We start from the raw sequence: 57,034 nt of genomic DNA on the forward strand, positions 1-57,034 counted from the left end.
CTGGAGCTGATCGACCGCATTCCCGAAGGCGAGGATTTGCGGATGTACTGGCACGGCGACTGGCAGGATCTGTGCCGTGGCCCGCATTTGCAGAACACCGGCCAATTGCCCGCCGATGCCTTCAAGCTGACCCATATCGCAGGGGCCTATTGGCTGGGCGACAGCAGCCGTCCGATGCTGCAACGCATCTATGGCGTGGCCTTTCGCAACCGCGACGAATTGAAGGCCCACATGACCATGCTGGAGGAGGCCGCCAAGCGCGACCACCGCAAGCTGGGCCGGGAAATGGACCTGTTCCATATGCAGGAGGAGGCGCCGGGCCAGGTCTTCTGGCACCCGAACGGTTGGAACATCTATACCACGCTGCAAGACTATATGCGCCGCCGCCAGCGGGCCGACGGCTATGTCGAGGTGAACACCCCTCAGGTCGTCAGCCGCAAGCTGTGGGAAGCGTCGGGGCATTGGGAAAACTATCAGGAAAACATGTTTATCGTCGAGGTGGACGAGGATCACGCGCGGGCCAAGACCGTCAATGCTTTGAAGCCGATGAACTGCCCCTGCCATGTGCAGATCTTCAATCACGGCCTGAAATCCTATCGCGACTTGCCCTTGCGCATGGCGGAATTCGGATCCTGCAACCGCTATGAACCCTCGGGCGCGCTGCACGGGATCATGCGCGTGCGCGGCTTCACCCAGGACGACGCCCATATCTTCTGCACCGAGGACCAGATCGAGGCGGAAACGAAGAAGTTCATCGAATTCCTGGCAAGTGTTTATGCCGACCTGGGTTTTGACAATTGGCGGATCAAGCTGTCCACGCGGCCTGAAAAGCGCATCGGATCGGACGAAAGCTGGGATCGGGTCGAGGCCGCTCTTGGCAATGCCTGCAAGGCTGCCGGATACGATTACGAACTGTTCCCGGGCGAAGGCGCCTTTTATGGGCCAAAGCTGGAATTCGTGCTGCGCGACGCCATCGGCCGCGACTGGCAATGCGGCACGCTGCAGGTTGACCCGAATTTGCCGGAACGGCTGGATGCGGAATATGTGGGCCAGGACGGCGCGAAGCATCGTCCCATCATGCTGCACCGGGCAGTCCTGGGATCGTTCGAACGCTTTATCGGCATCCTGATCGAAAACAACGCGGGCAAGCTGCCCTTCTGGCTGGCCCCGCGCCAGGTGGTCGTCGCATCCATCGTGTCCGACGCCGACGCTTATGTCGCCGAAGTGGTCGCCGAACTGCGTGCGGCAGGCATCCGGGCCGAGGCGGATACCCGCAACGAAAAGATCAACTACAAGGTCCGCGAACATTCGGTCGCGAAGGTGCCTGCGATTCTTGCCATCGGCATGAAAGAGGTAGAGGATCGCACCGTATCGCTCCGGCGCCTGGACCAGCAAGGGTCACGTTTGTTACCGTTAACCGAAGCCGTGGCGATGCTGAAAGACGAATCCACCTCGCCCGACCTGCGCTGAATTTTGTTTTCCCGCACGTTTATCATGCGCAGGCCCCCGTCTCCGCACGTTTATCATGCGCAGGCCCCCGTCTGCGCACGTTTCCTGCTTGCCTTTTTTAACGATTCGTCCATCCTTTCAGCAGCGTGAGCGAAGCCTTTCTACCGCCTCCCTTTTACGGGCAGCCGGAATATCGAAAGCGGGCTGCACGGCCTGACGCAATCCTGCGCCAGGAGGACTTGAAGGAGAGAACGGTTATGGCGACCGGAACGGTTAAATGGTTCAACGCCACTAAGGGCTTTGGCTTTATCGCCCCCGATGACGGCGGCAAGGACATCTTTGTCCACATCTCGGCCGTGGAACGCGCCGGGCTGACGGGCCTGAAGGACAACCAGAAGATCGCATACGAATTGCAGTCCGGCCGCGACGGCCGTGCATCGGCCAGCGATCTGAAGCTGCTCTGATCCAGCTTCCCCAGGTTGCGGAACGGCCCGCCATCGCGGGCCGTTTTTCGTTTGCGTTCCCTTGCCGAAAGAACCGCCATGATCCCGTTCGACATCTTTGCGGACCCCTTGTGCCCCTGGTGCCTGATCGGCAAGGTCGAACTGGACCGCGCCTTGGAAAGCCGCCCGCTGCATCCGTTCCAGATCGCCTGGCATCCCTTTCGCTTGAACCCGCAGATGCCCAGGGGCGGCATGGACCGGATCGAATATCTGCAGGCCAAACTGGGGCCACGCGCCGAAGAGGCCGCCCGCATGGTCGCGCAACGGGCGGCGACGCTGGGTTTGAACCTGAACCCATCGGCCCGCGAACCGGACACGACCGACGCGCATCGGCTGATGCACTGGGCCGGCCTGGAGGGCGCGCAGACGCGGGTCATGTCGGGCCTGTTGCGCGCGCATTGGCAAGAAGCCCGTGACATCGGCGACCCTGCCGAACTTGCCCTGATTGCAGGATCGGCAGGAATGGACAGCGATCTTGTGTCGCGCCTTCTGTCCACTGATGCCGACCGGAACGAGGTTGCAGCCCGCGAACAGCACGCCCGGAATCGTGGCGTTACCTCGGTCCCGACATTCATCGTGGCAAACCAGCACGCGATCAGCGGCGCGCAGTCTGCAAGCCTGTGGCAGCAAGTGATTGACGAGTTGACGAACGCACCCTCGTAGGAACTTGCACAATGTGCAATTTCGGATTACAGGAATCGCCTGACGAAAGGCCCCCGATGTCCGTGATTGCCCCTGACGTGAACGCGCCGCAACGCCGTTTGCCCCTGCCCGAATTCGTTGCGATGCTGGCCTTTCTGTTCGCCACCGTTGCCTTTTCCATCGACGCAATGCTGCCTGCCTTGCCCGATATTGCTGCCGAACTGACGCCCGACAACGTGAACCGCGCCCAGTTGATCCTGACGGCCTTCATGGCGGGCATGGGGATTGGCACGCTGTTCGCCGGTCCCATTTCCGACGCCATCGGGCGCAAGCCTGCGATCTATCTGGGTGCCGCGATTTATATCGTCGCAACCGTGGTCGCGATCTTTGCCCATTCGATCGAGTTCCTGCTGGCCGCCCGCTTTGTCCAGGGCCTGGGCGCATCGGGTCCGCGCATCGTTGGCATGGCATTGATCCGCGACCTGTATGCAGGCCGGGAAATGGCGCGGATTTCCAGCTTTGTCATGATGGTCTTCATCCTGATTCCCGCCCTTGCACCCTCTATCGGGGCAGGCATCATCTGGGTCTCGGGCTGGCATGGCGTGTTTGTGGCCTTTATCCTGTTTGCCCTGGTCGGGTCTGCATGGCTGGGTCTGCGCCAGGCCGAAACGCTGCCCCCCGCCGCGCGCCGGCCGCTGCGCATCGCGCCGCTCAGTGCGGCTGCCCGAGAGGTTCTGTCTGACCATCAGGTCATGCTTTGCACATTGATCCTGACGCTGGGCTTTGGACAAATGTTCGCCCTGCTGTCATCGGCCCAGCAATTGTTCGGCGAGGCTTACGGCAAGGGCGATAACTTTCCGGCCTGGTTTGCACTGATGGCGATCCTGTCGGGGATCGGAACGCTCTTGAACGCGACCTTTGTGATGCGCTTCGGAATGCGACGGATCGCGAAATGGGCCTATGTCATGCAGACCTGCGTGTCGTCGGTGATGCTGGTCTTGGTCCTGGCGGATGTCCTGCCCACCGGGCTTCGCTTTCCGGCGTTCTTCTTTTGGGCAGTCAGCGTGTTCTTCATGGCGGGCGTGACCTTTGGCAACCTGAATGCCCTGGCCTTGCAGCGCATGGGCCATATCGCGGGCATGGCCGCGTCCATCATCGCGGCCCTGTCCACGATCGCGGCCACGCTGATCGCGGCCCCTGTCGGCCTGCTTTACAACGGCACGGCAATCCCGGCGACCATGGCCACGCTGATCTGTTCAGCCCTTGCCTGGTTCCTGATGGGCTTTCTGCGCGACTGACAGGTCGGCCCGGCCCGACCGCCGGGTCACGAAGCGCGCATTGGCAAGGTCGTTTTCCAGATGCTCCGTGACCCGGTGCGCATCCTTGCCAAAGCCCTGCCAGCGGGCGACCAGCCGCCTTTCAAGCTCTGCCTCGGGAACATCCAGCCAGATCCTCAGGTCGTACCGCAGCCGGTTCCAGGGTGGGGTATCCAGCAGCAGATAGTTCCCCTCGATCACGACGATTCGGTGATCGGGTGCGACAACGCCTGCCCCCGCGACCGCGATTTCCCGGCTGCGGTCAAAGACGGGAAAAATGACCTCGGACCGCGGCACGGCCAGCCGTTCGACCAGAACCGCAAACCCTTCGGCATCAAAGGTCTCGACCGCGCCCTTGCGGGCCAGCAGGCCGCGTGCAGACAGCACCCGGTCGTCCAGATGAAACCCGTCCATCGGCACCAGGATGGCATTATCCAGGCGCGCCGCAAAGGCTTCGGCCAAGGTGGACTTGCCCGATCCGGGGGCGCCTGTCACGGCAACCAGAACCCGCGCGCCCCCTATCCCACGGACCCGGGCCAGCAACTCCTGGCCTTCTTCTTCATCGAAATATCCTGGGGGGAATCCGAAGGACGGGGGGCAAGGCCCCCCTCTTGCAACGGTCACGCAGCGATCCCCTCTGGCAGGCGGGCGCCCGTCATATAGGCCACCGCATCGGACATGGTATGTTCCTTGGGATCGATCACGCACAGGCGCTTGCCCAGGCGGTGGATATGGATGCGGTCGGCCACTTCGAACACATGGGGCATATTGTGGCTGATCAGCACGATGGGAATGCCGCGCGACCGCACGTCCAGGATCAGGTCCAGCACGCGGCGGCTTTCCTTGACGCCCAAGGCGGCGGTCGGTTCGTCCAGGATGATGACCCGGCTGCCGAATGCCGCAGCTCGGGCCACCGCCACGCCCTGGCGCTGACCGCCCGACAGCGTTTCGACCGGCTGGTTGATGTTCTGGATCGTCATCAGGCCCAGTTCCGACAGCTTCTGGCGCGAAAACGCGTCCATGGCGGGCTTGTCCAGCATCCCGAACCACTTGCCCATGATGCCGGGACGCTGGATTTCGCGGCCCATGAACATATTGTCGGAAATCGACAGCGCGGGCGACAGGGCCAGCGTCTGATAGACCGTCTCGATCCCCGCGCGGCGGGCTTCCAGGGGGCTGGCAAAGCTGACCGGATGGCCGTCCAGTCGAATTTCCCCCTCGTCAGGCTGGACCGCGCCGGATATCGCCTTGATCAGGCTGGATTTGCCGGCGCCGTTGTCCCCGATCACGGCCAGGATCTCGCCGGGATACAGATCAAAGTCGGCATGGTCCATCGCGGTCACGCGGCCATAACGCTTGACCAGGTTGCGAGCATACAGAAGCGGCTGTTGGGTCATGATGAAATCTTCCTGATCCATTGGTCGATGGCGACGGCGATGATGATCAGCCAGCCGGTTGCGAACAGTTGCCACAGCACGTCCACTCCGGCCAGGCGCAACCCTGAATTGAACACACCCACGATCAGCGCCCCGATCAGCGGCCCCAGGATCGACCCCCGCCCGCCGAACAGGGAAATGCCGCCGATCACCACCGCGGTGATGGATTCCAGGTTGGCCTCGAAGAACGAGGTCGGACTGACCGATCCCACACGCCCGATGGACGACCAGGCGGCAAGCCCACAGATGACGCCCGATACGATATAGACCGACATCAGCACGCGCTTGGTCTGGATCCCAGCCAGGGCGGCGGATTCGGGATCATCGCCCACGGCATAGACCCGACGGCCCCAGGCGGTCTGATACAGCGCATACCACAGCACCGCAAAGACCACGACCATCAGCACCACGCCATAGGTCAGCACCGCCCCGCCCACCGTAAAGCGTTCGCCGAAGAACTTGAGCAGCGGTGCCTCGGCATCAAGGGTCTGGCTGCGGATCGTTTCGCGGTTCGACAGATAATAATTCAACGCAAGGAAGATATTCCATGTCCCCAGCGTGGTGATGAAGGGCGGCAGCTTCAGCCGCGTCACAAGCGCGCCGTTCAGCGCGCCTGTTGCTGCCCCGCAGGCCAGCCCGACAAGGATGGAAATCGGCACCGGGATGCCGAAATCCACCGACAGCTTGCCCATGATGACAGACACCATCACCATGACGGCACCAACGGACAGGTCGATGCCCGCCGTCAGGATCACCAGCGACTGCGCGGCGGCCAACGTCCCCACCACCGCCACCTGTTGCAGGATCAGCGACAGGTTGAAGGCCGAAAAGAAGTTGGGCGATATCAGCCCGAATGCCGCCACCGACAGGACCAGCACGATGACCGGGACCATGGTGGGATAGCGGTGCAGGAAATACTGCAGCCGGGCAAGCGTGCCACGCGAATGATGATCGAAGCTCGCGACCGCCTCGGACGGATTGCGTGCGACCACGGGGTCGGGAGTGTCGGACATCAGGCCCTCCGATGTTCAGGAAGGGCGGCGGTTCGGCCCGCCGCCCGCATGATCAGGTCAGCCCCAGCACTGGGCCAGGCCGTCTTCCACGCTGATCGAGGCCACGCCCTCGACCGGCTGATCTGTGACTAGGTTCACGCCGGTATCGGTGAAATCCAGCCCTTCGGTGGCTTGCGGCTTGGTGCCGTCCTTGGCAAAGGCGGCGATCGCCTCGATCCCCATGGACGCCATTTTCAGCGGATATTGCTGCGAGGTGGCGCCGATCACGCCCGCCTTGACGTTTTCCACGCCGGGGCAGCCGCCATCCACGGACACGATGGTCGCATTGCCTTCCATGCCGAACGACTTCAGCGCCTCATAGGCCCCTGCGGCAGCCGGTTCGTTGATGGTATAGATCAGGTTGATCCCTGGATTCATCTGCATCAGGGCTTCCATCGCCTGGCGACCGCCCTCCTCGTTCCCCGAGGTTACGTCATGGCCGACGATGCGGGGGTCTTCCTCGTCGCCGATGACGTTTTCATCCTTCACATCGACGCCAAAGCCTTCCAGGAAACCTTGGTCGCGCAGTACATCGACCGAAGGCGCGCTTGCCGACAGATCCAGCATGGCGATCTTGGCATCCGCTGCCGCATCGCCCATCTTGCCCGCGGCCCAGGCGCCGATCAGGCTGCCCGCCTCCCGGTTGTCGGTTGCAAAGGTTGCATCAGCCGCGTCGATCGGGTCCAGGGGCGTGTCCAGCGCAATGACAAGGATGCCGGCATCGCGGGCCTGCTTGACCGATTCCGTGATCGCCTTGGTGTCGGACGCGGTGATCAGGATGCCCTTCACGCCCGCCGCGATGCAGCTTTCCATGGCCTGTTGCTGGGTTTCATGGTCGCCGTCGATCTTGCCCGCAAAGCTCATAAGCTCGATGCCAAGCTCCTCGGCCTTCGCGGTGGCGCCTTCCTTCATCTTCACGAAGAACGGGTTGATGTCGGTCTTGGTGATGATGCAGGCCTTGACGGGATCCTGCGCAGCGGCGACGCCCGCCGACAGGGCCAGCACCGACGCGGCCAGCGACAAGCGAAGCGAAGACTTGATGATCATTCCTGAAACTCCTCCGAATGGCGGCACCTCCTCCGCCTTGCCTTATCAGGAAGCACGAAGCGTTTCCTCTTGTCAATAAGTCAATCATGTTGATTAATGTGCTGCAGGAGGCGTCTGCAATGCTGAACCACCCTCATCACTGGGCTGATCTCAGCCAAAACGAGCGGTCGATCTTGTCGCTGATCCGCAAACGCGGTCCCCTGCCGCGCGCCGCCTTGGCCCAGGCTACAGGTCTGTCGCCGCAGGCCATCACGAATCTGACCAGGAAATTGATCCAGAATGGTTTTCTGGAAGCCGACGCGGTGGTTCGCGGCAGGGTGGGCCAGCCCTCGACGCCCCTGTCCCTGGCCCCGGAAGGGGCGCTGTTCCTGGGCCTGAAACTGGGCCGCAGGCTGGTCGAACTGGCCTTGGTGGATTTCGTCGGAACGGTAAAGATCCATCGCCAAGAGATATATCCCCATCCCACCCCCGAACGGATCATGACATTCGCCCGGCACGGGATTGCCACGATCCTGGCATCGACACCGCAGCCGCTGCGAATCGCGGGACTTGGCGTGGCTACGCCCTTTCGCCTTTGGGATTGGGGGGCCGAGATGGCGGATTGGCACGGCTTCGATCTGGCTGCCCGTTTGGCCGAGGAACTGCCCTTTCCGGTCTTTCTGGAAAACGATGCCAGCACCGCTTGCGCGGCGGAACTGATCTTTGGGCGCCTGTCCCTGCCCCGCGATTTCGTTCACCTGTATGTGGCCCATTTTGCGGGCGGGGGCGTGGTGCTGGATGGTCGCCTGCGCGTCGGGCCGCACCGCAATGCCGGGGCGCTTGGGTCGATGCCCATTCCCGGCGGGCGGCAGTTGCTGGACCTGGCCTCGGTTTCCACGCTGGAGGAACGGCTGGGGCATCCCCTGCCCCCCGACGATTCCGGCTGGCTGGTTCCCCCGGACATCGAAGCGCGCTGGATTGCGCAATCTGCCGATGCCCTGGCTTTCGCCGCCTTGTCGGCCACGGCGCTGCTGGATATTCCGGTGGTGGTGATCGACGGCGCCGTGCCGCCCGCGACCCGCCGCGCCCTGGCGGACGCCACCCGGACCGCCTTGGCCCAACTGCCTGCCGCGGGCATCGACCGCCCCCGGATCGTCGAAGGCAGCCTGTCGCGCAGCGCCCGTATCCTTGGGGCCGCCGCCCTGCCGCTGGCGCATTTCTTCGAACCGGGGGGCGCCCCGGCTTGACACCGGCGCCTCGGCCTCTATAAGCGCGCACTTCATTGGTGTTGGCGGACCCCGCAAGGGGAAGCCTGTCGGGTCTTCGGACCAAAGGACAACGCCCTTCGATAAATCAAAGAAGGAGATCAGCGGTGACGAAACGCACCTCTGCCAAATACAAGCTTGACCGCCGCATGGGCGAAAACATCTGGGGCCGCGCCAAATCCCCGGTGAACCGCCGCGAATACGGTCCCGGCCAGCACGGCCAGCGCCGCAAGAACAAGCTGTCGGATTTCGGCACCCAGTTGCGCGCCAAGCAGAAGCTGAAGGGCTATTACGGCGACCTGACCGAAAAGCAATTCCGCCGCATCTATGCCGAGGCCGAGCGCATCAAGGGCGACACCGGTGAAAACCTGATCGGCCTGCTGGAACGCCGGTTGGACGCCGTTGTTTACCGCGCAAAGTTCGTGGCCACCATCTGGGCTGCCCGGCAGTTCGTGAACCACGGCCATATCGAGGTGAACGGTCAGCGCGTCAACATCGCGTCCTATCGCGTCAAGGAAGGCGACGTGATCGCCATCCGCGAACGCTCGCGCCAGTTGGCCATTGTGCTGGAAGCCGTGGGCCTGACGGAACGCGACGTGCCGGATTACCTGGAAGTCGACCACAACAAGATGACCGCCACCTTCGTGCGCACCCCGGCCCTGGGCGACGTGCCCTATGCCGTCGTGATGGAGCCGAACCTGGTCGTCGAATACTACGCCAAGAACTGATCCTTCCGGTTCTGCGCAAAATCGGGCCGCATCCTCCGGGATGCGGCCTTTTTCATTTTCTGGTTAATTAACCATTTGCTTCCGACGCTGGGTCACGTCTAGTTGATATGTCCATTTACTCGTCCGCATGTTTCTCGCGATCCCCTTATCGATTCGGCGCGCTGTCCGAGTCTGCCCATAGGAAGACGACATGCCTTACACGACTCCTCTCCCCGATAGCTTCCTCGACCTCAGTGCGGAAACGCCGATACTGACGCTGCCACCGACTTTCGTGTTGAACGACTTGGGCAACTCGACCGAATTTGCCCAGTACGATGTCGAGGCAACTTCTGCCACGACGCTGGAACCAGGCGACGAACTGACCCTTGTTGATGCCGACGGCAATCCGGTTGATGCGGGTACGTTCGCGGGAACGGCGACCCTGACGACCGCCACCGGGGGCGTGAGCGTTCTCGGCCTTGCGGGTGCGACAATCCAGATCAATCCCATCACCGCCCCGGTTTATGTCGACGAGAACGGCCAAGCCTATATGATCACCAATGAACCTTTGAGCGCAGATCGGCTTGGGGTGACGATCACGATTGATGCTATTCTTTTGCCCGACATTACATTGAATGTCCCCATCTCCGAGATCGCGGATGCACTTCCATTGGAGCTTGGCGCGCTTTTGACGCCAATTACCGATGAAGTGCAGCGACTTCTTGACACGGTAATTGAATCCTACAGCTATAATCCCGCCGGCACGCTTGCCCTGGCTGAGGACCAGATCGTTCCCTGCTTTACACGCGGCACCATGATCCTGACCGCCGATGGTCCCGTGGCGGTCGAGGATTTGGCTGTTGGCACGATGGTCCTGACGCGCGACAATGCGCTCCAGCCGGTCCGCTGGATCGGTCGGGTGACCCTTTCGGCAGAACGCCTGCGTGCCCAGCCGAACCTGCGTCCGATCCGCATCGCGGCGGGCGCCCTTGGCCCGAACCTTCCGGCCCAGCCCCTTATGGTATCCCCCCAGCACCGGATTCTTGTCCGCTCTGCCATCGCGCAGCGTATGTTCGGCGCGGTCGAAATCCTGGTGGCGGCCAAGCAGCTTTTGCCGCTGGAGGGGATCGACATCGCGCAGGATCTAGAAACGGTCGAATATTTTCACGTCCTGTTCGACCGTCACGAGATCGTCTTTGCCAACGGGACCGAAACGGAATCCCTGTACACCGGGCCGCAAGCCCTGCGCGCGGTCGGCCGTGCCGCGAGGCAGGAGATCTTTGCCCTGTTCCCCGAACTGGAACGGGCGACCGCCCTGCCGCCTTCGGCGCGGGAACTGGCAAGCGGTCGCATGGCCCGCAAGCTGGCGATGCGCCATCTTCAGAACGGCAAGCCCTTGGTGACGATGCATTGACAGGCTGACATCCGGCGGCCACGGCTGCCGGATTTCCCGCGCATGATACTTCCTTGGCGCGCCGCGATGGACTAGACGGGGCGCGCAAAGGATATGAACATGACGCAGATCACGCCGAAACCCGGCATCATGGACATTGCGCTCTATGTCAGCGGCGAAAGCAAGCTGGCCGGGCGCGACAATGTGCTGAAGCTGTCCTCGAACGAAAACCCGCTGGGTTGCAGCGACAAGGCCCGCGCGGCCTATGCTGCGGCGGCGGCCGATCTGCATCGCTATCCCAACACCGACCACGCCCCCCTGCGCCGCGCGATCGGGCAGGTCCACGGCCTTGATCCCGACCGGATCATCTGCGGCGTGGGCTCCGACGAGGTTCTGCAATTCGTCGTCCATGCCTTTGCGGGCACGGGGGATCAGGTCATCACAACCGAGCATGGTTTTTCCATGTATCCGATCCTGGCCCGGATGGTGGGTGCCGTGCCCGTCACCGTGCCCGAGACAGACCGCCGCATCGACGTGGACGCCATCCTGAATGCCGTGACGGACCGCACGCGCGTGGTCTTTATCGCCAACCCGGCCAATCCGACCGGCACCATGCTGACCCCGGGCGAGGTGGGGCGCCTTGTGGATGGCCTGCCCGCGTCGGTGCTGCTGGTCCATGACGGCGCCTATACGGAATTTGCGGCCGGCGCCGATGGTGGGGCGGATCTGGTGGACCGGCATCCGAACGTCATCATGACCCGCACATTCTCCAAGATCCACGGGCTTGGCGGGCTGCGCATCGGCTGGGGCTATGCCAGCCGCCAGATCATCGACGTGCTGAACCGGATCCGGCAGCCCTTCAACCTGTCCAATGCCCAGATGGCCGCAGCCGAGGCCGCGATCCTCGACACGGCCTTTCGCGACCGCTGCGCCGACCTGAACGCCCGAATGCGAGAGCGGATGCGCAATTTGCTGATCCAGATGGGCATCGGCTGCGACGAAAGCTTCGCGAACTTTGTACTGGCCCGATTTGCGGACCCGGCGCAGGCCGAAGCTGCCGATGCTGCCCTGCGCGATGACGGAATCCTTGTCCGCCGCGTCGCAGGCTATGGCCTGCCCGCCGCCCTGCGCATCACCGTGGGCGACGAGGACGGCGTGACCCGCGTGTTAGACAGCCTGGGCCGCTTCATGGCGGATCGGAGGGGCGCATGAGCGTGATCTATGACCGCGTAGCCCTGATCGGGCTGGGCCTGATCGCCGGGTCCATGGCCCATGCCATCCGCGAAAAGGGCTTGGCGCAAGAGGTCGTGGGCTATGCCCGCAGCAGTGAGACCCGCGACATTGCCCGCGACATCGGCCTTTGCGACCGCATCGCTGACAGCGCGATTGACGCCGTGACGGATGCGGACCTGATCGTCTTGGCCGTGCCGGTTGGCGCAATGGGGGCGATAGCCGCCGAAATCGCGCCCCATCTGAAACCCGGGGCGACCGTCACAGATGTGGGTTCCGTCAAGCAGTCGGTGATCGACGCGGTGGCCCCGCACGTCCCGCCCGACGTCCATTTCGTGCCCGGCCACCCCCTAGCGGGGACCGAACACTCTGGTCCACGCGCGGGCTTTGCCAGCCTGTTCCAGAACCGCTGGTGGCTGCTGACTCCCTTGCCCGACACCGATCCCGCCGCCGCTGCCCGCCTGTCGGATCTGGTGCGCGCGATGGGCGCCAAGACCGACAACATGGAACCGGCGCATCACGATCTGGTCTTGGCCGTCACCAGCCACGCACCACACCTAATCGCCTATACGATGGTGGGGGTGGCCGACCACCTGCGCCGCGTCACGGACGAGGAAGTGATCCAGTATTCCGCCGCCGGTTTCCGCGACTTTACCCGCATCGCCGCCAGCGACCCGACCATGTGGCGCGACGTGTTCCTGCACAACAAGGATGCCACGCTGGACATCCTGGGCCGCTTTACCGAGGAACTGTTCGTCTTGCAGCGCGCGATCCGCATGGGCGACGGCCAGCAGTTGTTCGATTACTTCACCCGCACCCGGGCGATCCGTCGCGGCATCATCGAGGCGGGACAGGACACCGCCGCGCCCGATTTCGGCCGCGTCAGCCCGGCGCGGTAAGGCTATCATCCTGAACCGGGCTGCCCTAACTGTTGGTGGACGAACGGATTGGGGCAGATGCGAAAGGTTGATTGGGTCTTCGGCTATGGTTCCCTGATCTGGGATCCGGGCTTTGCCCCGGCGGAATCGGTGCGGGCCTGGGCGGCGGGCTTTGCCCGCAGCTTCTGCCTGCGGTCGATCGAGCATCGCGGCACAAGGACGCGGCCCGGCCTTGTTCTGGGCCTGGACGAACAATCCGATGCCGAATGCGGCGGCCTGGCCCTGCGCATCGCGGATTCCGACCATGACGAGGTTTTGGCCTATCTGCGCGCCCGCGAACTGGTGACGGACGCCTATCAGGAAGCGATCCTGCCCTTGCGCCTGGAAGACGGGCGCCGGGTCGAGGCCCTAGCCTATGTCATGCGCCGCGATCATGTCCAATACGCAGGCGGGCTGCCGCTGGACGAACAGGCGCGCATCATCGCCCGGGCACATGGCGGACGCGGGTCGAACGCGGAATACCTGTTCAACACCGCCGCCCACCTGACGCAGATCGGCCTGGGCGACGCGGTGATGGATCATCTGGCCCGGCAGGTGCGCAAGCTGCTGGAAACGGACAGAAACTGCGGCACCTGACCGTCGGATCGCTTGGCAAGTGGCGGGCTGCATCCTACAGTTGGCCCCAAGGACAGTCCTGGTCAGGGAAGGCGATCAGTTGAGCGAACCAACCAGCAGCCAGCGGCATGATGCATCCACCTTGGGACAGCGCCCGCCTCGCCGGATCACCGCAACCCGTTCGTCCGACACCAGCCCCGCCAATCCCAGATTTTCGCAGCCCATCCGCCAGATCGTCCTGATGGTGACGGTTCTGGCCCTGGTGCTGACGGGCGGCTGGGTCGCCTATGGTCGTATCCTGCCGATCTTTCAGGCGAACCTGTGGCTGAACGGGTTCATCCTGGGGGTCTTCGCGCTTGGCATCCTGGCCTGCTTCTGGCAGGTCGGACAGCTGACCCGGTCGGTCAGCTGGATCGAAAGATTTGCCGAACGCCGCCGCCATGCGGTTGAAAAGGGCATCGCCGCGCGGGGCGAGGCGGATACCGGCGATCAGCCGCCGCGCCTGCTTGCGCCGCTGGCGGCCCTGCTGGGAACTCGTGGGCCCGTGGGCGGGGTGATCTCGACCGGGGCCGCGTCATCGATCTTGGATTCGGTGGCAACCCGTATCGACGAACTGCGCGACATCACACGTTATCTCACCAACCTGCTTATCTTTCTTGGTCTTCTGGGCACCTTCTACGGCTTGGCCACGACCATTCCGGCGGTCGTCGAAACCATCCGCACGCTGGCTCCGCAACAGGGGGAAAGCGGCCTCCAGGTCTTTGACAAGCTGATGAGCGGTCTTGAAGCCCAGCTTGGCGGCATGGCCACGGCGTTTTCATCGTCGCTGCTGGGCCTTGCCGGGTCGCTGGTGGTAGGTCTGCTGGAACTGTTCGCCACCCATGGCCAGAACCGCTTTTACCGCGAGCTCGAGGAATGGATGTCGGGCTTTACCCGCGTCAGCCTGGCGGGGAACGAAGGCGACGCCGTCGATCAGGCCGCCTTGGCCGGGTTCCTGGAACAGATGGCGGGCCAGATGGACCGCTTGCAACAGATCCAAGCCGGTCGCGACCTCCAACGCGACGAGGCGGCCGCGATGGCCGATGAACGCGTCGTAGTAATGGCGCAGGCCGTCGAAGCCCTGGTCCAACGCAGCGAGACCGATCACCAGGAATCGCAATCGCGCGTTGCGGCCCTGACCGAAACCTTGTCCCGGCTGGCGCAGGGCCAGGACCGGCTGGTCGATCTTGCCCGCAGCCAGGCAGAGCGCCCGGCGTCCCCGCCCCCCGATATGGCGGGGATCGAGGCTGCCTTGAACCGGCTGGCAGCCGACCTGACCGAAGGGCGCGACGAAATGGTGGCAGAACTGCGGTCGGACATCCTGGTGCTGACCCGCGCGGTGCGCGCGGCACGGTTCAACGACCCGTTCCGCGACGATCTTCTGCGCGATCCCTTGGTGTCGCGGGACAGGAACTGACCCATGGCCCTGCGTCGCGCCGCATCCGGGCATCGTTTCTCGACCAATATCTGGCCGGGTTTTGTGGATGCCTTGGCGACGCTGCTGATGGTCCTGGTCTTTGTTTTGACCATTTTCACGGTGATGCAATCGGTCTTGCGCGACCAGATCACCGACCAGGATGACACCATCACCGAACAGGATCAGGTCATTTCCAGCCAGGACCGGGTGATTTCCGGTCAGGAACGGCGGTTGGAACAGTTGGGCCAGCAGGTCGCCGCCCTGGGCCAGGCCCTGACCGTGTCCGAGGGTCAGAAGGGTGTTCTGCAAGGCCAGCTTGCCGATGCCGAGGCTGAGGCCCGCGACAGGGCCGCGCGGATCACCCGGCTGTCGACCCAGCTGGAAGACAGCCAGGGCGAACTGGCCCAGGCCCGCAGCCGCCTGACCGATTTCGAGGCCGAGGTGGCTGCCCTGATGGCCGCGCGCGCGGCGGATCGCAACCAAGCCGACGCCCAGCAGCAGCAGTTGCGGGCGCAACTGAGCGAACAGCAAAGCCGCGCCAGTGCCGCCGAACTGGCCGTGGCGGCGGCGCGTCAGGAAATCGACACCCAGGCTGAACAAGCTCGTCTTGCCGCCGCCCGCCGCGAGGCGCTCGAGGCGTTGATCGCCGATCTGCGCCAACAGAACCAGGCGACGGCCGCGCGCGCTGACGCCCTGCAGGCCGACCTGACAGAGGCCGAGGCCGCCCGCCTGACCGATGCCGAGGCCGCGCGGGCCTTGCGCGAGCGCCTGGAAAGCGCCGATGCCGAACTGACTGCCATGACCCTGTCGCTGGAAGAAAGCCGCAAGCGAGCCGAGGAAACCCTTACCCTTCTGGCCGCAGCCGAGGCCGCGCGCGACCAGGCGACGGCCCAAGCCGAACGCACCCGCACCGAGGCCGAGCGTCAGGCAGCATTGCTGGAAACGGCCGAAAAGGCCCTGGCGGATCAACAAGCCCTGTCTGACGACGGACAACGGCGGGTTGCGCTTTTGAACGAACAGGTCGCGTCGCTGACGGCCCAGCTGGGATCGCTGCAAGCCTTGCTGGACACGGCAGGCGACGATCAGAAACAGGCGGAATTGCGGGTCGAGGATCTAGGCCGGCAATTGAACGCCGCCCTGCTGCGCGCGGCCGAGGAAAAGGACCGCCGCCTGACGCTGGAAGAACAGGCCCGACAGAAGGCCGAGGAGGAAGCCGTTGATCTGGCCCGCTATCGGTCGGAATTCTTCGGCCGCCTGTCCCAGATCCTGTCGGGCCGCGAAGGCGTCCAGGTGGTGGGCGACCGCTTCGTCTTTCAGTCCGAAGTGCTGTTCGCCCCGGGCGAGGCGACGCTGTCTGCCGCCGGCCAGGATCAGGTCGCCCGCGTAGCCCGGATGCTGTCCGAGATTTCCGGCGACATCCCGCCCGAGATCGACTGGATCATTCGCGTCGATGGCCATACCGACGACACCCGGCTTTCGGGCACCGGCCGTTACCGCGACAACTGGGAACTCAGCCAGGGGCGCGCCCTGGCAGTCGTGCGCTATATGATCGACGAACTGGGATTTCCGGCCAATCGCCTGGCCGCGACCGGCTTTGCCGATACGCGGCCCGTGGCACAGGGCACGTCCGCCGATGCGTTGGCCGCGAACCGGCGGATCGAACTGAAGCTGACGGAACGCTAGACCTGTTCCTTTTGGCGCTTGTCGGGCACGCCTGCCAGTTTCTTGAGGTGGCTTTCGATCTCGGAATTGACCTCGGCCCCGACAAGGACCACGGTCGAGGCGAACCACAGCCACATCATCAGCGCAATCACCGCGCCCAACGACCCATAGGTTTCGTTGTAATCCGCGAAGTTCGCAGCATACCAACTGAACAGGATCGAGGTCAGCACCAGCCCTATCGCCGCAATCACGGCACCCGGCGAAATCCACCGCCACCGGGAATCCGGGGCGTCCGGTCCCCACCGGTACAATGCGGCAAGCGCCAGGATCAGCACCCCGAACATGATCGGCCATCGGATCAACCCCACCCAGGTGCTTGTCGATTCCGACAGCGGCAGCATCTGTAGCAGGATTGGAATCACCGCGATAATGCCCAGCATCAGGATGATCATCACCAGTCCGCCCAGGGTAAAGACCATGGACACAAGGTTCAGCTTGATGAAGCCCCGGGTTTCGGTCTGGAAAAAGGCGACGTTCAGTGCCGACAGCAGTGCCTTCATTCCGCCATTGGCGGAATAAAAGGCCACAAGCAGACCGCCGATCCCTGCAATTGACAAGGCGGTGCCGGGCGACGAGGTGATCGCCTGCACCTGATCCCGGATTATGCCGAGGGCACCTTGGGGAAGAAAGCTTTCCAGCATATCCAGATGACCCGCGATCGTGGCAGGATCCGCAACAAGTCCATAGATCGACACAAAGGCAGTCAGCGCCGGAAACAATGACAGCAGCCCGAAGAAGGTGATGCCCCCGGCAACGGCCGTCACCCTGTCAGTGCCGATCTGGGACAGGGTGGACTTGGCGATCGCCCAGATGTCATCCTTTCCCAGATCGCGCAGTCCTACGTTCGCGCGCGGCGCTGTTGTCATGGGACGTTCCGTGACAGCGGCAGGATCGCCCTCGGTCTTGAGGCCAAAGCGTTCGCGGGTCGGGTCATCCAGATCGCCGAACAACGCATCCATGACCCCGGGCGTGCTGCTTTTCATCGTCCGTCCTCGCTCAGTCCTGGATCAAAGCCGGTGGGCGCGCTCGTCATCGTCCGAACGGCGGGACGCCGAGGGATTCTCGCCCCGCAATGCGGACCGCAACTGATCTGCCGCCCCCGCGAATTCCTGCACGATGCCGGTGGCTTGGCCCGCAACCCCGCGGAAGGATTCGACCGCCATGGCCATGGACTTGGTCACGCCTTCCAGGCTTTCGGAAAGCTTGGTCGAGGTTTCGATCAGGCTTTCGGCGAAATTGCCCTTCTTGGCCTTGCGTTGGAACGACGGGCGGCGGCGCGACGCCTCCTGCCGCAGGCGGGCGACCTCTCGGCTGTCATGACGCTCCTGGTCGTGGACACGGCTGCGCATCGCGTCGCGTTCGTCATCGTCCAGCTTGGCAAATTGCGGCACCGGGCGACGGGGCCTGTGGTGCGACGACGGCGAATCGTCGGACAAGGCCTCGGCGATCTTGCGGATCGCAAAGACTGCGGCCGCCGTCCCGCCCGCCACGCCAAGCGCAATCCCGCCCCAGACGGCAATCTTGGTGCCCGTTGCGGGGCTGGGATAGGATGAACGGCCATCAGGGGAAACGCGGCCCGAGGGAATTACCCTTCGGGAATGCGGCATCTGGTGCCCCGGCGGCACTGGACGCGGGCCGAAACGGGTTTCGGTCGTGCGGTCGGCCTCGGTCAGGGGGCGGTTGTCGTCATGATTGTCATTCGGGGTGGGATTCATCGCTGCTCTCCGGCGTTATCGGATCGGTTCGCTTCCCCAACCAATTGCGCGGTCGGAATGTTCCCCTGGCACGGTGCGGGCCAATCGAAATCTTGCTCCTGCGTCATGGCCCCGCTATGCCCGCCCCAACTGCAAAAGAGGCCCGCCATGATCCCGCGCTATGCCCGTCCCGAGATGACCGCCATCTGGTCGCCGGAAACCCGTTTTCGCATCTGGTTCGAAATCGAGGCCCATGCCTGCGATGCCCAGGCCGATTTGGGCGTGATCCCGCGCGAAAACGCGCAGGCCGTGTGGCGCGCCAAGGACGTGGAATTCGACGTGGCCCGCATCGACGAGATCGAGGCCGTGACCAAGCACGACGTGATCGCCTTTCTGACGCATCTGGCGGAACATATCGGTTCGGACGAGGCCCGCTTTGTCCACCAGGGCATGACCAGCAGCGACGTTCTGGACACCACGCTGAACGTGCAACTGGTGCGCGCCGCCGACATCCTGCTGGCCGATCTGGACCGTGTGCTGGAGGCGCTGAAACGCCGCGCCTACGAACACAAGGACACGGTCCGCATCGGTCGCAGCCACGGCATTCATGCCGAACCAACCACGATGGGCCTGACCTTCGCGCGCTTTTACGCGGAAATGGACCGCAACCGGAACCGCCTGGAAAAAGCCCGGTGGGAGGTCGCGACCGGGGCCATTTCAGGCGCCGTGGGCACCTTCGCCAATATCGATCCCGCGGTCGAGGAGCATGTCTGCGCCAAACTGGGCCTGCGCCCTGAACCGATCAGCACCCAGGTGATCCCGCGCGACCGCCATGCGATGTTCTTCGCAACCCTGGGCGTCATTGCCAGCAGCATCGAGAACGTTGCCATCGAAATCCGCCATATGCAGCGGACCGAGGTGCTGGAGGCCGAGGAGTTCTTCAGCCCCGGCCAGAAGGGCAGTTCCGCGATGCCCCACAAGCGCAACCCGGTCCTGACCGAAAACCTGACGGGCCTTGCCCGCTTGGTTCGCATGGCGGTGATTCCGGCGATGGAGAATGTGGCCCTGTGGCACGAACGCGACATCAGCCATTCATCGGTCGAGCGTGCCATCGGACCAGACGCCACGATCACGCTGGATTTCGCGCTGAACCGGCTGGCAGGCGTGATCGAAAAGCTGGTGATCTATCCCGACACCATGCTGAAGAACATGAACAAGTTCAAAGGCCTGGTGATGTCGCAGCGGGTTCTTCTGGCGCTGACCCAGGCCGGCGTCTCGCGCGAGGATGCCTATCGCCTGGTGCAGCGAAATGCGATGAAGGTCTGGGAACAAGGTGCTGATTTCAAATCGGAACTTCTGGCCGATGCCGAGGTGACGGCTGTCCTGTCGCCCGACCAGATCGAGGAGAAATTCGACCTTGGCTATCACACCAAGCACGTCGATACGATCTTTCGCCGGGTGTTCGAAGACAGCCAGAAATAGCCGCGCGTAAACGCCATGTTAGGGAAGCTCTGCCAGATTGACTGCATGGAACGGTCGATCTGGTGGGGCCATGACAATACAAACGGGACTGAACCAAAGGCAAAAGGCGGCGGTCATCGTGCGCCTGCTTCTGGATGATGAATCGGCTTCCGGCCTGTCGCGGCTGAACAGCGAAAGCCAGACGCTGTTGGCCGAGGAAATGGCGGGAATGGAACTGATCGACCGCCACACGCGCGACGCGATCATTACGGAATTCTGTGACCGGCTGGAATCAGTTGGCGTGACCTTTCCCGGCGACCTGGATGGCACGCTGGCGATGCTGGGCGCGCAACTGTCCGAAGACAGCACCGACCGGCTGCGCCGCCGCGCCGTGGTATTAGGCCGGGGCGACCCCTGGCCCCGCATAGCGGCCCTGCCCGCTTCTGCCGTCACGGCGCTTGCAAATTCCGAAGCGGTCGAGATGGTCGCCTTGATGCTGTCCAAGCTGCCCGTGGAACGCGCGTCGGAACTGTTCGTGGGCCTGCCGCGCCAACGGGCACGGGCGATTGCGCAGGCCATGTCCATGACCGCCGGTGTCACGCCCGAATCACTGCACCGCGTGGGAGTGATCCTGCTGCAAGCAGCCGAGGCGCTGCCCCGGCCCGCCATTTCCACCCCCGCAACCGACCGGATGGGCGCGATCCTGAACTTTGCCACCGCCGATTTGCGGGACGACGTGCTGGACAGCCTTGATCGGCATGACGCCGACTTCGCAGGCAGCGTGCGCAAGGCGATCTTCATCTTCGCCCATATCCCCGCCCGCGTCCTGCCCCGTGACGTTCCCCGCATCATTCGAGAGGTCGATCAGCCCATCCTCGTCCGCGCCCTCGCCGCCCAGGGCGAGGCCGAAGCTGCGGCCGCCGACTTCATCCTGTCGAACCTGTCGCAACGTATGTCCGACGGCCTGCGCGAGGAACGCAACGATCTGGGCAAGCTTCGCGCATCCGACATCGAGGAAGCCATGACCGAGGTTGTCAGCGCCATCCGTCGTCTTGAAGAAGCCGGGGAAATCACCCTGATCCTTCCGCAGGACGATGACGACTGACAGGCTTGCGCAGACGTTTCGGTGGGCGGATAAGCAGGTATGACCAATTCCATCGCCATTGCCGTTCTGGTCCTGATCGGGGCGCTTTTTGCCGCCGATCAGATCTGGCTGCGCTGGGATTTACCGCTGCTGGCGGCCCGTTCGATGGACGATTTCATCGAGCACCTCAGCTTCTGGCGCTAACATCCCCGCCCTGATCATATCCAGGTAACACAGGCGGCACTGGGCATTTGCATCACCCCGAACAGCGCGATACGAGGGGCCAACGTCACTTGGTCGGGAGAGAGAACCATGGCTGTCAAAGTTGCGATCAACGGTTTCGGGCGCATTGGGCGCAACGTGCTGCGCGCGATCATCGAATCGGGTCGCACCGATATCGAGGTGGTTGCGATCAACGACTTGGGTCCGGTCGAAACCAATGCGCATCTGCTGCGCTATGACAGCGTGCATGGCCGTTTCCCGGCAACCGTAACCGTCAGCGGTGACTCCATTGACGTTGGCCGCGGCCCAATGAAGGTCACGGCTATTCGGAACCCCGCCGATCTGCCTTGGGGCGATGTCGATGTGATCATGGAATGCACCGGCATCTTCGCGTCCAAGGAAAAAGTCCAGCCGCACCTGTCGACCGGTGCCAAGCGGGTGCTGATCTCTGCCCCCGGCGACAATGCCGACAAGACCATCGTCTTTGGCGTGAACGACGACACACTGACCGCCGGCGATCTGGTGGTGTCGAACGCAAGCTGCACCACGAACTGCCTGTCACCGGTGGCGAAGGTGCTGAATGACAGCATCGGCATCGCCAAGGGCTTCATGACCACCATCCACAGCTATACTGGCGACCAGCCGACGCTGGATACGATGCACAAGGATCTGTATCGCGCCCGCGCCGCTGCCCTGTCGATGATCCCGACCTCGACTGGGGCTGCCAAGGCCGTGGGACTGGTGCTGCCCGAACTGAAGGGCAAGCTGGACGGCGTGGCGATCCGGGTGCCGACGCCCAACGTCTCGGTCGTGGACCTTGTGTTCGAGGCTGGCCGCGACACCTCGGTCGAGGAAATCAATGCTGTCATCAGGACTGCCGCCGACGGTCCGATGAAAGGGGTGTTGGGTTATACCGATGAACCGCTGGTATCCTCGGATTTCAACCACGATCCGCATTCGTCGGTTTTCCACATGGATCAGACCAAGGTGATGGAGGGCCGGCTGTGCCGGATCCTGACCTGGTATGACAACGAATGGGGCTTCTCCAACCGGATGTCGGATACGGCTGTCGCCATGGGCAAGCTGATCTGAAACGAGGCACGGCGGGGGCAACCCCGCCGGCTTCTTCAGCCGACTTTCGACAATCGCCGGGAATTGGCGCGCGTCCGCTTGCCATAGGGACGCAACGCGGCCGCCATCACGCGTTCGGCACTGGCGCCCCGGCCCGCCGCCTGGGCCATTGCAAACAGCGATTCCGTCGCGGCTGCTTGCTTTTCGGCAACCATGCGGAACGGCTCTCCCGGTGCTTGGGCCATCATCCCCATCATGCCTGCGGTCCGCAGGCCGATCACCATCTGCGCCTCAATGCCCATTCGGGCGAATTGCGCCCACAGGCGCACGGGGTTGTTCGAAATCTTGCGAGATGGCATTGAAAAATCCTTTGAGCGTTCCTTTCAATCTGGGCCGACCCTGGTGCTACTACAAGTGCGACCTTGGAATAGATGCGCGCCATTTTACGCATGGCGCGCTTGGCAACCGGCCCTTGCCATGTATAGAGGCAGGCCATGACTGACCGGATTACCCTTCGCCGCCCCGACGACTGGCACCTGCATCTTCGCGATGGCGCGATGCTGGCAGCAGTTGCCCCCCATTCCGCCGGTTTCGGCCGCGCGATCATCATGCCCAACCTGATCCCGCCGGTGGTCACGGGCACCCAGGCAGCCGCCTATCGCGACCGGATCATGGAAGCCCTGCCCCATGGCGCGGCGCTGCAGCCGCAGATGACCCTGTATCTGACCGATGCGACCAAAGCTGCCGATATCGTGGCTGCGTTCCGTGGCGGCGTCATCCGGGCTGTGAAGCTGTATCCAGCGGGCGCCACGACCAATTCGGCCAGCGGTGTGACCGATTTCGACCGTGTCCAGCCGGTGCTGGAGGCGATGGCCGAAGCAGGCGTTACCCTGTGCGTCCACGGTGAGGTCACCGATCCGGCCGTGGATATCTTCGACCGGGAAGCTGTGTTCATCGACCGCGTGCTGGATCCGCTGCGCCGCCGCACCCCTGAACTGCGGGTGGTCATGGAACATATCACCACCAGCGAAGGCGTTGCCTATGTTCGCGCGGGCGGCGACAATCTGGCGGCCACGATCACCACGCATCACCTGGTCATCAACCGCAACGCCATCCTGGCCGGGGGTATCCGGCCACATTATTACTGCTTGCCAGTCGCCAAGCGAGAATCTCACCGCCTTGCCCTGCGCGAAGCCGCCACCGGTGGCGAGGCGCGGTTTTTCCTTGGTACTGACAGCGCGCCCCATACCGATGCCGCCAAGCTGCAGCCCTGCGGCTGCGCAGGCTGCTTTACCGCGCCGAACACCCTGTCGATCCTGACCCATGTGTTCGAGGACGAGGGCGCCTTGGACCGACTAGAAGGGTTCACCAGCATCAACGGTGCCGCCTTCTATCGCCTGCCGCCAAACGAAGACCGGATTGCCCTGGTCAAGCGCGACACCCCTGCCGAATACCCGACGCAAATCGCGGCAGGCGGCGAGACCGTCACCGTTTTCGATCCCGGCTTTCCGATTTACTGGCATCTGGAGGACTGATGAACCTGCCCTTCCCCACGCGCGAGGAAATCGCCCGCCTGTCCGCCCGGATGCTGCTGGAGATCAAGGCCGTTGATTTCAATGCGGAAAAGCCGTTTACCTATGCCTCGGGACTAAAAGGGCCGACTTATGTCGATTGCCGCCGGATCATCAGCTTTCCCCGTGTGCGCGCCACGCTGATGGATTTCATGGCCGCGACCGTCATGCGCGATGCGGGTTTCGAGGTTTTCGACAATGTGGCAGGCGGTGAAACGGCGGGGATCCCCTTTGCGGCCATGGTCGCGGAACGGCTGGGCCTGCCGATGACCTATGTTCGCAAGAAGCCCAAGGGCTATGGCCGCAATGCCCGGATCGAAGGGGTTATGACCAAAGGCCAACGTGTCCTTTTGGTCGAGGATCTGACAACGGATGGTGGCAGCAAGCTGTCCTTCGTCGATGCGATTCGCGACACTGGCGCATCCTGCGCGCATACGGCGGTCATTTTCTATTACGGCATCTTCCCGGAAACCACGCAGCGGCTGGCCGATCACGGCGTCGCACTGCATCATTTATGCACCTGGTGGGATGTCCTGGCCGAGGCACGGTCGCAAGCGGCGTTCGACGATAAAACCTTGGCCGAGGTCGAGGTTTTCCTGACCGACCCCCGCGCATGGCAGGCCGCGAACGCCTGACTTATCCACAAGCAATCCACAGATCGGCCCCCTGAAATCGCATCGCACGGCGTTCCCCGCACGAGTCATCAGGTGTAGAACGGATGGCAACAAAGGGGGCAGCACATGACCAATCTGCGCGTCATCATTCCAGGCCAGGCTGGGGATGCGGAAAACACGCCCTCGATCCCGTTTTCGCTGGAAGCGGAACAACAGCTTCTGGGCGCGCTGCTGACGAACAACGACGTCTTCGACCGCGTCAGCCAGATCATCAAGCCGGATCACTTCTATCACCCGGTCCACGCGCGCATCTTCGACATCTGTTCCGAACGGATCCGCAAGAACGCGCTTGCCAGCCCTGTCACCATCAAGGCCTTTCTGGAACATGACGACGGGCTGAAGGAACTGGGCGGGCCTGCCTATCTGGCGCGCATGGCTGGCGCCGCCATCAGCGCCTATGCCGCCCGCGATTATGCCCAGATGATCCGCGAATTCGCTTTGCGCCGCGAGTTGATCCAGTTGGGGCAGGACATTTCCGCCCGCGCAGCCACCGTCGAAGTGGGCGATGAGGCCGAAGAACAGATCAAGGCCGCCGAACAGACGCTGTATAAGCTGGGCGAGGCAGGGACCGCCGAACGCGGCTTTCAATCCTTCCTTAAGGCCGTGACCGGCGCGGTTCAGGCAGCCAACGCCGCTTATCAGCGTGACGGCAAGCTGTCGGGGATTTCGACCGGGCTGATCGACCTTGACGGCAAGATGGGCGGATTGAACAATTCCGACTTGGTGATCCTGGCGGGACGACCCTCGATGGGGAAAACCTCGCTTGCCACCAACATCGCCTTCAATATTGCCAAGGCCCACAAGATCGGGGAACGGCCTGACGGCACGACCGGCACCGTCGAAGGCGGCGTCGTGGGATTTTTCAGCTTGGAAATGTCTGCCGAACAGCTTGCGGCCCGGATCCTGTCCGAGGCAGCCGAGGTGCCATCCGAAAGGATTCGCAGCGGCAACATGGACGAAGGCGAATTCCGCCGCTTTGTCGAAGCCGCGCACGCCCTGCAGAACTGTCCCCTTTATATCGACGACACGCCCGCCCTGCCCATCAACCAGCTTGCCGCCCGCGCCCGCAAGCTGAAGCGGACGCATGGGCTGGACGTGCTGATGGTGGACTATCTGCAGTTGCTGAAGGCGGCATCGGCCAAGGACAGTCGCGTGAACGAGGTATCCGAGATCACCCAAGGCCTGAAAGCCATTGCCAAGGAACTGAATATCCCGGTTATCGCCTTGTCGCAGCTGTCGCGCCAGGTCGAGAACCGCGAGGACAAGCGCCCGCAACTGTCCGACCTGCGCGAATCCGGCTCGATCGAACAGGACGCCGACATCGTGATGTTCGTGTTCCGCGAGGAATATTACAAGGAACGTGAAAAGCCGTCCGACAGCGACCTGGACGCGATGGCCAAGTGGCAGCAGGTCATGGAACAATGCCACGGCAAGGCCGAAGTGATCCTAGGCAAGCAGCGTCACGGCCCCATCGGCACGGTCGAATTGTCCTTTGAAGGTCAGTTTACCCGCTTCGGCAACCTGGCCAAGGACCGTCAGGCGCAATGGGACTAGGCCTGCCCGTCCCAGCTGTCACCATCGGTTTGCTGATCGCGTCGAACGTGTTCATGACAGTGGCCTGGTATGGGCACCTGAAGTTCAAGACCGCACCCCTGGTCACGGTGATCGCGATCAGTTGGTTCATCGCGCTGTTCGAATACATCCTGCAAGTGCCTGCCAACCGCATCGGCCACGGGCATTTCAGCGCTGCGCAGTTGAAGACCATTCAGGAAGTCATCAGCCTGTCCGTCTTTGCGCTGTTTTCCTGGCTTTACCTGGGCGAAAAGATCTGCTGGCAGCACGGCGTGGGCTTTGGCCTGATCTGCCTGGGCGCCTGGTTCATCTTTCACGATTTCGGCTAGCGGACCCCGGCCCCGTGGTGTTCGGGCATAGTTCGTGCTGTTGGCAGGGATTTCTACCACCAAATCCGTGTGCACTCTCCATTCTGAATGCACCAGTCCTGTAGAGCGGGGTTCGTCATGGTGCCTCCCATCGTATCAGTTCGTCTCGGAACGCTTCGGTGGGTGTTCGATAGCCCAGACACTTTCGGGGGCGTGGCGTTCAACCGCTGACACATCATCCTCATCGAACGAGGTGTCAGCTGCGACACAGCAGCGTGACCACATTGGCGTTGCCCTGAGTCCGCTCAAAGATCATCACGTCATTCGCAGCGCTTACGCGGCCCCACTGGGGCCACGGTCGCTGCTCATTCCCAGTTGCCGAACGGGCGGCAATCGTTGATCTCGGGCGGCCGGTTGTGAATGCTCGTTTCCACAGGAAAAACCCGGTTGCGCGGCGTGCGGGCATGGCGGGGCTTCCGCCGCCGCTCGGGCAGGAGGCGGGCCAGTTGCGCGGACTGACCTTCGCCTGAATGGACATACTGGCAGATCGTCTCGTGGCAGAGCCGGTGCGGGGCGGCAGGTTCAACCCTGAGCCGACCTGCAATCTGTTCCGCCGACCAGCCTTCCTGAAGGCAGCGGATCATTTCGGCGCGTAGGCCCGGAAGACGCTCGAGCTTGCGCCGGAGGGAACGCTTGCGGTCGGCCTGGGACTGAGCGGTCATAGGACAGTAGCCATCAGCCTGGGGGACGTCCTTGTCATGCCACCAGGTGCGTTTGACTTCGCGGGTGATGGTCGAGCATCTGCGCAATCTTCGTCTTTGGCCCCTTGGCCTGCAGCATTCTTGCAATGACGCGGCGTTCGTCCAGCGTCAGGCTGGTGAAAGGGCGCCCCATCACATCCTCCTGAAGTGCTTCAGGAAGCTGTCAGGTGATGCATTCCGGAATGAACGTGCCATGTCACCATTCAAACTACGTGTAATAAATTATCCAATTCAGGACATAGTTCTCGTTACGCTTTGAATCGTGCCAAAGAAAAAGAGCACGCATATTCGGGTCCTGTGACAAGATCATCGAATTTAACAAGAGGATTGCTGATCGATGATGTCCCGAGAGGTGGTGTAGCTCACCGCGGGCCTCGCGCTTTCAGGCGGGCCGAGCTGGTCAGTCGCTCTGCGCTGCAGGTAGGCTGACACTGAGATCATCGCAGACGGGCGCGAGCGTTTCCAGCGTCATGTATCTGGCGCGCTGGACCGTCCATTCCTCGGTCTGCTCCATCAGGATGGCACCGACCAGTCTTTGGATGGAGGCTTCGTTGGGGAAGATGCCCACGACATCGGTGCGCCGCTTGATCTCGCCGTTCAGGCGCTCGATAGGGTTTGTGCTGTGTAGCTTGGTGCGATGCTGGCCGGGAATGTCATGTAGGCTAGGACGTCCTCCTCTGCCGTGTCCATGAGCGTGGCCAGCTTCGGGAGCTTGCCGCGCATCTGCTCCGCCACGAGCCGCCACTGGGCCTTCGCCGCTGCATGGTCGGGCTGGGCAAAGGCCGTGGCGATGAAGGCGGAGACCACGCGGCGGCTGTTCTTGCCGGCATGGGCGAGCGCATTGTGCTGGAAGTGGACGCGGCAGCGCTGCCAGGTCGTGGACAGGACCCGAGCGGTGGCAGCCTTGATGCCCTCATGCGCATCGCTGATCACAAGCTTCACGCCGCCGAGGCCACGGCGGACGAGGTCACGCAGGAACTCGGTCCAGAAGGGCTCCGCCTCGGAGGCACCAATCGCCATGCCCAGAACCTCGCGCCTGCCGTCGGTATTGACGCCACTGCGAGCGTGACCGCGACCGATACGATCCGCCCGCCCTGGCGCACCTTGAGGTAGGTGGCATCGATCCAGAGGTAGGGCCATTCGCCCTCGATCGGCCGCGTCAGGAAGGCGTCCACACGCTCGTCGATCTCCTCGCACAGGCGGCTCACCTGGCTCTTCGACACCCCGGTGCCGCCCATGGCCTGCACCAGGTCATCCATCGATCGCGTCGAGACGCCATGGACATAGGCCTCCTGGATCACGGCGCTTAAAGCGTCTAACAAAACCCTTGTTCATGCGTTGAAGGACCATGAGCAAGCCCCTTGTACCTGATGATTTGTGGGAGGCCATTGCGCCGCTTCTACCAAGGGAGCGGCCGAAGCCGAAGGGCGGCCGCCCTCGATGCGATGACCGGCTGGCCTTGGCCGGCATCATCTTTGTGCTCCGCTCCGGCATTCCTTGGGAGATGCTGCCGCGTGAGTTTGGCTGCTCCGGCATGACCTGCTGGCGCAGGCTGCGTGACTGGCAGACGGCTGGCGTTTGGACCACGCTCCATCGCGTGCTGCTTGAGCGGCTGTCAAACGCCGGGCATCTGGATTGGAGCCGAGCATCCCTCGACAGCGCCGCCGTGCCGGCGAAAAGGGGGGTGCTGAAACAGGCCCGAACCCAACGGATCGCGGAAAACCGGGCACGAAGCGCCATCTTGTGGTTGATCGCCGGGGCACCCCGCTCGGAGTGCGGCTGAGCCCGGCCAACCGGCACGACAGCATGCTGGCACCCACCTTGGATGCCGTGCCAGGTGTGCGCCACGGTCGTGGACGTCCGCGCAAGCGCCCTGGCAAGCTCCACGCCGACAAAGCCTATGACCATCACCGCTGCCGGAGCGAATGCCGAAAACGCGCCATCAAGCCCCGCATTGCCAGACGGCGCGTCGACAGCAGCGAAAGACTGGGCCGGCACCGCTGGGTCGTCGAGCGGACACTGGCATGGCTGAACCGCTTTCGCCGCCTCGCCATCCGGTATGAGCGGCGCGCCGACATCCATAAGGCCTTCGTGATCCTCGGCTGCGCTCTCATCTGCCTCAACCAGATCAGAAGGTTTTGTTAGGTGTTCTTAGAGCCTTCTCAACCGAGCGCCGCGGATCCAGGAAGGAAGGGAAGTAGGAGCTGGTGCGCAGGCGCGGGATGCGCAGTTCGACGCTGCCGGCGCGGGTCTGCCAGTCGCGATCACGATAGCCGTTGCGCTGCGCCAAGCGTTCACTGCTCTTCTCGCCATAGTCAGCGCCGGTCTTGGCGCCGACCTCCAGCTGCATCAACCGCTCGGCAGCAAAGCCGATCATCTCGGGAAAGCAGATCGGCATCGGCGCTCTTCTCTACGAGCGCACGCAGGTCCATCATGGGTTTGGTCATCGGGGACATCCCTCGGTTCAGGTGGGATCAGCAACCCGACCCTACCGAGAAACCCGATGACCACCGAAAGCTACACCTGGGCTGGGGCACGGTTTCTTGAGACAGCGTCGAGCGCTACTTTTCCGTAGGAACGGGGGGTAGAACATGGACGACAAGAACGAGTTGAAGCCTGGCGCGACGGAGGCCTCGGCCCCGACGACGTGCGCTCCACACGCTGACGGCGGCGGGGCCGAGGCCGGTCGAGGCAAGCGCTTCTCCGCGAAGAGGAAGCTGGTCGCGGTGCAGCGGCTGATGCGGGGCGAGAGCCTCGAGACATTGTCGCGGGAGTTGAACGTGCCGGCGCATCGGTTGTCGGAATGGCGCGACCGCGTCCTTTTTGCGGCCGAGACCGCGCTGAAGGAGCGCGAGCGCGACGCGCGCGATGACGAGATCGCGCGGCTGAAGACGAAGGTGGGCGACATCACCATGGCGAACGAACTTCTTTATGCGAAGATCGAAAAGCTGGAGGCGGGCCGCCCTTTGGCCGGGCGGAGGTCGAGGAGATGACCGGCATCCTCTCGCCCTCCGTTGGCCGCCGCTACCCGCTGGCCACCGTCTGCCGGCTCTGGGGCCTGTCACGAGCGAGCCTGTATCGGCGGCGCTTTGCGATGGCGGCGAACGAGCCGCACCCTCCCCGCCGTCGCCGGGGCCCACAAGGCGCCGCCAGCGACGCCGACCTTCTGGCGGCGATCCGGGGGATCATCGAGGCTTCCCCCTTCACGGGCGAGGGTTATCGCAAGATCTGGGCGCGGCTGCGCTTGCGGGGCTTGCGGACTGCTGCACGTCGGGTGCGGCGGATCATGAAGGAGCACGGCCTGCTTGCGCCTCACCGGCCGGCACCTCGGGCGGCGCATCCGCATGACGGAACAATCGTGACCGAGCGCGTGGATCAGGTCTGGGGCACGGATATGACGGAGACCTTCACGACCGCCGAGGGTCGAGCCTATGTCTTCGTCGCCGTGGATCACTGCTCGGGTGAGTTCGTCGGCATCCACGCCGCCTCCGGCGCCAGCCGTTGGGAAGCGCTGGAGCCGGTCAAGCAGGGGATCGCGAAGCATTTCGGTGCGCTTGACAGGGCCGGAGTGGCGACGGGTCTCACCCTGCGGCACGACCATGGTTCCAACTACATGTCGGGAGACTTCCAGCGCGAGATCCGCTTCCTCGGCGTGGCCAGCTCGCCCGCCTTCGTCCGCCAGCCCGAGGGCAACGGCGTGGCCGAGCGGGCGATCCGGACGCTGAAAGAGCAACTCCTCTGGGTCCGGCACTTCGTCACGGTGGAGCAACTGCGGCAGGCGCTGGCCAGCTTCGCCGCACTCTACAACGCCAGCTGGCTACGGGAACGGCACGGGCACAAGACGCCCGATCAGATCCGTGCCGAGCAGAAGGCTCTTGAAACCAAAGCCGCCACAAGGTTCAAACTGGCGGCATGACCGGCGCAAAGCGCTGTCTCAAAACCGGGCCGCGGTACAACCGAAAGCTACACCACCCCCTGGGACGTCACCGTGCTGAGCTGGCGCCTATGTGCTTTCCCGGTTGTCCTGCAGCCCCGTGACCCGAGACGCTGACTCGAAACAGAGTGAAGTCGGGCATCACTTGGCAGGCGACGGCTCTGATTTTTCCTGCAAGCACGGCTTGCGTCAGATCCTCGGTTGTACCGCCGCGACTTAGGCAGGTTTCTGCGAGGGATAGAACCTTCTCATCTTGCACATCATCGACAGGTGAAAGTTCCCCGATCCTTGACAGCAGATTATACAGGACGCACCGCTCGAAAATGACCCTGCACAGGGCACTCGGGATGGCGGACGACAAGACGCTGCTCGATAAAAGGCTAGTGTTCGGCTCTGCGCACGCCCAATCTATATCTGAACCTCGGCAATGGGGATCGCTGTCTCTTAATCCTTGGTAAGCTGTTCATTCCTTACCTCGAAATACAAACCTTGGACCTGTCGCGGCTTGGTGGCGCTCCTTTGATAGCACAATGTGCGGCAAAGGAGATGAACCCTGGGCACAGGCAGGACGGATGAGTTTCGCAAGGATGCGGTGCGCATTGCACGGACGAGCGGGCTTTCGCGACGTCAGATTGCGGATGATCTGGGGGTCGGCGTGTCGACCTTGAACCCATGGGGGAACGCCCATCGCGACACGGATGTGGTCTCAGCAGAGGACCGCGAGCTTGCCCGGAGAATAACGGCTTGGGCGCGAGATCCGCATCCTTAAGGATTTGAGCCGGATCCGCGAAACAGTCTGGGGGATTGTTTCCCCGGCGAAAGGGGGAGATCCTGGAAAAAAGCCACCCAGTTCTTCGCGAGCCAAAAGCCGTGCGGTTCAGGTTCGTCGAAGAGCAGCGTGGGGCCTTCCCGATCGACCGGCTGTGCCAGGTGAGGAATGTCAGCCCCCGCGGGCTGCGGGCCTTTTGCAGCCGCCCGGCCAGTCGCTGGCAGCGCATGGACATGGTTGTTCTTGCCCCTGTCAAGGAACAGTCGCGTCTGAGCCTGGGCAGCCATGGCCGTCCCCGGATGACTGAGGAACTGAAGGAAGTTGGCATCGATGTAGGCCATCGCCGGGGCGGGCGACTGATGCGGGAGAACGGGATCGTCGTTGAAAGAACGCGCAAATTCAAGGCGACCACGGACAGCAATCACGCCTTCAACAGCGCTGGAGTGCCAGCAGTATCGCGCCCTGACCCTCCCCGCAGCAGGTGATGTGCTTCGTCGATCCACAGCATCGCGATCTCGAACTTCTTTAGGCGATGGTAGGCGGTAGCCCCGCCTCATGATCCCGTTCTGCTCATCTCGTCTCATATGCTGGCCGTCCCGCCCCTTATCCGCGGCGAAAACGGGTGGTTCGTGCGAGCCGGTTCGGATCTTCTTCCAGACAGCACTCGTGCGGGAAAGATTGTCTTAAGCGGGGGAACTTTGTTCTGGCGGGCGGAAGGGTTGTTGCCGCTTCTCAAACATAACGCGGCAGCGAGTTGGACCTGCCCCTCCTATCGCGTCAAAGTCAACGTGTCGTTCGTTTCGTGGATCTCGCTGATCAACAATGCCGCACTGCTTCCCAGTTACTATTGAGCCGCTGCACGCTCATGAGGCTGAGATGATGCTGTCGGCCGACCTGATAGGCATTCCCGAACAGGAAGGACAGGCCCGTGCTCTGTCTGAAATCCATCTCTCCGATCATCGACGCCCTCGAGACCGTGTCTCCCAGAGCGCGTCCCCGGCCTGGCCTACGCAGCGTGGACGCATGCTTGATTTGGCGGCCAGTCTCGAAATGCGCAAAGGCCGGTGTGATGGAAAAACCTATGTCTCCCCGCGCGACGAGGCACTGAGGCGCCGATATCCGGAAATCTTCGGGTCCGGCCCCTGGCCTGCCAACTGTCTCATCCCTGATTATCACGTAGACCCTCGCCGATCTGCCTTGTTTATACCAAAGTCGATGCTGCGCGAGGTTCGGACCGGGTAGGAGCATGCTAGTCTCTTTGCAAAAGCAGGCCACCACGACACCGAAGATCCGAGTTGCGATCCAAGCGAGCAGTGAACCGGCCTGGCTGGTGGCGGATCACCACGGATCTCCGAGCAGACCGTCTGGACGTGGCGCAAGCGGCGCGACGTCCGGGACCGGATCCACACGCCGCACGGTTGCAAACGACGCTGACGCCTGCGCAAGGCAGGCCGTTGCGGTGGCGGTGCGCAGGCGCTTCTGCTGTCGCTCGACGATCTGCTCGCCGTGGTGCGCAAGTTCCTCAACCCGAACGCCTCCTGCTCGGGTCTTGACCGCTGCCTGCGGCGCCATCGCGTGGGAAATCTGCAGGCACTGAAGCTCCGAGAGCCGAAGCCCCCGCAGGGCACCTTCAAGGCCTGCGCACCCCGACACCTTCCCATCGACGTGAAATACCTGCCCCCGATGGCCGACGAGGACCGCCGCCGCTGCTTCTTTGTGGCCATCGACCATGCCACCTTTGTGCGACCGATCTGGCGAGCGCACCTCCTTTTTTGAGGCGCAGGGGGATGCGGTGCGGTGCGCCTTGAGAGGGGTCGCATCGATCATGATTGTCCTGGGCGCCTGACCCTTCGCCAGCCAGGCCTGCCATGATCCGGGCGAAGACTCCGTTATGACTCCAGCGCTTGCCGCTTGGACGGTCCATGTTCCTTCGGAGCATCGCACCACCATAGTCCATTGTGATCGATGAAGATCATGCCGCCTGGCACCCGCAGATCATCGACGCGCGGACGACCCTGGCTCTTCGGGAAGGAAGGGGCAAATGCGCGCCCTCTGCGCGTCTGTCAGCCAGAACAAGCTGCTCATCGATCAGGTCTCCTTGCGGGGCCTGAACCAGGCCAAAGACGGGAAATTGATGGGTCTGGAGGTTAAGCACATTGTAAGGAGAAGGGTCAGGTTCAGTTGATCAGCTCGGGCGCGGTTGGCTCGCGTGACGCAAGCTCGCGGACTGACGGGGTTAATGATGAGCAACTTGTTGTGGCTGGCGGACGCGCAGATGGAGCGATTGCGGCCGTTCTTCCCGAGGAGTCGTGGCAAACCTGGGGTCGATGACCGGCCCGTTCTAAGCGGCATAATTTTCGTCAGTCGCAACGGCTTGCGATGGTGCGATGCCCGCCCGAGTATGGGCCGCCGAAGACCCTCTACAACCGCTGGATCCGCTGGAGCCGGATGGGGGTCTTCGCCCGGATCATGGAGGGGCTGGCCTCCGGCGGTGGCGGGGGAAAGGTCGCGATGATCGACGCGACGTGTCTGAAGGCGCAGGGCACGGCTTCGAATCTGCGGGTCAAAAAGGGGAACCCGACGACAAACGTGGACGTCTGATCGGGCGCACCAAGGGCGGACTGAACACCAAGCTGCAGACAGTGACGGATGCCATCGGCCGTCCCATCCGCTTCTTTATGACCGCAGGCCAGGTCAGCGACCACATGGGCGCGGCGGCCCTGCTGGGCAGCCTGCCGAGTGAAGAATGGTTGATCGCCGACGGTGGCTATAACGTGGGCCTGGTTCCGGGATACGTTGAAAGACAAAGGGATAAGCCCCTGCATCCTTGGCCGGAAGTCTCGTGGCAAGGCCATCCGCTACGTCAAACGCCGCTACAAACGCCCCAACCGGATCGAGATCATGTTCGGCAGGCTTAAGGACTGGCACTGGATCGCAACCCGCCACGACAGATGCACCAAGATCTTCCTCTCCGCCGTCGTCTTCGCCGCAACCGTCATGGTCTGGCTTTGACGATCAATGAGTTTGGACCCTAGCATTACAGTTGCACATTTCTTCGTAGGTGTGCCTGCTTTGCCGCGGCTTGATGGGCCCTTCGCCACATCGACCATGCAATGATATGAGCCGGTTCGATCCGACGTTGGGCCAGCCGATTGGCGATGCGTCGGATCTCCTGGATTGACCAGCGGATCAGCTTGGGTGTCCTGGCATCCTGCGCATGGTTTTTTTGGGCGGTTCGACATTGGCGTGATGGCGAATGGTCGCCATCATGGCAAAGGCCAGCATGACCAACGACACATGGCGGTGCCACCCGTGCCAGGAGCGGGTCTCGTTGTGATCAAGGCCGAGTTCGTTCTTTGCGGTCTCGAAGCTGTCCTCGATTGCCCATCGATGTCCTTCGACGCGCACCAGTGTATCCATGCCCGTGCCCTCCGGGCACCAGGTGGTGAAGAACGCCAACTCGCTGTCAGAGATATTGCGGCGGATCAGCAGGCCTCGGGTCCAGACCCCATGCAAATCGGCATTGAAGTCGCCTGCGTCGAGATCAGCCAGATCAAGGTAAGCCCAGTCGTGGAGGCGCTCGCCCTTTGTGCCCGAACCTGCCGAAAGGCGCTGCCAAGCCTTTGGCGGCAAGGCTCCCGCGATGCCCCTTGCCGTTCCGCTGAAGGCATGGGGTTTGCCCCAGGACGTGAAGGAATGACTGGCGCTGACGCCCAGCACATAGCCCTTGCCGGCACGGCGCAACGCCATTTCGATGGCACCGACGCCATAAACGCTGTCGGCAGCCACCCAGGAGAAGGGGACATCAGCCAACAGCGCACGCTCGATCATGGCGCGGGCAAGAGCAGGTTTTGTGGCGAATTGCACAGCCTCGAGGACATGGGTCCTGGTTCGCCGCTCCAGATCATCAGTCCAGGCTTTTGGCAGATAAAGCGCCCGATCGATAAAGGTATGTCCATGGCGCGAAACATAACTGGCGAAAACACCGATCTGGCAATTGGTGATCTTGCCTGCGGATCCGGTGAATTGGCGCGCTACTCCACAGGATGCGTGGCCCTGCTTCAGAAAGCCGGTTTCATCGATCACCAGCACCGCCTCGGGATCAGCAAGAGTGTCCAGGGCGTAGTCCCGAACAATATCGCGCAGGGCATCGGCATCCCAAGGGGCGCGTCCCAGAATGGCCTGCTGCCGCCAAGGACCCGGATCTCTAGCCGCCTCCTCTCGCATCCAGCCCGTCTTGCGCCGTTCCTCGCCCAATAAACTGTCGAGAAACCGTTCGGCCGATACCGCAACCCGTGCTGCGTGAACAGCTGGCGCATGCGAGCCTTCGCAGCACGAAGCGACGAGGCCCAAAGCTACAGCGTCTCCTCGACCGACAAGCCCGCCATCCACGAGCCTCCATCAATCATGAAAGCGCATGGATTCAGACAGAAGAGGAAAATGCAACTGTAATGCTAGGCCATTGGCATTACTTCAACGCCTCGGCAACTGCATCAAAGAATACAAGCGGATCTATTGGTTCTTTCCCGACTGGTTTGGGCTGGGACATATGCGTGGCAATGACGATGTTCTTTGCCGGGTTGATGTAGATGTTCTGGCCCTGGATGCCGATCGCCGCAAACGCCTTGTCGGAGATGGACGGTTCGGTCCACCCTGGCCACCACATCAGGCCGTATTCGATCACGCTGCCATCCTTCAGTTTTTGCGGCTGGCCAGCCTGTTCCATCCATCCGTCGGGCAGAACTGGCGTGCCGTCAATGACGCCGCCTTCCAGAAAGAACTGACCAAAGCGCGCGAAATCGCGCAACGTGGCCGACAGGCCGCTGCCCCCGATCTCTACCCCGTCAGGGGAATCCAACCACCAGTTTGCGTCCGCTTCCATCCCATAGGGCTGCCAGATCTTTTCGGACAGATACTCGGCCAGGGGCTTGCCCACGGCGCCCCGGACGATCTCTCCCAGAACCTGCGTCTCTCCTGTGGAATAAGTGTGGACCGTGCCTGGCTCGGCGGCCCGCGGCAGAGCCGCCATCACCTTCATCGCCGCGCCCGGTTCCTGCGCGATCTGTGCGCGCAGAAGGTTCCGCCGGTCCGAGTCGGGATCGGTATAGGTCTCGTTCCATTGCACGCCCGAGGCCATTAGCAAGATGTCATGGATGCTGACACCATCATAGGCGCTGCCCTTCAGGCTGGGCACATAAGCGACCACCATGTCGTTGAGGCTGCCGATATGCCCGTCCCTGATCGCCGCGCCGACCAGCGTCGAGGTGATGGACTTGGCGACCGACATCGACATCCACCGGGTATCAGCCGTATTGCCGCGCTGATAGGTTTCGTAAACGACCGCGCCGTCCTTCAGCACGATCAGCCCGGTCACGTTGTCGAGGGCAAGGAAGTCGTAAAGGTCATAGGTCGTGCCGTCGATGTCGAAGGACACCATGGCCGCAAGATCCTGTGGTGCCCGGGGAAAGTCGCGTGGCGTGTCACCCGCTTCGATGGTGCGCACCGGGAACAGGCGGTCGATGTTGCGGAAGGTACTGACCGCCAGGTCAGGCGTCAGGTGCCCGTCATAGATCTGCTCGACGGTGCCGATGGATTCGCTGGCGTGGGGATAATCCTGCGCGGTTGCGGTTGCTGTCCATGCCAGGCTCAGTGCCGTTGCCGCCAGCAGTGTCCGTGTCGCTTCCAATCGGCGCATTCCAGCATCTCCCTCATGTTTTCAGGATCGTTGTCCAAGTCTGCAGATTATGCAATGGACGGGGAACTTTGGTCCACAAATCGTCTGAGTGACTTTGTTGAGGTTCAGGGCAATAAGGCATCGGATCCCGGCACGCCTTCAAAGGAGGATAGGATGGTCAATCTTGATGGCAGGGTGGTTCTCGTCACCGGGGCAAGCCGCGGCATCGGCGCCGCTTCGGCGCGTGCTTTCGCAAAGGCGGGCGCCTTGGTGGGGGTCATGGCCCGGAGCATGGCTGCGGTGGATGAACTTGCGGCCGAGATCGGTGGCCTCGCCCTGTCCGGCGATGTCGCACAGGCTGCGGACATGGAGGGCGTGGTGGCCAGGATGTGTGACCGTTTCGGGCGGCTCGACGTGCTTGTGAACAATGCCGGTGTGATCGGACCCATCGCGGGACTTGCGGCTGCTGATGTGAAGGAATGGGGACAGGCCATCGACACCAATCTGAAGGGAGTCTTTCATGGGATGCGTGCCGCCCTTCCGGTGATGCGCGCCCAGGGCGGCGGGACGATCCTGACCGTCGGGTCGGGCGCGGCCCACTCCCCCCAGCAAGGCTGGAGCGCGTATTGCGCTAGCAAGGCCGGAGCCTGGATGCTGACCCGCGCGCTGGATCACGAGGCGCGCGGCGAGGGCATCCGGGCCATCAGCCTGTCGCCCGGGACCGTGGCGACGGATATGCAGGACAGCATCCGGAAAAGTGGGATCAACCCGGTCAGCCAACTTGACTGGTCGGTGCATATCCCGCCCGAATGGCCCGCCCGGGCGCTTGTGTGGCTGTGCGGCCCGGACGGGGACGAGTTTCTGGGGGCAGAGGTTTCGCTCAGGGACAAAGAGGTTCGCAGGCGCGTTGGGCTTGTCGCGTGACGGGGTTCCTGTCCTCGAATTTGGGCGGCCACTGGGGAACCGGTAACGCGGTCCTGGGCGGCATGACGGGAACCGCCGTTGCCGAAATCGTCAGTTGGACAGGATGCTGCGGACGGCCTCGGCCGCCAGGGGGGCAACACGTCGGCGGAAATCTTCCGGCGCCCATTCCGAAAGCGACGCCGCAATGTGGATCGCCGCAATCGGTCGTCCGTCTGCGTCAGGAATAGCCACGCCGAGGGCCACCTCTCCCATCAGGATTTGTTCGACTGCTAACGCATGACCATTCGCGCGGGCCAAGGCGATCTGTTCCCAAATCGCGGACGGGTCGGTAAGGGTCCGCGGCGTGATCTGCGGGATTTGCTGCCCTTCCAGGATCTTGTCCACCTCATCATCCGGCAGCATCGCCATGACGGCCCAGCCCCCGGACGTGCAGGCCGTGGGGACGCTGTTGCCCACCAATGTGGCAAAGAACGTCTCTCGCTTGCTTTGCATCCGGGCGGCATAGACCATCCGTCGCCCGTCAAACAAAGACAGATCCACCCGTTCCCGGACATTGCGCCGCAGTTCCAGAAGCACCGGGCTAGCGCGACGGACCAGCGGATTCAACCGCAGATAGTCATGCGTCAGATCCAGGATCTGCAGGTCGAGGCGAAAACCGCGCCCGTCCTCGGACAAGGTCAGATAGCCCAGCTTGCGAAAGGTATGGACCAGGCGCTGCGCTGCGCTGCGGGTCAACCCGGCCTTGGCGGCGATCTGCGCCAGCGACAATGGTCCGTCGGCTTCGCGGAATGCCTCGAGAACGCTCATCCCACGGGCAAGGGATTGAATGAACAAGGAATCTTCTGGGTTCGACGGGGACATGGCCGGGTTTTCCTGCACGATGCGCATCTCCGACGTTGACATGATGAAAATTCACTAACTAAACTCATCATGCAATGCAATCGTATCGGATCGCAATACAGAATGCCGGCAATCCCCAATCAAGATCAAGCGCCGCGCGTCGCCCTTGCGGGATTTGTCCATGAAAGCAATTCCTTTGCGCCCAGCCCCGCCGACATGGCAGCCTTCGAACAAGGCGGCGGCTATCTGCCGCTAAGCCGCGGCACGCAGATTCTGGAACGCGCGCGGCAGGTCAACCTGCCGGTCGCTGGCGCGATCGACCATGCCGAACGCCATGGCTGGCATCTGCTGCCGCTGACCTGGGCAGGGGCCGTGCCATCGGCCCCGGTGACCGCCGCCTGCTATCGGGCCATCTGCGATGAGGTCGTCGAGGGCCTGCGCCAGGCGTTGCCCGTCGATGGGGTGTTCCTTGACCTGCACGGGGCCATGGTGGCCGAGGGTGCGCCCGATGGCGAGGGGCCACTAATCGCCCGCGTGCGCGAGGTCGTGGGGCCGGATGTGCCCATCGTCGCGGCGCTTGACCTGCATGGAAACATCAGCGCGCAGATGGTCGATGGGGCCGACCGGCTAGTAGGGTTCCGCACCTATCCGCACGTGGACATGGCCCTGACCGGGCAAAGGGCGGCAGAGGAACTGGACGGGCTGATGCGGGGCCGCGCGAACTTCAAGGCGTTCCGGCAGCTGGATTTCCTGATCCCGATCGCCTGGCAATCGACCATGGGCCAGCCGGCGGCCGGGCTTTACGACTTCGTGGCGGAACTTGACGCCCGAGGCGTCTGCGCGTCGTTCTTCATGGGCTTTCCGGCTGCGGATTTCGTGGATTGCCGCCCCTCGGTCCTGGCCTATGCGGAAAGCCAGGAACAGGCGGACGCCGCCGCGGACCGGATCGCCCAGGCCGTCCGCGACGCCGAACCGGCCTTCCAGGGTCGCTTCTTCCTGCCTGACGACGGTGTGGCCGAGGCGCAGCGCCTTGCCTCCACTGCCACGCGCCCCGTCGTCATCGCCGACACCCAGGACAACCCCGGCGCAGGGGGCGATTCCGACACGACGGGGATGTTGCGGGCGCTGATCCAGGCGGATGCCCAACAGGCGGCCATCGGGCTGATCACCGATCCCGGGGCTGCGGCCGCAGCTCATGCGGCGGGCTTAGGGGCGCAGATCGATCTGTCCCTCGGCGGCAAGTCGGGGGTCAAAGGTGACGCCCCCTATGCCGCCACCTTCGAGGTAGAAGCCCTGTCCGACGGCCGCTGCCATGCGACGGGCGCTTATTATGGCGGCGCGCATCTGCAGCTTGGCCCCTCGGCCTGCCTGCGCATCGGCGGCGTCCGCGTGGCCGTGGCATCCGAAAAGGCCCAGATGGCCGACCGGGAGATGTTCCGATTTCTGGGGATCGAGCCCGAGGCCCAGGCCATCCTGGTGGTGAAAAGCTCGAACCACTTCCGCGCCGATTTCGCGCCCATCGCCGAAGCCATCCTGACCTGCGCCGCGCCCGGCCCCATGCCCATCAGCCCCGCCGGCCTGCCCTTCCGCCACCTGCATGCCGGCATCAGGCTGGAGCCAGGCGGCCCGCCCTTCATCCCACCCGCCCAAGGCTGACGCCAAGATCGGCCCGCGATATCGTTCAACAGAGAGGATCTCATGTTCAACCGACTGACAGCCACGCTTCTGGCCTCAACCATGCTGACCGGCGCGGCCTGGGCCGAAACCACGGTCAAGGCCGTGATGCATTCCGGACTGCGCGTCCTCGACCCGGTCATCACCACGGCCCATATCACGCGCAACCACGCCTACATGATCTATGACGTGCTGATCGCGCAGGACAGCCAATACCAGCCGCAGCCGCAGATGGCCGACTGGACCGTGTCCGACGACCAACTGACCTATACCTTCACCCTGCGCGACGGGTTGACCTTCCATGACAGCGCGCCCGTAACTGCCGCCGATGCAGTGGCCTCGTTGAAACGCTGGGGGCTGAAGGATGCGGGTGGCCAGGTCGTCATGGACCGCACAGCCAGCCTGGAGGCGACGGATGACAAGATCATCACCTGGACCCTGACCGAACCCTTCGTGCCGATGCTGGACATCCTGTCCAAGCAGTCGGCGCTGCCGCCCTTCATCATGCCCGCCCGCGTGGCCGAAACCTCGGCCGATGAGGCGATCACGGATTACACCGGATCCGGCCCCTTCCGCTTTGTCGAGGCCGAGTTCCAGCCTGGCCTGACCGTCGTTTACGAGAAGTTCGACGAATATGTTCCGCGCGACGAACCTGCCGACTGGATGGCGGGCGGCAAGGTCGTCAACGTGGACCGGGTCGAATGGGTGAACATGCCCGACATCCAGACCGCCGTGAATGCGCTGTCGGGTGGAGAGATCGACTATATCGAGCAGATGCAGGTCGATCTGCTGCCGCTGCTGGAAGGTGATCCGAACATCGTCGTGGAAAAGCGCGAACCGACCGGGATGCAGACGATGGTCCGGATGAACTTCCTCCATCCGCCTTTCGACAACCAGCAGATCCGCCAGACGGCGCTGAAGGCGATCCAGCAGGAACCCGTGCTGGCGGCGATGGTCGGCAATCCCGAATATTACCAGGTTTGCGGCGCCATCATGGGCTGCGGCACCCCCTTGGGCAGCGAGGTCGGCACCGAAACGCTGACGGCGGGCGGCGGGGTCGAAGAGGCCAAGGCGCTGCTGCAGGAAGCGGGCTATGACAATACGCCGGTCGTGCTGATGGCCCCCACCGACATGGTGGCCCTGGCCACGCAGCCGGTCGTGGTGTCCCAGGCCCTGCGCGAGGCGGGGTTCAACGTCGAACTGCAACCGATGGACTGGCAGACCCTGGTCACGCGCCGCGCCAGCCAGTCGGCCCCGGCGGAAGGCGGGTGGAACATCTTCATCACCAACTGGATGGTGCCGGAAATCTCGAACCCGATATCGAACCCGATGCTGAACGGGCGCGGCAATGATGCCTGGTTCGGCTGGCCCACCGACGAGAAGGTCGAGGAACTGAAGGAGAAGTTCATCGACGCGGCCGATGCCGAAGCCCAGAAGACCGTGGCCGAGGAAATCCAGGCCCATGCGATCGACAACGGCCTGTTGATCCCGCTGGGCCAGTACACCCTGCCCCAGGCACGCCGCGCCGGGATCACCGAGATGATCAACTCGCCCGTGCCGGTGTTCTGGAACCTTCAGAAGGCCGAGTGATCGCCTGTGGGGGCGGTGCCACGGCGCCGCCCCTGACCTGCCCGTCCGATCCGAGGAAACCTGATGCTGGGTTACATCCTGCGGCGCATCCTTGCCGTCATTCCGGTGATGCTGCTGGTCGCCGTTTTCGTCTTTCTGCTGCTGCGCCTGACGCCGGGCGACCCGGCCGCGATCATCGCGGGCGACATGGCGACCCCCGCGCAGCTTGAACGCATCCGCGAGGCGATGGGCCTGAACCAGCCTCTGCACATCCAGTTCGTCACCTGGGTCGGGCGGCTTCTGCAGGGGGACCTGGGCGTCTCGCTGATCTCGAACACGCCGGTGTCGGCCATGATCGCGGACCGGATCGGCCCGACCTTTGCCATCGCGATCCTGACCATCCTGATGTCGGTGGCCATGGCCGTGCCGATGGGGGTGCTGGCCGCCTGGAAGCATCGCAGCGCCGCCGATTATGCCGTCATGACCTTTTCGGTCCTGGGCTTTTCGGTCCCGGTCTTCGTGATCGGCTATATTTTCATACTGATCTTCTCGCTCAAGCTGGGCTGGTTCCCGGTCCAGGGCTATACGCCGATCGGCAGCGGCCTGGGCGCGTTCCTGTCCAACGCCTTCCTGCCCGCGCTGACGCTGAGCACCATCTATATCGCGCTGATCGCGCGCATGACGCGGGCCAATATGCTGGAGGTGCTGGGCGAGGATTACATCCGCACCGCCCGCGCCAAGGGCGCGCCCGAACGCACCGTCCTGTTCCGCCACGCGCTGAAAAATGCCGCCGTGCCGATCCTGACGGTGATCGGATCGGGATTTGCGCTGCTGATCGGGGGCGTGGTGGTGACGGAAACCGTGTTCAACATCCCGGGCATCGGGCGGCTGACGGTCGATGCAATCCTGGCTCGCGACTATCCGGTGATCCAGGCCATGATCCTGCTGACCAGCTTTCTGTATGTGCTGGTGAACCTGCTGATCGACCTCAGCTACAGTTTCTTTGACCCGAGGATTCGTTACTGATGTCCCCCATTCCGCCGCCGACCTCTGCCATGCAGCCGGTCCTTCGCGCGCTGCGGCTGCCGCAGTTCGGGTGGGGCAGCAAGATCGCCGCTGTGGTGCTGGCCGTCATCGTGGTGCTGACGCTGCTGGCGCAGTGGATCGCGCCGCATGATCCGCTGGCGATGAACCCGATGGTGCGCCTGAAAGGCCCGATCGAGGGACACCCGCTTGGCACCGACAATTTCGGCCGCGACATCTTCAGCCGGGTGCTGATCGGGGGCCAGTTGTCCCTGATCATCGGTCTTGCCACCGCCGTCGTGTCGGTCCTGCTGGGGCTGGTGATTGGCATGGTCGCGGGATTCTTCCGCACCGCCGATGCGATCATCATGCGGATGATGGACGCGCTGATGGCGATCCCGTCGATCCTGCTGGCCATCGCACTGGTGGCGCTGAACGGTCCATCCGTGGGGTCGGTCATCGCCGCAATCACCATCCCGGAAATCCCGCGCGTCGTCCGGCTGGTCCGCGCGGTCGTTCTGGCCGCGCGCGAGGAACCCTATGTCGAGGCCGCAATCGCCCTTGGCACGTCCATGCCGAAAATCCTGGTCCGGCATCTGGTCCCGAACACGCTGGCGCCCCTGATCGTGCAGGGTACCTATATCCTGGCATCCGCCATCCTGACCGAGGCGATCCTGTCCTTTCTGGGCGCGGGCGTCAGCACCGAAACCCCCACCTGGGGCAACATCATGGCCGAGGGGCGGATGTTCTTTCGCATCAAGCCGGAACTGATCCTTTATCCCGGCCTCGCGCTGTCGCTGTGCATCCTGTCGATCAACCTGCTGGGCGATGCCGCGCGCGACATGCTGGACCCGCGACTGAAGAAACGAGCGGGGTAAGGCCGATGCTGTTCAAGACACGCAACTTCGACGCGGCGCCCGTCGCCCTGGAAGCCCGCAACCTGACTGTCAGCCTGCCGGATACGCCGGGCAACCCCCAGGTCCTCAAGGGCATCGATGTGACGATCCGGCAGGGTGAAACTGTCTGCCTGGTGGGCGAATCCGGATCGGGCAAGTCGGTGACCTCGCTGGCGATCATGGGCCTTCTGCCCGAAGCGCTGAAGGTCGCAACGGGCACGATCGCGCTGGAGGGCCGCGACCTGCTGCCGCTGAGCCAGGCGCAGATGCGCCAGCTTCGCGCCGCCCGCGTCGCCATGATCTTTCAGGAACCGATGACGGCGCTGAACCCGGTCCTGCGGGTCGGCGACCAGATCATGGAGGTGATGGAGCTTCACACCAACCTGCCGGTGGCCGAACGCCGCGCTCGCGCCCGCGCGATCATGGAACAGGTGCATCTGCCCGACGTGGACCGCATCTTCCGGTCCTATCCACACCAGCTTTCGGGCGGGCAGCGCCAGCGGATCATGATCGCCATGGCCCTTGTGCTGGAACCCGTGCTGCTGATCGCGGACGAACCCACCACGGCCCTGGACGTGACCACGCAAAAACAGATCCTGCTGCTGATCGACGAATTGCAGCAAAAGCACGGCACGGCGGTGCTGTTCATCACCCATGACATGGGCGTCGTGGCCGAGATCGCGGACACGGTCTATGTGATGAAGCACGGCGAGATCGTCGAACATGGCGCCGTCGAGGCTCTGCTGCGCCATCCCCAGGCCGATTACACCCGCAAGCTGCTGTCGGCGGTGCCCAGCCTGTCGCCCCGCCCCGCGCGCGCCCTGTCTGATGACGCCGTGCTGCGGGTCGATGCGCTGAACAAGGTCTATGGCGGCGGCGGCATCCTGAAGAAGCTGCCGCAAGCCCATGCCGCGAAGGACGTCGCCTTTACCCTGACGCGCGGGCGCACCCTTGGGATCGTCGGCGAATCCGGGTCGGGCAAGTCCACGGTCGCGCGCTGCATCATGCGGCTGATCGACCCGACCTCGGGGCGGATTATGCTGGACGGCACCGACATCGCGAACCTGTCGCGCGGCGCGCTGCGCCCGCACCGGCAAAAGCTGCAGGTTGTGTTCCAGGATCCGATGCGGTCGCTGAACCCCCGGTGGACCATCGCCGAAAGCCTGATCGAAGGCCCGCTGAACTATGGCACGCCGCGCCGCGAGGCCCTGGCCGAGGCCGCGCGCCTGATGCGCGTCGTGGGCCTGCCCGAGGATGCCTTGGCGCGCTATCCCCACCAGTTCTCCGGCGGGCAGCGCCAGCGGATCGCCATCGCGCGGGCCGTGATGATGCGCCCCGACGTGCTGGTCGCGGACGAGGCGGTGTCGGCGCTGGATGTATCCGTGCAGGCACAGGTGCTGGATCTGCTGGACCAGTTGCAGCGCGACCTGGGCATCGGCATCGTCTTCATCACCCATGACCTGCGGGTTGCCGCCCAGATCTGCGACGAGGTGATCGTGATGCAGCGCGGCGTCGTTGTCGAACACGGCCCCGCCGCCGAAGTGCTGGCCGCGCCCGCCCATGCCTATACCCGCGCCCTGATCGATGCCGCCCCCGGCCGATCCTGGGATTTCCACAATTTCCGCGAGATGCCGAAGGTGAACCATGCCCAACCTGCCTGAAATCGACGCCGCTGCCCCGGACCTGAAAGCGGTCTTCCGCGACCTGCACGCCAATCCCGAAATCGGGTTCGAGGAAGTGCGCACTGCGGGCGTCGTTGCGGCCAAGCTGCGCGAATACGGCCTGGACGAGGTGCATGAAGGCATCGGCAGGACGGGCGTCGTGGGGCTGTTGCGCGGGCGCGGCCAGGGCAACCGCCGCGTGGGCCTGCGCGCGGACATGGACGCCCTGCCGATCCAGGAAGCCAGCGGCCTGGACTATGCCTCGCGCAATGCAGGCCGGATGCACGCCTGCGGCCATGACGGCCACACGACGATGCTGCTGGGCGCCGCGAAATACCTGGCCGCCAGCCGCAATTTCGACGGCACCGCCGTGTTCATCTTCCAGCCGGCAGAGGAAGGCTTGGGCGGCGCGCGCGGCATGATTGCGGACGGGTTGTTCCAGCGTTTCCCGGTGGACGAGGTCTACGGAATGCACAATCAGCCCAACGGCAAGCCGGGCCAGGCCACGATCTGCAGGGGGGCGGCCATGGCGGGCGCGTCCTTCTTTGACATCGCCGTCAGCGGCAAGGGCAGCCACGCCGCCATGCCGCAGCAGTCGCGCGACGCCCTTGTGGTGGCCTCGAGCCTGGTCGGCCAGTTCCAGACCATCCTGGGCCGCAACGTCGATCCCCTGGACAAGGCCGTCCTGTCCGTGACCCAGATTCACGCGGGCAGCGCCTATAATGTCGTGCCGGAAACGGCCACGCTGGCCGGAACGATCCGCTTCTTCCGGCCTGAGGTGCGCGACCTGATGCAGGCCCGGATGCGCGACATCTGCGAGGGCATGGGCAAGGCCCATGGTGTCACCGTGACCGTGGATTTCCGCGAGATCTTCGACGTGCTGCTGAACGATCCCGACCTGACGGATGCCTGGGCGCAGGCCGCAGCCGATGTCGTGGGCGAACAGCAGGTCGATACCGACAGCGCGCCTTTTACCGGGTCCGAGGATTTCGCCGATATGCTGCACCAGGTTCCCGGCGCCTATGGCAACCTGGGCCACGCGGGCACGGTGCCGCTGCACAATCCGGGCTTCGTTCTGGATCCCGGTATCCTGCCGGTGGGCGCCTCGATCTATGCCCGGCTGATCGAACGCCGCCTGCCGCTGGGGAACGCCGCATGAACGCGCTGAACCTGCCCTTCGACGCCGACGAAATGCTGGAAGGCCTGCGGCCCTGGGTGGAATGCGAAAGCCCCACCTGGGACGCGGTCGCCGTCAGCCGGATGATGGATCTGGCCGCACGCGACCTTGCAGCCATCGGCGCCACGGTCGAGACGATCCCCGGCACCAAGGGCTTCGGCACGTCGATCCGCGCGACCTTTCCCCATCCCGACCAGGGCAAGCCGGGCATCCTCGTGTCCGGCCACATGGATACCGTCCATCCCATCGGCACGCTGGACGCCCTGCCCTTCCGGCGCGAGGGCGGCTTGGCCTATGGTCCCGGCATCATGGACATGAAGGGCGGCAACTATGTCTTCCTGGAAGCCATGCGCCAGATCCGCAAGGCCGGCCTGACCACGCCGCTGCCGGTCACCTTCCTGTTCACCCCGGACGAGGAGGTCGGCACCCCCGCCACCCGTGGGTTGATCGAGGATGCGGCGCGGGGTCAGCGCGCGGTGCTGGTGCCGGAACCCGCATCCCCCGACGGTGGCGCGGTCACCGGCCGCTATGCCATCGCGCGCTTCGACCTGCTGACGCAGGGCCGCCCCAGCCATGCAGGTTGGGCGCTGAAAGACGGCCGTTCCGCAATTGCGGCCATGGCGCGGCGCGTCTTGCAGATCGAGGCGATGACGACCGACGATTGCACCTTCTCGGTCGGCGTGATCCATGCCGGGCAGTGGGTCAATTGCGTGTCATCGTCCTGCCGGGCCGAGGTTCTGAGCATGGCCAAGACGCAAGAGGATCTGGACCGTGGCGTGGCTGCCATGCTTGCCCTTCAGGGAGAGGAGGAGGGGGTCGAATTCATCGTGACCCGCGGCGTCACCCGCCCCGTGTGGGAGCCGCAGCCGGGCACGATGGCGCTCTATGACCTGGCGCGTCAGGTGTCGTCCCGGATCGGCTTCGATCTTGCCGCAGGCAGTGCCGGCGGCGGCTCGGACGGGAACTTCACGGGCGCCATGGGCGTGCCCACGCTGGACTCGATCGGCGTTCGCGGCAAAGGGCTGCACACCCTGAACGAGCATATCGAGATCGCGAGCTTGCCGGAACGCGCAAGACTGGCGGCAGGACTGCTGACCCAGATTGCCTGAAAGACTCCGGCTGGCTGAGGTCGGTCACCTGGACATCCTATCCGGCGAGGGCATGGGCAATACCGTCGCCCACCTGCCCGCCAGGGTGATCCCAACCGTTTTAACCGTCATTGCCCGGGATCCTTTCCGAACCCCCATTCCCCTTCCCCAAGCGCGGGGGCTGCGCGACTGTGATCGAGGGTGTTTCGGCCAAAGCGGATAGGCGTGCGCAGGCCCGGGATGCCTTCGGGCGCGATCTGCAAGCCCCGGGCGGCGATCTGGGCTTCCGATAGCGCCTCGGCCACGTCGTTGACCGGGCCTGCGGGAACGCCTGCCGTTTCCATCGCGGCGATCAGGCTGGCGCGGGTCTGCCGGGCGGTGGCGGCAGCCAGCACCGGCACCAGCCTGTCGCGATGGGCCACGCGGGCGGGGTTGGTGGCAAAGTCAGGATCGGCGGGCAAATCGGGCAGATCCAGCACGCGGCACAGCGCCGCGAATTGCCGGTCATTGCCGCAGGCCACGATCAGGTGGCCGTCGGATGCCGGGAACAGTTGATAAGGCACGATATTGGGATGGGCATTGCCCAGCCGATGCGGCACTGTGCCGCCCAGCAGGAAGTTCGTGGCCTGGTTGGCCAGCACCGCCACCCCGCAATCCAAGAGCGACAGGTCCAGATGCTGCCCGCGACCGGACCGCTGCCGTTCCGCAAGCGCCGCCTGCACCGCGATCACCCCGTAAAGCCCGGTGAAGATGTCAATCCAGGCCACGCCGACCTTCTGCGGCTCTCCGTCAGGGGCACCGGTCAGGTCCATGATTCCCGACATTCCCTGGATCAGGAAGTCGTATCCCGGCTGGGTCGCGCGTGGCCCATCCTGCCCGAAGCCCGTGATCGAGGCATAGACCAGCCCCGGATTGCGCACCGACAGCGTGTGGTAGTCCAGGCCGAAGCGGGCCAGCCCGCCGACCTTGAAGTTTTCCACTACCACATCGGCTTCGTCGATCAGCTCGCGCAGCCGGTTCAGGTCGCCCGCGTCGTTGAAGTCGCAGACCACGGAGGTCTTGCCCCGGTTCGCGGCGTGGAAATAGGCGGCAACCTTTTCCGTCGCCCCATCGCCGCGGGGCCGGTCGATGAACGGCGGGCCCCAGCGACGGGTGTCGTCGCCCTCGGGTGCCTCGACCTTGATGACCTCGGCGCCCAGATCTGCCAGAGTCTGGCCAATCCAGGGACCGGCCAGGATACGCGCCAGTTCGACGATCCGCAGGCCCTTCAGCGGTGCCTCAGCCAAAGGCCTGGATCCCTGTCTGCGCACGGCCCAAGATCAGCGCGTGGACATCGTGGGTGCCTTCATAGGTGTTCACGGTTTCCAGGTTCTGGGCATGGCGGATCACGTGGTATTCGCTGGAAATGCCGTTGCCGCCGTGCATATCCCGCGCCATGCGCGCGATATCCAGGGCCTTGCCGCAGTTGTTGCGCTTGACGATCGAGATCATCTCGGGCGCGAAGCGGCCTTCGTCGAACAGCCGCCCGACGCGCAGGGAGGCCTGAAGGCCCAGGGCGATTTCCGTCTGCATATCGGCCAGCTTCTTCTGGAACAACTGGGTCGCGGCCAAGGGACGGTTGAACTGGTGGCGGTCCAGCCCATACTGGCGGGCGCGGAACCAGCAATCCTCGGCGGCCCCCATCGCGCCCCAGGAAATGCCATAGCGTGCGCGGTTGAGGCAGCCGAACGGACCGCCCATGCCCTCGATGTTGGGCAGCAGCGCGTCATCTCCGACCTCGACATCCTCCATCACGATCTCGCCGGTGACAGATGCGCGGAGCGACAGCTTGCCCTCGATCTTGGGGGCTGACAAACCCTTCATCTCCTTTTCCAGCACGAAGCCGCGCACCTTGCCGCCATGGGCGTCGGATTTGGCCCAGACCACGAAGACATCGGCGATGGGGCTGTTGGAAATCCACATCTTGGCGCCGTTCAGGACATAACCGCCCTCGGTTTTCTTCGCGCGGGTCTTCATGCCCGCCGGATCCGACCCGGCATCCGGTTCGGTCAAACCGAAGCAGCCGATATATTCCCCGCTGGCGAGTTTCGGCAGGTATTTCTGCTTCTGCTCCTCGCTGCCATAGGCTTCGATCGGAAACATCACCAGCGAGCTTTGCACCGAGGCCATGCTGCGATAGCCGCTGTCGATCCGCTCGATTTCTCGCGCGACCAAGCCGTAAGCCACGTAGGACGCACCAACCCCACCATAGGCATCATCCACCGTCACGCCCAGCAGGCCTGCCGCCCCCATCTCGCGAAAGATCTCGGGGTCGGTCGTCTCGTTCAGATAGGCGTCGGTGACCCGCGGGGCCAGCCGGTCGGCCGCGAATGCCGCCGCGCTGTCGCGGATCATCCGCTCTTCTTCGCTCAACTGGTCGTTCAGAAGGAACGGGTCCGCCCAGTCGAACGCCGCGCCTTTGTGGGATTTGGTGGACATCGGAAGCTCCTGACTTGTTGCAGCGACAGTATCCATTTGGCAGTCACATCAGAAATGATAAATGTCCATGAGATCATGTATCGGGTGAATGTTCATGCGCATCAGGCGATACCTGCCGAACCTCAGCCTGCTTCTGGCCTTTGACGGGGTGATGCGGCACGGGTCGGTGACGGCTGCGGCTCAGGAACTGGGCCTGACGCAAAGCACCGTCAGCCGCTTGGTCCAGACGCTGGAGGAGCAGATGGGCCAGCCGCTGTTCCTGCGCCACCGCCGCCGCCTGATCCCGACCGAAGGGGCCGCCCGCTATCACGCAGACATCTCGGCGGCGCTTGACCTGATCCAGCGGGGTGGCATGTCGCTGATTGCCAACCCGGAAGGGGGCAGCATCAACCTGGCGGTGCTGCCGACCTTTGGCACACGCTGGCTGGCCCCGCGCCTGCCCGGCTTCATGACCCGGCATCCGGGGATCATGGTGAACCTGACCACGCGCTTCCAGCCGGTGTCCTTCAGCAACGAGCCGTTCGACGCCGCGATCATCTATCACCAGGGCGACACCGCCCCCGAGGACAGCCTGCTGTTGTTCGGCGAAAGCCTGACGGCCTGCGCAAGCGCAGCCTTTCTGGCCGCCCATCCGATCATGCAGCCGGATGACCTGGAAGGCTTGGTACTGCTGTATCTGCAAACCCGGCCCGGCGCCTGGGCCGACTGGTTCCGGGGACAAGGGGCGCAGGTGGTACCGTCGGGCGGGATGGTGATGGACCAGTTTTCCATGATGATCCAAGCCGCCATATCGGGGCTTGGGGTGGCGCTTCTGCCCGATTATCTGGCCCGCCAGGAAATCGCCGAGGGCCACCTGCTGCCCGTTTTGCGACCGGCCGTTCCCGGCCGCGGGGCCTATCGGCTGGTCTGGCCCCGGACGCGGGCCGAATCACGCCCGCTGATCCATTTCCGCGACTGGCTGGCAGCCGAAGTCGCCTGAGGCGCGGTCAGATCGGATCGCGGTCCAGTTCGTCCGCGATGGCCGGATCGACGGGCGTGTCATAGGTCATCAGGATGCTGCCCAGCACGAAATAGAAGCCCACGGTGGCGATCAGGTCGAAGACCGCCGTCCGCCCGATGGCGGCCGCCAGTTCCGCCTCGAGTTCGGGCGGGATCCTACGCTCATCGAACAGCGCATCGACCGCGCGCACGATCAGACCGTCCTCGCCTTCAGGCATGGCCACGATGGCGCGGATCCGGGCGTCGGAAAAGCCAAGAGTCCGCGCGCGGCTGACATGATGCGCCCATTCATAGGCCGATCCCATCCTGTGGCCCGTGCGCAGGATGACCACCTCGGACCGTTCCAGGCCAAGCGCGGTATCCTTCACGACGTGCTGGCGCATCGGCGCCCAGGCCCTGACTAGGGCGGGGTGATGCGCCATGGTGCGATAAACGTTCAACTGCCCGGCAAAGCCATCCCGCAGATCGGCCAGGGATGGGGGCCATTCGGCATTCGTCAGGGGCGGGCAAGGGGATCGGGACATGGGCGTTTTCCGGTTCCTCAGACTGTGCCGTATCGCACGTGGCCAGCGATTCAACATGGACTGGCGCATCCACAGTGAATGACATCAACCCCTGAGAGAACCTTCCATCTTATTGAAATAAAATCAAAATTTTCTCTTTACAAATGACATAAAGAGATAACAATAAATAAAATGCGGTCGTGGATCAGGCGTGGAGGAGGCAAGGCCGAAGGCCAGCCAAGGCCGGATCCGCAGGCGCAGGCAGAGGAGGTCCAAGGAATGGAAATGTCGTCGCTGACGGCCCGGCAGATTTATGAGCACGCCAAGGCCAATCCCACCCGCCGCCGCTTCGGGTTCGGCAAAAAGCCGATGCTGATCAACATCGACCTGCAACTGGCCTATACCGGCTTGGGCGAGTTCGCGACGGCTTACGAGACCAATCCCAAGCAGCTGGACTATGTGAACCAACTGGCCGACCTGGCCCGCGCCAAGGGCCTGCCGATCACGTGGACCTATGTGGCCTATATGCAGTCGGGCGAGGATTGCGGCGTCTGGGGCACCCGCACCGACACGCCGGATTCGCTGCAGAACATCAAGGTGGGCTCGCGCCGCGCCGAATTCGATCCGCGCCTGAAGATCGACCGTGTCAAGGACATCGTCATCAACAAGCGCATGGCATCGCCGTTTCATGAAACGAACCTGCAATCGCTGATGGTCTGGCACGGGTGCGACACGGTGGTCCTGACCGGCGGCTCGACCTCGGGCTGCGTGCGGGCCTGCGTGGTGGATGCGATCTCTCGCGGGTATCGGGTGATCGTCCCCGAGGAATGCGTGGCCGACAAGCACGAAAGCCCGCATTTCGCAAACCTCTATGACATCTCGGTCAAGTATGGCGACGTGATCCCGGTGGCCGACGCCATCGCCTGGTATGACGCCTATCAGCCCGAGGCACGCTGAGATGGGCGCTGAACCGATGCGGTCGGACCTGGGGCTTTACGATTATCTGCCCTGGCCGGGGCGGCCCAGGATCACCTGGCCCGGCGGCAAGAAACTGGCCGTCTGGATCGCGCCCAATATCGAATTCTACGAATACGATCCGCCGAACAACCCCACCCGCACCCCCTGGGGCCGCCCCAACCCCGACGTTCTGCAATATTCGCACCGCGACTATGGCAACCGCGCGGGCTGGCAGCGGATGATGGCGGCGATGGACCAGGCGGGCTTTCGCGGGTCGGTGTCGCTGAACGTCGCGCTCTGCGATCATCACCCGGAAATCATCCGTGCCTGCGCCGACCGGGGGTGGGAGTTCTTTTCCCACGGCATCTACAACACCCGCTATGTCTATAACATGACGGTGGACCAGGAACGCGAGATCATCCGCGACGCCTTCGATACGGTTCGGAAGCACACGGGGCAGGAACTGGCGGGCTGGCTGTCGCCCGCGCTGTCGAACAACCTGTGGACCATGGACATCCTGGCCGAGGCCGGGATCCGCTATACCTGCGATATGTTCCACGACGACCAGCCGATGCCCGTGAAGGTCAAGTCCGGCAAGCTGATCTCGATGCCCTATTCACTCGAGATGAACGACGTGATCGTGTATAACAGCCAGAAGGTCACGCCGCGTCACTATGGCGAGATCATCCGCCGCCAGTTCGACCAGCTTTACAGGGAATCCGACGAAAGCGGCATGGTCATGTGCATCCCGCTGCATCCCTATCTTGTGGGCCAGCCCCACCGCATCGACGCCTTCGCCGAGGCCATCGACTATATCGCCGGCCATGACGGGGTCTGGCAGGCCACGGGCCGAGAGATTGCCGAAGCCTATCACGCCAGCGGCGCCTATGACGCGATGACCGCTGCTGCCGCCAAGCACGCGCAGGGGGACCGCTGATGTCGCTTCCCGAGAATTACCTGGACTATCCGGCCCGTCGCTACGGCATGGACCACGACCGCTATGACTGGTCGGATATGTTCGCGCGCAAGCCGATCACCTGGCCCGACGGGGCGCGGATCGCGCTGTCGGTCGTGACCCATGTGCAGCATTTCCCGCTGGATATGCCCGCGAAGCCCTTCAAGGCGCCCGGCGCGCTGTCGATGCCCTATCCCGATTTCCGCTATTTCACCCACCGCGTTTATGGCAATCGCATCGGCGTGTTCCGCATCCTGCGGCTGCTGGCGGAAAAGGGGCTGCAAACCAGCTTTGCCGTCAACGGCTGCATCGCCACGCGCTATCCCGCGCTGCTGAAGGCGGTGGTCGAAGGGGGACACGAGGTGGTGGCCCATGGTCTGGACATGGGCAAGGTCCACCATTCGGGTCTGTCCCCCGAGGATGAGAACGCGATCATCGCCGAAACCCTGCGCCTGCTGCGGGGTGCCACAGGCCAGCCGGTCGAGGGGTGGCTGTCGCCCGGCCGCGCGCAGGGCTTCAACACGCCCGAACTGCTGGCCCGCAACGGCATCCGCTGGAACCTGGACTGGGCCAATGACGACCTGCCCTACCCAATGCGGACCAGCGAAGGCAGGCTTCTGGCGATGCCGCTGGCATATGAGACCGACGACCGGGTGGTCGCCAACGAATATTTCCAGTCCGAGCCCGAATGGGTGCAGCAGGTCAAGGACCGCTTCGACGTGCTGTATCGCGAAAGCGCGGATTACGGCGGCCGGGTGATGAGCCTGCCGCTGCATTCCTGGGTATCGGGGATGCCCTATCGCGTCGAATACCTGCGCGAGGTGCTGGACTACATCCTGGGCCATGACGGCGTCTGGACCGCCCCCGTGGGCCAGATCGCCGCCGCAGCCGAAGGCCAGGTCTGACGGACCTGCATGAACAAGGAACGGATCGCCATGACGCAAGCATCCGACACCACGCCGCGAACCCTGTTCGGCAAGATCTGGGACGCGCATGAGATCATGCGCCACCCGTCCGGGCAGTCGCTTCTGTATATCGACCGCGACCTGATCCACGAGGGCAGCTTCCATGCCTTCGCCGACCTGAAGCGCCGCAACTTGCGCCCGCGCCGTCCCCAGCAGATCTTCGGGATCGCGGACCATTACGTCCCCACCTTGGGCCGCAGCGCGGATGACGCGGCAAGCCCCGCCATCGCCCGCATGATCCGCACCTTTGACGAGAACATGGAATGGGGCGGCCTGCGCCATTTCGGCCTGTCCAGCCGCGAACAGGGCATCGTCCATGTCGTGGCGCCGGAACAAGGCATCACCCTGCCCGGCCTGACCATCGTCTGCTCGGACAGCCATACCTCGACCCAAGGCGCACTTGGGGCCATCGCCTTCGGCATCGGGCAGTCGGAAAACGCCCATGTTCTGGCGACCCAGACCCTGTGGCAGATGCGGCCCAAGACCATGCGCGTCACGGTGGACGGGCAACTGGGACAGGGCGTCACCGCCAAGGACGTGATGCTGGCGCTGATCGCCCGGATCGGGGCTGCGGGCGCGGGCAGGCACGCCATCGAATATGCGGGCCAGGTCGTGCGCAATATGTCGGTCGAGGCGCGGCTGACGCTGTGCAACCTGTCGATCGAGGCCGCCGCCCGCCTGGGCATGGTTGCCCCCGACGAAACCACCTTCCGCTATGTCGCCGGGCGCCATTACGCGCCCACGGATCAGGAATGGGATCTTGCCATGGCCCAGTGGCGGCGGCTTCCCACCGACGACGGCGCCCCCTTCGACCGGGAGGTCGAGATGGACGGCGCGGCCATCGCCCCCATGGTCACCTGGGGCACCAGTCCCGAGGATGCCGTCCCGATCACCGGCCGCATCCCCGATCCCGCCAGCTTTGCCAGCGCAGAGAAGCGCAAGGCCGCCGCCAAGTCGCTGGAATACATGGACCTGGCGCCCGGCACCGAACTGGACGGGTTGCCCATCGACCGTGTCTTCATCGGATCCTGCACCAACAGCCGGATCGAGGATCTGCGCGCCGCCGCAGCCATCCTGAAGGACCGCAAGGCAGCCATCCCCACCATCGTCGTCCCCGGTTCCACCCAGGTCCGCGAACAGGCCGAGGCCGAGGGCCTGGCCCGCATCTTCCGCGAGGCGGGCTTCGAATGGCGCCAGTCTGGCTGTTCCATGTGTGCGGCGATGAACGGCGATGTGGTGGAACCTGGCGAACGCTGCGCCTCGACATCGAACCGGAATTTCGTGGGGCGGCAGGGGCCGGGTGCGCGAACCCATCTGGTCAGCCCCGCCATGGCCGCCGCCGCCGCGATCACCGGGCGGCTGACCGATGTCCGCAGGCTGTAAGGATGATGCGATGAAGGCCTTCACCCGCGGAACCTCGACCGTCGCTTATGTTCCCGGCGTCAACTGCGACACCGACCAGATCATCCCCGGCCGCTTTCTCAAGGCCGACCGGGCCGAGGGATACGACAAGTTCCTGTTCCACGACATCCGCCGCGACGCGGATGGCAACCTCGACCCCGGCTTTCCGCTGAACCGTCCCGACGCACAGGGGGCCAGGATCCTGCTGGTCGAGGACAACTTCGGCTGCGGGTCATCCCGCGAAGGCGCGGTCTATGCCCTGGCTGATGCGGGCATCCGCGCGCTGCTGGCACCCAGCTTCGGCGACATCTTCTTCAACAACGCGCTCAAGAACGGCATCGTCCCGGTCCGCCTGCCGGTCACTGTCTGCGAAGCCTTGGCGGATCACCTGTCCGACAACCCCGACGCCGCCGTCACGGTCGACCTGGAAGCCGCGCAG

Annotated in this window: 47 protein-coding genes and 10 pseudogenes (2 of these 57 cut by a window edge); 40 read left to right on the top strand and 17 right to left on the bottom strand. The window is 63.7% G+C overall.

The features are described 5' to 3' along the window. From thrS to LZ585_RS09210, 4 genes are all read left to right on the top strand, one after another. On the top strand, nt 1–1,470 hold the 3' portion of the coding sequence (gene thrS, locus LZ585_RS09195) for a threonine--tRNA ligase (RefSeq protein WP_234853287.1). The gene continues 477 nt to the left of window position 1, outside the view; only the last 1,470 of its 1,947 coding nucleotides appear in the window; its start codon lies beyond the left edge, outside the window; the stop codon is at nt 1,468–1,470. Between the two features lie 236 nt (nt 1,471–1,706). After that, nucleotides 1,707–1,913 (top strand): cold-shock protein, encoded by a 207-nt coding sequence (locus tag LZ585_RS09200; protein WP_234853288.1) that lies wholly within the window; start codon nt 1,707–1,709, stop codon nt 1,911–1,913. A gap of 78 nt (nt 1,914–1,991) precedes the next feature. Beyond that, nucleotides 1,992–2,615, top strand: coding sequence for a DsbA family oxidoreductase (locus LZ585_RS09205; protein ID WP_234853289.1), 624 nt, complete (start codon nt 1,992–1,994; stop codon nt 2,613–2,615). A 56-nt stretch (nt 2,616–2,671) separates the two neighbouring features. Then, the gene (locus LZ585_RS09210; RefSeq protein ID WP_234853290.1) at nt 2,672–3,892 is read left to right on the top strand and encodes a multidrug effflux MFS transporter; all 1,221 of its coding nucleotides are present in this window, start codon (nt 2,672–2,674) and stop codon (nt 3,890–3,892) included. Here LZ585_RS09210 and LZ585_RS09215 read toward each other — a convergent pair. From LZ585_RS09215 to LZ585_RS09230, 4 genes and pseudogenes are all read right to left on the bottom strand, one after another. Beyond that, nucleotides 3,851–4,459, bottom strand: a pseudogene (locus LZ585_RS09215) (AAA family ATPase); the annotation flags it as partial. The gene LZ585_RS09210 and the pseudogene LZ585_RS09215 overlap by 42 nt on opposite strands. Nucleotides 4,460–4,530: 71 nt before the next feature. Next, nucleotides 4,531–5,307 (bottom strand): ATP-binding cassette domain-containing protein, encoded by a 777-nt coding sequence (locus LZ585_RS09220; protein ID WP_234853292.1) that lies wholly within the window; start codon nt 5,305–5,307, stop codon nt 4,531–4,533. Next, complete coding sequence (locus tag LZ585_RS09225) at nt 5,304–6,359, bottom strand: ABC transporter permease (protein WP_234853293.1); 1,056 nt, start codon at nt 6,357–6,359, stop codon at nt 5,304–5,306. Before LZ585_RS09225 ends, LZ585_RS09220 begins: the two co-directional genes overlap by 4 nt. A 57-nt stretch (nt 6,360–6,416) precedes the next feature. Further along, nucleotides 6,417–7,445 (bottom strand): sugar ABC transporter substrate-binding protein, encoded by a 1,029-nt coding sequence (locus LZ585_RS09230; protein ID WP_234853294.1) that lies wholly within the window; start codon nt 7,443–7,445, stop codon nt 6,417–6,419. A gap of 119 nt (nt 7,446–7,564) precedes the next feature. On the opposite strand from LZ585_RS09230, the gene LZ585_RS09235 reads away from it, so the two are divergent. From LZ585_RS09235 to LZ585_RS09270, 8 genes are all read left to right on the top strand, one after another. Continuing rightward, nucleotides 7,565–8,671, top strand: coding sequence for an ROK family transcriptional regulator (locus LZ585_RS09235; protein WP_234853295.1), 1,107 nt, complete (start codon nt 7,565–7,567; stop codon nt 8,669–8,671). Nucleotides 8,672–8,796: 125 nt separating this feature from the next. Beyond that, nucleotides 8,797–9,417 carry a 30S ribosomal protein S4 gene (gene rpsD / locus LZ585_RS09240; RefSeq protein ID WP_234853296.1) on the top strand — a complete coding sequence of 207 codons (621 nt, stop codon included), beginning with the start codon at nt 8,797–8,799 and terminating at the stop codon, nt 9,415–9,417. A 271-nt stretch (nt 9,418–9,688) separates the two neighbouring features. Further along, entirely contained in the window at nt 9,689–10,810 is a 1,122-nt protein-coding gene (locus LZ585_RS09245; protein ID WP_234853297.1) for a Hint domain-containing protein, read from the top strand. A 99-nt stretch (nt 10,811–10,909) separates the two neighbouring features. After that, entirely contained in the window at nt 10,910–12,001 is a 1,092-nt protein-coding gene (gene hisC / locus LZ585_RS09250) for a histidinol-phosphate transaminase (RefSeq protein WP_234853298.1), read from the top strand. Beyond that, entirely contained in the window at nt 11,998–12,918 is a 921-nt protein-coding gene (locus tag LZ585_RS09255; protein WP_234853299.1) for a prephenate/arogenate dehydrogenase family protein, read from the top strand. Before hisC ends, LZ585_RS09255 begins: the two co-directional genes overlap by 4 nt. A gap of 57 nt (nt 12,919–12,975) precedes the next feature. After that, nucleotides 12,976–13,533, top strand: coding sequence for a gamma-glutamylcyclotransferase (locus tag LZ585_RS09260; RefSeq protein WP_234853300.1), 558 nt, complete (start codon nt 12,976–12,978; stop codon nt 13,531–13,533). Nucleotides 13,534–13,612: 79 nt separating this feature from the next. Then, nucleotides 13,613–14,968 carry a hypothetical protein gene (locus tag LZ585_RS09265; RefSeq protein WP_234853301.1) on the top strand — a complete coding sequence of 452 codons (1,356 nt, stop codon included), beginning with the start codon at nt 13,613–13,615 and terminating at the stop codon, nt 14,966–14,968. A gap of 3 nt (nt 14,969–14,971) precedes the next feature. After that, entirely contained in the window at nt 14,972–16,651 is a 1,680-nt protein-coding gene (locus tag LZ585_RS09270) for a peptidoglycan -binding protein (RefSeq protein WP_234853302.1), read from the top strand. Here the strand turns inward: LZ585_RS09270 and LZ585_RS09275 are convergent. Both LZ585_RS09275 and LZ585_RS09280 read right to left on the bottom strand, forming a co-directional pair. Further along, nucleotides 16,648–17,673: a YihY/virulence factor BrkB family protein gene (locus LZ585_RS09275; RefSeq protein ID WP_234853303.1), complete on the bottom strand. Its 1,026-nt coding sequence runs from the start codon at nt 17,671–17,673 to the stop codon at nt 16,648–16,650. The genes LZ585_RS09270 and LZ585_RS09275 overlap by 4 nt on opposite strands. Nucleotides 17,674–17,697: 24 nt before the next feature. After that, on the bottom strand, nt 17,698–18,405 hold the full coding sequence (locus LZ585_RS09280) for a hypothetical protein (RefSeq protein WP_234853304.1): 708 nt from the start codon (nt 18,403–18,405) through the stop codon (nt 17,698–17,700). A 147-nt stretch (nt 18,406–18,552) separates the two neighbouring features. Here LZ585_RS09280 and purB point away from each other — a divergent pair, with 147 nt between their 5' ends. The 4 genes from purB (at nt 18,553) to gap (ending at nt 22,243) form a co-directional block, all read left to right on the top strand. Beyond that, nucleotides 18,553–19,866 carry an adenylosuccinate lyase gene (gene purB / locus LZ585_RS09285; RefSeq protein ID WP_234853305.1) on the top strand — a complete coding sequence of 438 codons (1,314 nt, stop codon included), beginning with the start codon at nt 18,553–18,555 and terminating at the stop codon, nt 19,864–19,866. Between the two features lie 70 nt (nt 19,867–19,936). Beyond that, on the top strand, nt 19,937–20,950 hold the full coding sequence (locus LZ585_RS09290) for a FliG C-terminal domain-containing protein (protein ID WP_234853306.1): 1,014 nt from the start codon (nt 19,937–19,939) through the stop codon (nt 20,948–20,950). Between the two features lie 39 nt (nt 20,951–20,989). Further along, nucleotides 20,990–21,133, top strand: coding sequence for a hypothetical protein (locus tag LZ585_RS09295; protein ID WP_234853307.1), 144 nt, complete (start codon nt 20,990–20,992; stop codon nt 21,131–21,133). 108 nt (nt 21,134–21,241) lie between these two features. Further along, nucleotides 21,242–22,243 (top strand): type I glyceraldehyde-3-phosphate dehydrogenase, encoded by a 1,002-nt coding sequence (gene gap / locus LZ585_RS09300; protein ID WP_234853308.1) that lies wholly within the window; start codon nt 21,242–21,244, stop codon nt 22,241–22,243. Nucleotides 22,244–22,278: 35 nt separating this feature from the next. Here the strand turns inward: gap and LZ585_RS09305 are convergent, their stop codons facing one another. Beyond that, nucleotides 22,279–22,581 (bottom strand): antibiotic ABC transporter, encoded by a 303-nt coding sequence (locus tag LZ585_RS09305; RefSeq protein WP_234853309.1) that lies wholly within the window; start codon nt 22,579–22,581, stop codon nt 22,279–22,281. 135 nt (nt 22,582–22,716) lie between these two features. Between LZ585_RS09305 and pyrC the strand changes: the two genes are divergently transcribed. The 4 genes from pyrC to LZ585_RS09325 all read left to right on the top strand — a co-directional run bounded on the left by pyrC (nt 22,717) and on the right by LZ585_RS09325 (nt 26,368). After that, nucleotides 22,717–23,757, top strand: coding sequence for a dihydroorotase (gene pyrC / locus LZ585_RS09310; RefSeq protein WP_234853310.1), 1,041 nt, complete (start codon nt 22,717–22,719; stop codon nt 23,755–23,757). Further along, nucleotides 23,757–24,428 carry an orotate phosphoribosyltransferase gene (locus tag LZ585_RS09315; RefSeq protein ID WP_390625060.1) on the top strand — a complete coding sequence of 224 codons (672 nt, stop codon included), beginning with the start codon at nt 23,757–23,759 and terminating at the stop codon, nt 24,426–24,428. The genes pyrC and LZ585_RS09315 overlap by 1 nt, the downstream gene beginning before the upstream one ends. 105 nt (nt 24,429–24,533) lie before the next feature. After that, nucleotides 24,534–26,021: a replicative DNA helicase gene (locus LZ585_RS09320; RefSeq protein ID WP_234853311.1), complete on the top strand. Its 1,488-nt coding sequence runs from the start codon at nt 24,534–24,536 to the stop codon at nt 26,019–26,021. Beyond that, nucleotides 26,012–26,368 carry a DMT family protein gene (locus tag LZ585_RS09325; RefSeq protein WP_234853312.1) on the top strand — a complete coding sequence of 119 codons (357 nt, stop codon included), beginning with the start codon at nt 26,012–26,014 and terminating at the stop codon, nt 26,366–26,368. The genes LZ585_RS09320 and LZ585_RS09325 overlap by 10 nt, the downstream gene beginning before the upstream one ends. 115 nt (nt 26,369–26,483) lie before the next feature. Here LZ585_RS09325 and LZ585_RS15005 read toward each other — a convergent pair. Beyond that, nucleotides 26,484–27,241 (bottom strand): annotated as a pseudogene (locus LZ585_RS15005) (IS30 family transposase). 267 nt (nt 27,242–27,508) lie between these two features. Then, nucleotides 27,509–28,421: pseudogene (locus LZ585_RS09335) on the bottom strand (IS256 family transposase); the annotation flags it as partial. A gap of 35 nt (nt 28,422–28,456) precedes the next feature. Here LZ585_RS09335 and LZ585_RS09340 point away from each other — a divergent pair. After that, a protein-coding gene (locus LZ585_RS09340; RefSeq protein ID WP_234853314.1) for an IS5 family transposase occupies nt 28,457–29,253 on the top strand; the annotation gives its coding sequence in 2 pieces (ribosomal slippage) (nt 28,457–28,790 and nt 28,790–29,253; 798 coding nt in all). Nucleotides 29,254–29,260: 7 nt separating this feature from the next. On the opposite strand, the pseudogene LZ585_RS09345 reads toward LZ585_RS09340, so the two are convergent. Further along, nucleotides 29,261–29,555: pseudogene (locus tag LZ585_RS09345) on the bottom strand (transposase); the annotation flags it as partial. 225 nt (nt 29,556–29,780) lie between these two features. On the opposite strand from LZ585_RS09345, the pseudogene LZ585_RS09350 reads away from it, so the two are divergent. The 4 genes and pseudogenes from LZ585_RS09350 to LZ585_RS15010 all read left to right on the top strand — a co-directional run. Then, nucleotides 29,781–31,024, top strand: a pseudogene (locus LZ585_RS09350) (IS3 family transposase); the annotation flags it as partial. A 571-nt stretch (nt 31,025–31,595) separates the two neighbouring features. Beyond that, a pseudogene (locus LZ585_RS09355) lies at nt 31,596–32,251 on the top strand (IS3 family transposase); the annotation flags it as partial. A 144-nt stretch (nt 32,252–32,395) separates the two neighbouring features. Beyond that, nucleotides 32,396–32,662: a hypothetical protein gene (locus LZ585_RS09360; RefSeq protein WP_234853315.1), complete on the top strand. Its 267-nt coding sequence runs from the start codon at nt 32,396–32,398 to the stop codon at nt 32,660–32,662. Nucleotides 32,663–33,057: 395 nt separating this feature from the next. Continuing rightward, a pseudogene (locus LZ585_RS15010) lies at nt 33,058–33,557 on the top strand (IS481 family transposase); the annotation flags it as partial. On the opposite strand, the pseudogene LZ585_RS09365 reads toward LZ585_RS15010, so the two are convergent. Continuing rightward, nucleotides 33,548–33,896: pseudogene (locus LZ585_RS09365) on the bottom strand (transposase); the annotation flags it as partial. The pseudogenes LZ585_RS15010 and LZ585_RS09365 overlap by 10 nt on opposite strands. Before the next feature lie 157 nt (nt 33,897–34,053). On the opposite strand from LZ585_RS09365, the pseudogene LZ585_RS09370 reads away from it, so the two are divergent. After that, a pseudogene (locus LZ585_RS09370) lies at nt 34,054–34,823 on the top strand (IS5 family transposase). A gap of 177 nt (nt 34,824–35,000) precedes the next feature. Here LZ585_RS09370 and LZ585_RS09375 read toward each other — a convergent pair. Further along, nucleotides 35,001–36,199: pseudogene (locus LZ585_RS09375) on the bottom strand (IS701 family transposase). 80 nt (nt 36,200–36,279) lie between these two features. Beyond that, nucleotides 36,280–37,506: a serine hydrolase domain-containing protein gene (locus tag LZ585_RS09380; RefSeq protein ID WP_234853316.1), complete on the bottom strand. Its 1,227-nt coding sequence runs from the start codon at nt 37,504–37,506 to the stop codon at nt 36,280–36,282. Between the two features lie 153 nt (nt 37,507–37,659). Here LZ585_RS09380 and LZ585_RS09385 point away from each other — a divergent pair, with 153 nt between their 5' ends. Then, on the top strand, nt 37,660–38,409 hold the full coding sequence (locus LZ585_RS09385; RefSeq protein WP_234853317.1) for an SDR family oxidoreductase: 750 nt from the start codon (nt 37,660–37,662) through the stop codon (nt 38,407–38,409). Nucleotides 38,410–38,499: 90 nt separating this feature from the next. Here LZ585_RS09385 and LZ585_RS09390 read toward each other — a convergent pair whose 3' ends face one another. Further along, on the bottom strand, nt 38,500–39,297 hold the full coding sequence (locus tag LZ585_RS09390) for an IclR family transcriptional regulator (protein ID WP_390625116.1): 798 nt from the start codon (nt 39,295–39,297) through the stop codon (nt 38,500–38,502). Nucleotides 39,298–39,372: 75 nt separating this feature from the next. On the opposite strand from LZ585_RS09390, the gene LZ585_RS09395 reads away from it, so the two are divergent. The 7 genes from LZ585_RS09395 to LZ585_RS09425 all read left to right on the top strand — a co-directional run bounded on the left by LZ585_RS09395 (nt 39,373) and on the right by LZ585_RS09425 (nt 48,358). After that, complete coding sequence (locus LZ585_RS09395; protein WP_256445613.1) at nt 39,373–40,905, top strand: M81 family metallopeptidase; 1,533 nt, start codon at nt 39,373–39,375, stop codon at nt 40,903–40,905. 42 nt (nt 40,906–40,947) lie between these two features. Beyond that, nucleotides 40,948–42,513: an ABC transporter substrate-binding protein gene (locus tag LZ585_RS09400; RefSeq protein ID WP_234853320.1), complete on the top strand. Its 1,566-nt coding sequence runs from the start codon at nt 40,948–40,950 to the stop codon at nt 42,511–42,513. A gap of 63 nt (nt 42,514–42,576) precedes the next feature. After that, complete coding sequence (locus tag LZ585_RS09405) at nt 42,577–43,518, top strand: ABC transporter permease (protein WP_234853321.1); 942 nt, start codon at nt 42,577–42,579, stop codon at nt 43,516–43,518. Beyond that, entirely contained in the window at nt 43,518–44,393 is an 876-nt protein-coding gene (locus LZ585_RS09410) for an ABC transporter permease (protein WP_234853322.1), read from the top strand. Before LZ585_RS09405 ends, LZ585_RS09410 begins: the two co-directional genes overlap by 1 nt. Nucleotides 44,394–44,398: 5 nt before the next feature. Continuing rightward, a complete protein-coding gene (locus LZ585_RS09415) occupies nt 44,399–46,072 on the top strand; it encodes an ABC transporter ATP-binding protein (RefSeq protein ID WP_234853323.1) in 1,674 nt (557 codons plus the stop codon). After that, nucleotides 46,056–47,231, top strand: a complete 1,176-nt coding sequence (locus LZ585_RS09420; RefSeq protein ID WP_234853324.1) for a M20 aminoacylase family protein — start codon at nt 46,056–46,058, stop codon at nt 47,229–47,231. Before LZ585_RS09415 ends, LZ585_RS09420 begins: the two co-directional genes overlap by 17 nt. Further along, nucleotides 47,228–48,358 carry a M20/M25/M40 family metallo-hydrolase gene (locus tag LZ585_RS09425; RefSeq protein ID WP_234853325.1) on the top strand — a complete coding sequence of 377 codons (1,131 nt, stop codon included), beginning with the start codon at nt 47,228–47,230 and terminating at the stop codon, nt 48,356–48,358. The genes LZ585_RS09420 and LZ585_RS09425 overlap by 4 nt, the downstream gene beginning before the upstream one ends. Before the next feature lie 107 nt (nt 48,359–48,465). Here LZ585_RS09425 and LZ585_RS09430 read toward each other — a convergent pair whose 3' ends face one another. After that, nucleotides 48,466–49,623, bottom strand: coding sequence for a CaiB/BaiF CoA transferase family protein (locus LZ585_RS09430; RefSeq protein ID WP_234853326.1), 1,158 nt, complete (start codon nt 49,621–49,623; stop codon nt 48,466–48,468). Then, entirely contained in the window at nt 49,616–50,815 is a 1,200-nt protein-coding gene (locus tag LZ585_RS09435) for an acyl-CoA dehydrogenase (RefSeq protein WP_234853327.1), read from the bottom strand. The genes LZ585_RS09430 and LZ585_RS09435 overlap by 8 nt, the downstream gene beginning before the upstream one ends. Before the next feature lie 94 nt (nt 50,816–50,909). On the opposite strand from LZ585_RS09435, the gene LZ585_RS09440 reads away from it, so the two are divergent. Continuing rightward, entirely contained in the window at nt 50,910–51,794 is an 885-nt protein-coding gene (locus LZ585_RS09440) for a LysR family transcriptional regulator (protein WP_234855802.1), read from the top strand. Between the two features lie 7 nt (nt 51,795–51,801). On the opposite strand, the gene LZ585_RS09445 is transcribed toward LZ585_RS09440, so the two are convergent. Then, nucleotides 51,802–52,338, bottom strand: a complete 537-nt coding sequence (locus LZ585_RS09445; protein WP_234853328.1) for a carboxymuconolactone decarboxylase family protein — start codon at nt 52,336–52,338, stop codon at nt 51,802–51,804. A 264-nt stretch (nt 52,339–52,602) separates the two neighbouring features. Between LZ585_RS09445 and LZ585_RS09450 the strand changes: the two genes are divergently transcribed. The 5 genes in view from LZ585_RS09450 to leuD are tightly spaced (at most 30 nt apart) and all read left to right on the top strand, a layout consistent with a single transcriptional unit that may run on beyond the window. Further along, nucleotides 52,603–53,274, top strand: coding sequence for an isochorismatase family protein (locus LZ585_RS09450; protein WP_234853329.1), 672 nt, complete (start codon nt 52,603–52,605; stop codon nt 53,272–53,274). Nucleotide 53,275: 1 nt separating this feature from the next. Further along, nucleotides 53,276–54,211 carry a polysaccharide deacetylase family protein gene (locus LZ585_RS09455; RefSeq protein ID WP_234853330.1) on the top strand — a complete coding sequence of 312 codons (936 nt, stop codon included), beginning with the start codon at nt 53,276–53,278 and terminating at the stop codon, nt 54,209–54,211. Further along, a complete protein-coding gene (locus tag LZ585_RS09460) occupies nt 54,211–55,134 on the top strand; it encodes a polysaccharide deacetylase family protein (RefSeq protein WP_234853331.1) in 924 nt (307 codons plus the stop codon). The genes LZ585_RS09455 and LZ585_RS09460 overlap by 1 nt, the downstream gene beginning before the upstream one ends. 30 nt (nt 55,135–55,164) lie before the next feature. Beyond that, entirely contained in the window at nt 55,165–56,577 is a 1,413-nt protein-coding gene (leuC, locus tag LZ585_RS09465) for a 3-isopropylmalate dehydratase large subunit (RefSeq protein ID WP_234853332.1), read from the top strand. 10 nt (nt 56,578–56,587) lie between these two features. Further along, on the top strand, nt 56,588–57,034 hold the 5' portion of the coding sequence (leuD, locus tag LZ585_RS09470) for a 3-isopropylmalate dehydratase small subunit (RefSeq protein ID WP_234853333.1). Its footprint extends 168 nt past the window's final position; only the first 447 of its 615 coding nucleotides appear in the window; it begins with the start codon at nt 56,588–56,590; the stop codon falls past the right edge of the window.

The sequence above is a fragment of the Paracoccus everestensis genome (assembly GCF_021491915.1).
Lineage (GTDB): Bacteria > Pseudomonadota > Alphaproteobacteria > Rhodobacterales > Rhodobacteraceae > Paracoccus > Paracoccus everestensis.

What these genes read in the sequence shown, in the direction of transcription:
- LZ585_RS09200 (WP_234853288.1), top strand. Translation starts at nt 1,707, where the DNA reads ATGGCGACCGGAACGGTTAAATGGTTCAACGCCACTAAGGGCTTTGGC.
- LZ585_RS09205 (WP_234853289.1), top strand. Translation starts at nt 1,992, where the DNA reads ATGATCCCGTTCGACATCTTTGCGGACCCCTTGTGCCCCTGGTGCCTG.
- LZ585_RS09210 (WP_234853290.1), top strand. Translation starts at nt 2,672, where the DNA reads ATGTCCGTGATTGCCCCTGACGTGAACGCGCCGCAACGCCGTTTGCCC.
- LZ585_RS09220 (WP_234853292.1), bottom strand. Translation starts at nt 5,307, where the DNA reads ATGACCCAACAGCCGCTTCTGTATGCTCGCAACCTGGTCAAGCGTTAT.
- LZ585_RS09225 (WP_234853293.1), bottom strand. Translation starts at nt 6,359, where the DNA reads ATGTCCGACACTCCCGACCCCGTGGTCGCACGCAATCCGTCCGAGGCG.
- LZ585_RS09230 (WP_234853294.1), bottom strand. Translation starts at nt 7,445, where the DNA reads ATGATCATCAAGTCTTCGCTTCGCTTGTCGCTGGCCGCGTCGGTGCTG.
- LZ585_RS09235 (WP_234853295.1), top strand. Translation starts at nt 7,565, where the DNA reads ATGCTGAACCACCCTCATCACTGGGCTGATCTCAGCCAAAACGAGCGG.
- hisC (WP_234853298.1), top strand. Translation starts at nt 10,910, where the DNA reads ATGACGCAGATCACGCCGAAACCCGGCATCATGGACATTGCGCTCTAT.
- LZ585_RS09255 (WP_234853299.1), top strand. Translation starts at nt 11,998, where the DNA reads ATGAGCGTGATCTATGACCGCGTAGCCCTGATCGGGCTGGGCCTGATC.
- LZ585_RS09260 (WP_234853300.1), top strand. Translation starts at nt 12,976, where the DNA reads ATGCGAAAGGTTGATTGGGTCTTCGGCTATGGTTCCCTGATCTGGGAT.
- LZ585_RS09270 (WP_234853302.1), top strand. Translation starts at nt 14,972, where the DNA reads ATGGCCCTGCGTCGCGCCGCATCCGGGCATCGTTTCTCGACCAATATC.
- LZ585_RS09275 (WP_234853303.1), bottom strand. Translation starts at nt 17,673, where the DNA reads ATGAAAAGCAGCACGCCCGGGGTCATGGATGCGTTGTTCGGCGATCTG.
- LZ585_RS09280 (WP_234853304.1), bottom strand. Translation starts at nt 18,405, where the DNA reads ATGAATCCCACCCCGAATGACAATCATGACGACAACCGCCCCCTGACC.
- purB (WP_234853305.1), top strand. Translation starts at nt 18,553, where the DNA reads ATGATCCCGCGCTATGCCCGTCCCGAGATGACCGCCATCTGGTCGCCG.
- LZ585_RS09290 (WP_234853306.1), top strand. Translation starts at nt 19,937, where the DNA reads ATGACAATACAAACGGGACTGAACCAAAGGCAAAAGGCGGCGGTCATC.
- LZ585_RS09295 (WP_234853307.1), top strand. Translation starts at nt 20,990, where the DNA reads ATGACCAATTCCATCGCCATTGCCGTTCTGGTCCTGATCGGGGCGCTT.
- gap (WP_234853308.1), top strand. Translation starts at nt 21,242, where the DNA reads ATGGCTGTCAAAGTTGCGATCAACGGTTTCGGGCGCATTGGGCGCAAC.
- LZ585_RS09305 (WP_234853309.1), bottom strand. Translation starts at nt 22,581, where the DNA reads ATGCCATCTCGCAAGATTTCGAACAACCCCGTGCGCCTGTGGGCGCAA.
- pyrC (WP_234853310.1), top strand. Translation starts at nt 22,717, where the DNA reads ATGACTGACCGGATTACCCTTCGCCGCCCCGACGACTGGCACCTGCAT.
- LZ585_RS09315 (WP_390625060.1), top strand. Translation starts at nt 23,757, where the DNA reads ATGAACCTGCCCTTCCCCACGCGCGAGGAAATCGCCCGCCTGTCCGCC.
- LZ585_RS09320 (WP_234853311.1), top strand. Translation starts at nt 24,534, where the DNA reads ATGACCAATCTGCGCGTCATCATTCCAGGCCAGGCTGGGGATGCGGAA.
- LZ585_RS09325 (WP_234853312.1), top strand. Translation starts at nt 26,012, where the DNA reads ATGGGACTAGGCCTGCCCGTCCCAGCTGTCACCATCGGTTTGCTGATC.
- LZ585_RS09360 (WP_234853315.1), top strand. Translation starts at nt 32,396, where the DNA reads ATGCTGGCCGTCCCGCCCCTTATCCGCGGCGAAAACGGGTGGTTCGTG.
- LZ585_RS09380 (WP_234853316.1), bottom strand. Translation starts at nt 37,506, where the DNA reads ATGCGCCGATTGGAAGCGACACGGACACTGCTGGCGGCAACGGCACTG.
- LZ585_RS09385 (WP_234853317.1), top strand. Translation starts at nt 37,660, where the DNA reads ATGGTCAATCTTGATGGCAGGGTGGTTCTCGTCACCGGGGCAAGCCGC.
- LZ585_RS09390 (WP_390625116.1), bottom strand. Translation starts at nt 39,297, where the DNA reads ATGCGCATCGTGCAGGAAAACCCGGCCATGTCCCCGTCGAACCCAGAA.
- LZ585_RS09395 (WP_256445613.1), top strand. Translation starts at nt 39,373, where the DNA reads ATGCCGGCAATCCCCAATCAAGATCAAGCGCCGCGCGTCGCCCTTGCG.
- LZ585_RS09400 (WP_234853320.1), top strand. Translation starts at nt 40,948, where the DNA reads ATGTTCAACCGACTGACAGCCACGCTTCTGGCCTCAACCATGCTGACC.
- LZ585_RS09405 (WP_234853321.1), top strand. Translation starts at nt 42,577, where the DNA reads ATGCTGGGTTACATCCTGCGGCGCATCCTTGCCGTCATTCCGGTGATG.
- LZ585_RS09410 (WP_234853322.1), top strand. Translation starts at nt 43,518, where the DNA reads ATGTCCCCCATTCCGCCGCCGACCTCTGCCATGCAGCCGGTCCTTCGC.
- LZ585_RS09415 (WP_234853323.1), top strand. Translation starts at nt 44,399, where the DNA reads ATGCTGTTCAAGACACGCAACTTCGACGCGGCGCCCGTCGCCCTGGAA.
- LZ585_RS09420 (WP_234853324.1), top strand. Translation starts at nt 46,056, where the DNA reads ATGCCCAACCTGCCTGAAATCGACGCCGCTGCCCCGGACCTGAAAGCG.
- LZ585_RS09425 (WP_234853325.1), top strand. Translation starts at nt 47,228, where the DNA reads ATGAACGCGCTGAACCTGCCCTTCGACGCCGACGAAATGCTGGAAGGC.
- LZ585_RS09435 (WP_234853327.1), bottom strand. Translation starts at nt 50,815, where the DNA reads ATGTCCACCAAATCCCACAAAGGCGCGGCGTTCGACTGGGCGGACCCG.
- LZ585_RS09440 (WP_234855802.1), top strand. Translation starts at nt 50,910, where the DNA reads ATGCGCATCAGGCGATACCTGCCGAACCTCAGCCTGCTTCTGGCCTTT.
- LZ585_RS09445 (WP_234853328.1), bottom strand. Translation starts at nt 52,338, where the DNA reads ATGTCCCGATCCCCTTGCCCGCCCCTGACGAATGCCGAATGGCCCCCA.
- LZ585_RS09450 (WP_234853329.1), top strand. Translation starts at nt 52,603, where the DNA reads ATGTCGTCGCTGACGGCCCGGCAGATTTATGAGCACGCCAAGGCCAAT.
- LZ585_RS09455 (WP_234853330.1), top strand. Translation starts at nt 53,276, where the DNA reads ATGGGCGCTGAACCGATGCGGTCGGACCTGGGGCTTTACGATTATCTG.
- LZ585_RS09460 (WP_234853331.1), top strand. Translation starts at nt 54,211, where the DNA reads ATGTCGCTTCCCGAGAATTACCTGGACTATCCGGCCCGTCGCTACGGC.
- leuC (WP_234853332.1), top strand. Translation starts at nt 55,165, where the DNA reads ATGACGCAAGCATCCGACACCACGCCGCGAACCCTGTTCGGCAAGATC.